The 57,274-nt window shown below is 71.2% G+C and carries 52 protein-coding genes (2 of these 52 cut by a window edge); 39 read left to right on the top strand and 13 right to left on the bottom strand.

Annotation, left to right across the window (positions count from 1 at the left end; genetic code table 11):
• The 8 genes from lysA to rho all read left to right on the top strand — a co-directional run.
• Nucleotides 1–1,040, top strand: the 3' portion of a protein-coding gene (gene lysA, locus ACQPZK_RS26120; protein WP_433535475.1) for a diaminopimelate decarboxylase. The gene continues 346 nt to the left of window position 1, outside the view; the window shows 1,040 of its 1,386 coding nt (coding positions 347–1,386); its start codon lies off the left edge, out of view; it ends in the stop codon at nt 1,038–1,040.
• A gap of 8 nt (nt 1,041–1,048) precedes the next feature.
• Nucleotides 1,049–2,359 carry a homoserine dehydrogenase gene (locus ACQPZK_RS26115; RefSeq protein ID WP_433539322.1) on the top strand — a complete coding sequence of 437 codons (1,311 nt, stop codon included), beginning with the start codon at nt 1,049–1,051 and terminating at the stop codon, nt 2,357–2,359.
• A 135-nt stretch (nt 2,360–2,494) separates the two neighbouring features.
• Nucleotides 2,495–3,544 carry a threonine synthase gene (thrC, locus tag ACQPZK_RS26110; protein WP_433535474.1) on the top strand — a complete coding sequence of 350 codons (1,050 nt, stop codon included), beginning with the start codon at nt 2,495–2,497 and terminating at the stop codon, nt 3,542–3,544.
• 118 nt (nt 3,545–3,662) lie between these two features.
• Nucleotides 3,663–6,944 (top strand): efflux RND transporter permease subunit, encoded by a 3,282-nt coding sequence (locus ACQPZK_RS26105; RefSeq protein WP_433535473.1) that lies wholly within the window; start codon nt 3,663–3,665, stop codon nt 6,942–6,944.
• A 148-nt stretch (nt 6,945–7,092) separates the two neighbouring features.
• Nucleotides 7,093–7,908: a polysaccharide deacetylase family protein gene (locus tag ACQPZK_RS26100; RefSeq protein ID WP_433535472.1), complete on the top strand. Its 816-nt coding sequence runs from the start codon at nt 7,093–7,095 to the stop codon at nt 7,906–7,908.
• A gap of 11 nt (nt 7,909–7,919) precedes the next feature.
• Nucleotides 7,920–9,164, top strand: a complete 1,245-nt coding sequence (locus ACQPZK_RS26095; RefSeq protein WP_433535471.1) for an MFS transporter — start codon at nt 7,920–7,922, stop codon at nt 9,162–9,164.
• A 66-nt stretch (nt 9,165–9,230) separates the two neighbouring features.
• Complete coding sequence (gene thrB / locus ACQPZK_RS26090) at nt 9,231–10,175, top strand: homoserine kinase (RefSeq protein ID WP_433535470.1); 945 nt, start codon at nt 9,231–9,233, stop codon at nt 10,173–10,175.
• Between the two features lie 295 nt (nt 10,176–10,470).
• Nucleotides 10,471–12,570, top strand: a complete 2,100-nt coding sequence (gene rho, locus ACQPZK_RS26085) for a transcription termination factor Rho (RefSeq protein ID WP_433535469.1) — start codon at nt 10,471–10,473, stop codon at nt 12,568–12,570.
• Between the two features lie 66 nt (nt 12,571–12,636).
• On the opposite strand, the gene ACQPZK_RS26080 is transcribed toward rho, so the two are convergent.
• Nucleotides 12,637–13,533, bottom strand: coding sequence for an AAA family ATPase (locus tag ACQPZK_RS26080; RefSeq protein ID WP_433535468.1), 897 nt, complete (start codon nt 13,531–13,533; stop codon nt 12,637–12,639).
• Nucleotides 13,534–13,811: 278 nt separating this feature from the next.
• Between ACQPZK_RS26080 and rpmE the strand changes: the two genes are divergently transcribed.
• Both rpmE and prfA read left to right on the top strand, forming a co-directional pair.
• Complete coding sequence (gene rpmE / locus ACQPZK_RS26075) at nt 13,812–14,036, top strand: 50S ribosomal protein L31 (protein ID WP_007464546.1); 225 nt, start codon at nt 13,812–13,814, stop codon at nt 14,034–14,036.
• Nucleotides 14,037–14,151: 115 nt separating this feature from the next.
• A complete protein-coding gene (prfA, locus tag ACQPZK_RS26070) occupies nt 14,152–15,240 on the top strand; it encodes a peptide chain release factor 1 (protein ID WP_433535467.1) in 1,089 nt (362 codons plus the stop codon).
• 104 nt (nt 15,241–15,344) lie between these two features.
• Here prfA and ACQPZK_RS26065 read toward each other — a convergent pair whose 3' ends face one another.
• The gene (locus ACQPZK_RS26065; RefSeq protein ID WP_433535466.1) at nt 15,345–16,892 is read right to left on the bottom strand and encodes a diguanylate cyclase domain-containing protein; all 1,548 of its coding nucleotides are present in this window, start codon (nt 16,890–16,892) and stop codon (nt 15,345–15,347) included.
• 73 nt (nt 16,893–16,965) lie between these two features.
• Between ACQPZK_RS26065 and prmC the strand changes: the two genes are divergently transcribed.
• The 4 genes from prmC to ACQPZK_RS26045 all read left to right on the top strand — a co-directional run bounded on the left by prmC (nt 16,966) and on the right by ACQPZK_RS26045 (nt 21,393).
• Nucleotides 16,966–17,913 carry a peptide chain release factor N(5)-glutamine methyltransferase gene (gene prmC, locus ACQPZK_RS26060; protein WP_433535465.1) on the top strand — a complete coding sequence of 316 codons (948 nt, stop codon included), beginning with the start codon at nt 16,966–16,968 and terminating at the stop codon, nt 17,911–17,913.
• Entirely contained in the window at nt 17,913–18,560 is a 648-nt protein-coding gene (locus ACQPZK_RS26055; RefSeq protein WP_433539321.1) for an L-threonylcarbamoyladenylate synthase, read from the top strand. The genes prmC and ACQPZK_RS26055 overlap by 1 nt, the downstream gene beginning before the upstream one ends.
• Nucleotides 18,561–19,172: a phosphotyrosine protein phosphatase gene (locus tag ACQPZK_RS26050; RefSeq protein ID WP_433535464.1), complete on the top strand. Its 612-nt coding sequence runs from the start codon at nt 18,561–18,563 to the stop codon at nt 19,170–19,172. It begins immediately after the preceding gene.
• A gap of 106 nt (nt 19,173–19,278) precedes the next feature.
• Nucleotides 19,279–21,393: a transglycosylase domain-containing protein gene (locus ACQPZK_RS26045; RefSeq protein WP_433535463.1), complete on the top strand. Its 2,115-nt coding sequence runs from the start codon at nt 19,279–19,281 to the stop codon at nt 21,391–21,393.
• A gap of 380 nt (nt 21,394–21,773) precedes the next feature.
• Here the strand turns inward: ACQPZK_RS26045 and ACQPZK_RS26040 are convergent, their stop codons facing one another.
• The gene (locus tag ACQPZK_RS26040; protein WP_433535462.1) at nt 21,774–23,237 is read right to left on the bottom strand and encodes an SDR family oxidoreductase; all 1,464 of its coding nucleotides are present in this window, start codon (nt 23,235–23,237) and stop codon (nt 21,774–21,776) included.
• Between the two features lie 139 nt (nt 23,238–23,376).
• Here ACQPZK_RS26040 and glyA point away from each other — a divergent pair, with 139 nt between their 5' ends.
• From glyA to ACQPZK_RS25975, 13 genes are all read left to right on the top strand, one after another.
• Nucleotides 23,377–24,666 (top strand): serine hydroxymethyltransferase, encoded by a 1,290-nt coding sequence (glyA, locus tag ACQPZK_RS26035; RefSeq protein ID WP_433535461.1) that lies wholly within the window; start codon nt 23,377–23,379, stop codon nt 24,664–24,666.
• Nucleotides 24,659–25,081, top strand: coding sequence for a hypothetical protein (locus ACQPZK_RS26030; RefSeq protein WP_433535460.1), 423 nt, complete (start codon nt 24,659–24,661; stop codon nt 25,079–25,081). The genes glyA and ACQPZK_RS26030 overlap by 8 nt, the downstream gene beginning before the upstream one ends.
• 191 nt (nt 25,082–25,272) lie before the next feature.
• On the top strand, nt 25,273–25,509 hold the full coding sequence (locus ACQPZK_RS26025) for an AtpZ/AtpI family protein (protein WP_355052858.1): 237 nt from the start codon (nt 25,273–25,275) through the stop codon (nt 25,507–25,509).
• Nucleotides 25,510–25,520: 11 nt separating this feature from the next.
• The gene (gene atpB, locus ACQPZK_RS26020; protein ID WP_433115141.1) at nt 25,521–26,318 is read left to right on the top strand and encodes a F0F1 ATP synthase subunit A; all 798 of its coding nucleotides are present in this window, start codon (nt 25,521–25,523) and stop codon (nt 26,316–26,318) included.
• Between the two features lie 63 nt (nt 26,319–26,381).
• Nucleotides 26,382–26,609 carry an ATP synthase F0 subunit C gene (locus ACQPZK_RS26015; RefSeq protein ID WP_074314047.1) on the top strand — a complete coding sequence of 76 codons (228 nt, stop codon included), beginning with the start codon at nt 26,382–26,384 and terminating at the stop codon, nt 26,607–26,609.
• A 32-nt stretch (nt 26,610–26,641) separates the two neighbouring features.
• Nucleotides 26,642–27,181 carry a F0F1 ATP synthase subunit B gene (locus ACQPZK_RS26010; RefSeq protein WP_433539320.1) on the top strand — a complete coding sequence of 180 codons (540 nt, stop codon included), beginning with the start codon at nt 26,642–26,644 and terminating at the stop codon, nt 27,179–27,181.
• Nucleotides 27,181–28,002, top strand: coding sequence for a F0F1 ATP synthase subunit delta (locus ACQPZK_RS26005; RefSeq protein WP_433535459.1), 822 nt, complete (start codon nt 27,181–27,183; stop codon nt 28,000–28,002). Before ACQPZK_RS26010 ends, ACQPZK_RS26005 begins: the two co-directional genes overlap by 1 nt.
• 140 nt (nt 28,003–28,142) lie before the next feature.
• Complete coding sequence (atpA, locus tag ACQPZK_RS26000; protein ID WP_433535458.1) at nt 28,143–29,795, top strand: F0F1 ATP synthase subunit alpha; 1,653 nt, start codon at nt 28,143–28,145, stop codon at nt 29,793–29,795.
• Nucleotides 29,796–29,799: 4 nt separating this feature from the next.
• Nucleotides 29,800–30,729, top strand: a complete 930-nt coding sequence (locus ACQPZK_RS25995) for a F0F1 ATP synthase subunit gamma (protein ID WP_433535457.1) — start codon at nt 29,800–29,802, stop codon at nt 30,727–30,729.
• The gene (gene atpD / locus ACQPZK_RS25990) at nt 30,729–32,165 is read left to right on the top strand and encodes a F0F1 ATP synthase subunit beta (RefSeq protein WP_433535456.1); all 1,437 of its coding nucleotides are present in this window, start codon (nt 30,729–30,731) and stop codon (nt 32,163–32,165) included. Before ACQPZK_RS25995 ends, atpD begins: the two co-directional genes overlap by 1 nt.
• Nucleotides 32,166–32,387: 222 nt before the next feature.
• Complete coding sequence (locus ACQPZK_RS25985; protein ID WP_433535455.1) at nt 32,388–33,530, top strand: LCP family protein; 1,143 nt, start codon at nt 32,388–32,390, stop codon at nt 33,528–33,530.
• An 89-nt stretch (nt 33,531–33,619) separates the two neighbouring features.
• Nucleotides 33,620–33,901 (top strand): F0F1 ATP synthase subunit epsilon, encoded by a 282-nt coding sequence (locus ACQPZK_RS25980; RefSeq protein WP_421472903.1) that lies wholly within the window; start codon nt 33,620–33,622, stop codon nt 33,899–33,901.
• A gap of 12 nt (nt 33,902–33,913) precedes the next feature.
• A complete protein-coding gene (locus ACQPZK_RS25975; protein ID WP_433535454.1) occupies nt 33,914–34,369 on the top strand; it encodes a DUF2550 domain-containing protein in 456 nt (151 codons plus the stop codon).
• Between the two features lie 354 nt (nt 34,370–34,723).
• Here the strand turns inward: ACQPZK_RS25975 and ACQPZK_RS25970 are convergent, their stop codons facing one another.
• Complete coding sequence (locus ACQPZK_RS25970) at nt 34,724–35,296, bottom strand: cob(I)yrinic acid a,c-diamide adenosyltransferase (protein ID WP_422736649.1); 573 nt, start codon at nt 35,294–35,296, stop codon at nt 34,724–34,726.
• On the opposite strand from ACQPZK_RS25970, the gene murA reads away from it, so the two are divergent.
• Entirely contained in the window at nt 35,295–36,737 is a 1,443-nt protein-coding gene (murA, locus tag ACQPZK_RS25965) for a UDP-N-acetylglucosamine 1-carboxyvinyltransferase (protein ID WP_433535453.1), read from the top strand. The genes ACQPZK_RS25970 and murA overlap by 2 nt on opposite strands.
• A gap of 24 nt (nt 36,738–36,761) precedes the next feature.
• Here the strand turns inward: murA and ACQPZK_RS25960 are convergent, their stop codons facing one another.
• Complete coding sequence (locus ACQPZK_RS25960; RefSeq protein ID WP_433535452.1) at nt 36,762–37,307, bottom strand: RNA polymerase sigma factor; 546 nt, start codon at nt 37,305–37,307, stop codon at nt 36,762–36,764.
• 44 nt (nt 37,308–37,351) lie between these two features.
• Between ACQPZK_RS25960 and ACQPZK_RS25955 the strand changes: the two genes are divergently transcribed.
• Nucleotides 37,352–38,797 carry a serine/threonine-protein kinase gene (locus ACQPZK_RS25955; protein ID WP_433535451.1) on the top strand — a complete coding sequence of 482 codons (1,446 nt, stop codon included), beginning with the start codon at nt 37,352–37,354 and terminating at the stop codon, nt 38,795–38,797.
• Here ACQPZK_RS25955 and ACQPZK_RS25950 read toward each other — a convergent pair.
• Nucleotides 38,788–39,399, bottom strand: coding sequence for a hypothetical protein (locus tag ACQPZK_RS25950; protein ID WP_433535450.1), 612 nt, complete (start codon nt 39,397–39,399; stop codon nt 38,788–38,790). The two genes, ACQPZK_RS25955 and ACQPZK_RS25950, sit on opposite strands and share 10 nt — an antisense overlap.
• Nucleotides 39,400–39,614: 215 nt before the next feature.
• Here ACQPZK_RS25950 and ACQPZK_RS25945 point away from each other — a divergent pair, with 215 nt between their 5' ends.
• The gene (locus ACQPZK_RS25945) at nt 39,615–40,463 is read left to right on the top strand and encodes a 3-hydroxyacyl-CoA dehydrogenase family protein (RefSeq protein ID WP_433535449.1); all 849 of its coding nucleotides are present in this window, start codon (nt 39,615–39,617) and stop codon (nt 40,461–40,463) included.
• A 42-nt stretch (nt 40,464–40,505) separates the two neighbouring features.
• Here ACQPZK_RS25945 and ACQPZK_RS25940 read toward each other — a convergent pair whose 3' ends face one another.
• Together ACQPZK_RS25940 and ACQPZK_RS25935 are read right to left on the bottom strand one after the other, a co-directional pair.
• Nucleotides 40,506–41,351, bottom strand: a complete 846-nt coding sequence (locus ACQPZK_RS25940; protein WP_433535448.1) for an ABC transporter permease — start codon at nt 41,349–41,351, stop codon at nt 40,506–40,508.
• Nucleotides 41,348–42,199: an ABC transporter ATP-binding protein gene (locus ACQPZK_RS25935; protein WP_433535447.1), complete on the bottom strand. Its 852-nt coding sequence runs from the start codon at nt 42,197–42,199 to the stop codon at nt 41,348–41,350. The genes ACQPZK_RS25940 and ACQPZK_RS25935 overlap by 4 nt, the downstream gene beginning before the upstream one ends.
• 151 nt (nt 42,200–42,350) lie before the next feature.
• Between ACQPZK_RS25935 and ACQPZK_RS25930 the strand changes: the two genes are divergently transcribed.
• Nucleotides 42,351–44,351 (top strand): protein meaA, encoded by a 2,001-nt coding sequence (locus tag ACQPZK_RS25930; protein ID WP_433535446.1) that lies wholly within the window; start codon nt 42,351–42,353, stop codon nt 44,349–44,351.
• A 16-nt stretch (nt 44,352–44,367) separates the two neighbouring features.
• On the opposite strand, the gene ACQPZK_RS25925 is transcribed toward ACQPZK_RS25930, so the two are convergent.
• Nucleotides 44,368–44,664 carry a DUF1540 domain-containing protein gene (locus ACQPZK_RS25925; RefSeq protein ID WP_355052875.1) on the bottom strand — a complete coding sequence of 99 codons (297 nt, stop codon included), beginning with the start codon at nt 44,662–44,664 and terminating at the stop codon, nt 44,368–44,370.
• 926 nt (nt 44,665–45,590) lie between these two features.
• Here ACQPZK_RS25925 and ACQPZK_RS25920 point away from each other — a divergent pair.
• Nucleotides 45,591–46,154, top strand: a complete 564-nt coding sequence (locus ACQPZK_RS25920; protein ID WP_433535445.1) for a hypothetical protein — start codon at nt 45,591–45,593, stop codon at nt 46,152–46,154.
• A gap of 169 nt (nt 46,155–46,323) precedes the next feature.
• Here ACQPZK_RS25920 and ACQPZK_RS25915 read toward each other — a convergent pair whose 3' ends face one another.
• Complete coding sequence (locus tag ACQPZK_RS25915; RefSeq protein WP_396804298.1) at nt 46,324–46,941, bottom strand: DUF4126 domain-containing protein; 618 nt, start codon at nt 46,939–46,941, stop codon at nt 46,324–46,326.
• A 71-nt stretch (nt 46,942–47,012) separates the two neighbouring features.
• On the opposite strand from ACQPZK_RS25915, the gene nucS reads away from it, so the two are divergent.
• Nucleotides 47,013–47,672 (top strand): endonuclease NucS, encoded by a 660-nt coding sequence (gene nucS / locus ACQPZK_RS25910; protein WP_357134169.1) that lies wholly within the window; start codon nt 47,013–47,015, stop codon nt 47,670–47,672.
• A gap of 7 nt (nt 47,673–47,679) precedes the next feature.
• Here the strand turns inward: nucS and ACQPZK_RS25905 are convergent, their stop codons facing one another.
• Nucleotides 47,680–48,339 (bottom strand): class I SAM-dependent methyltransferase, encoded by a 660-nt coding sequence (locus tag ACQPZK_RS25905; protein ID WP_433535444.1) that lies wholly within the window; start codon nt 48,337–48,339, stop codon nt 47,680–47,682.
• A 79-nt stretch (nt 48,340–48,418) separates the two neighbouring features.
• Complete coding sequence (locus ACQPZK_RS25900) at nt 48,419–49,915, bottom strand: aldehyde dehydrogenase family protein (RefSeq protein WP_433535443.1); 1,497 nt, start codon at nt 49,913–49,915, stop codon at nt 48,419–48,421.
• 256 nt (nt 49,916–50,171) lie between these two features.
• On the opposite strand from ACQPZK_RS25900, the gene ACQPZK_RS25895 reads away from it, so the two are divergent.
• The 5 genes from ACQPZK_RS25895 to ACQPZK_RS25875 all read left to right on the top strand — a co-directional run bounded on the left by ACQPZK_RS25895 (nt 50,172) and on the right by ACQPZK_RS25875 (nt 55,082).
• Nucleotides 50,172–50,588: an FHA domain-containing protein gene (locus ACQPZK_RS25895; protein WP_433535442.1), complete on the top strand. Its 417-nt coding sequence runs from the start codon at nt 50,172–50,174 to the stop codon at nt 50,586–50,588.
• Between the two features lie 94 nt (nt 50,589–50,682).
• Entirely contained in the window at nt 50,683–51,786 is a 1,104-nt protein-coding gene (locus ACQPZK_RS25890; RefSeq protein ID WP_433535441.1) for an alpha/beta fold hydrolase, read from the top strand.
• Between the two features lie 120 nt (nt 51,787–51,906).
• Entirely contained in the window at nt 51,907–53,697 is a 1,791-nt protein-coding gene (locus tag ACQPZK_RS25885; RefSeq protein ID WP_433535440.1) for a 3-hydroxyacyl-CoA dehydrogenase family protein, read from the top strand.
• A gap of 55 nt (nt 53,698–53,752) precedes the next feature.
• Nucleotides 53,753–54,082: a hypothetical protein gene (locus ACQPZK_RS25880; RefSeq protein ID WP_210909751.1), complete on the top strand. Its 330-nt coding sequence runs from the start codon at nt 53,753–53,755 to the stop codon at nt 54,080–54,082.
• Between the two features lie 202 nt (nt 54,083–54,284).
• Nucleotides 54,285–55,082, top strand: coding sequence for an alpha/beta hydrolase (locus ACQPZK_RS25875; RefSeq protein ID WP_433535439.1), 798 nt, complete (start codon nt 54,285–54,287; stop codon nt 55,080–55,082).
• 17 nt (nt 55,083–55,099) lie between these two features.
• On the opposite strand, the gene ACQPZK_RS25870 is transcribed toward ACQPZK_RS25875, so the two are convergent.
• Nucleotides 55,100–56,356, bottom strand: coding sequence for an AI-2E family transporter (locus tag ACQPZK_RS25870; protein ID WP_433535438.1), 1,257 nt, complete (start codon nt 56,354–56,356; stop codon nt 55,100–55,102).
• A gap of 194 nt (nt 56,357–56,550) precedes the next feature.
• Between ACQPZK_RS25870 and ACQPZK_RS25865 the strand changes: the two genes are divergently transcribed.
• Nucleotides 56,551–57,274: the 5' portion of an IS30 family transposase gene (locus ACQPZK_RS25865; protein ID WP_433535437.1), read on the top strand. 302 nt of this gene lie beyond the right edge of the window; the window shows 724 of its 1,026 coding nt (coding positions 1–724); its start codon is at nt 56,551–56,553; its stop codon lies beyond the right edge, outside the window.

Here is a 57,274-nt window from a genome sequence, read left to right as displayed (position 1 = left end):
CCGGTGGTGAGCTGGCCACCGCGCTGTCGGCCGGTATGCCGCCGGAGCGCATCGGCTTCCACGGCAACAACAAGTCGGTGGCCGAGCTGAGTCGGGCGCTGGACGCCGGCGTCGGCCGGATCATCGTCGACTCGTTCACCGAGATCGACCGGCTCACCGCGCTGGCCCGCGAGCGCGGCGTGCGGCCCCGGGTGCTGGTCCGGGTGACGGTCGGCGTCGAGGCGCACACCCACGAGTTCATCGCGACCGCCCACGAGGACCAGAAGTTCGGTTTCTCGCTCGCCGGTGGGGCGGCGGCCAACGCCGCCTTCAAGATCCTCGACGAGGACGTGCTGGAGCTGCGTGGTCTGCACTCGCACATCGGCTCGCAGATCTTCGACGCCAGCGGTTTCGAGGTGTCGGCCCGGCGGGTGCTCGCCCTCCAGGCGCAGATCCGCGACGCGCGCGGGGTCGAGCTGCCCGAGCTGGACCTGGGCGGCGGCTTCGGCATCGCGTACACCACCCAGGACGACCCGGCGACTCCGCAGGACCTGGCCAAGCGCCTGCGCAAGATCGTCGACTCGGAGTGCGCGGCGGAGAACCTGGCCGTTCCCCACCTGTCGATCGAGCCGGGTCGGGCCATCGTCGGGCCGGCCGTGTTCACCCTCTACGAGGTCGGCACGGTCAAGGACCTCGACGGCATCCGAACGTACGTGAGCGTGGACGGCGGGATGAGCGACAACATCCGTACCGCCCTCTACGACGCCTCGTACTCGGCGACCCTGGCCTCGCGCGCCTCGGCGGCGGAGCCGTTGCTCGCCCGCGTGGTGGGAAAGCATTGTGAGTCCGGGGACATCGTGGTGAAGGATGAATTCCTGCCCGCCGACGTGCAGCCCGGAGATCTTGTCGCGGTGCCCGGCACCGGCGCGTACTGCCGGAGCATGGCCAGCAACTACAACCATGTGCCCCGGCCGCCGGTCGTCGCGGTACGCGACGGCCAGGCGCGCCTGATCGTCCGGCGGGAAACCGAAGAGGACCTGCTGGCATTGGATGTGGGATGACGTCACCTGTGCGCTTGGCTCTGCTCGGCTGTGGCACGGTCGGCCAGGAGGTGGTCCGGCTGCTGCACGAGCAGTCGGCCGACCTGGCCGCCCGTATCGGCGCTCCACTGGAGATCGCCGGCATCGCCGTCCGCCGGCTCGGCCGTGACCGCGGTGACCTGCCGATCGACGAGAGCCTGTTCACCACCGACGCGCTCGGGCTGATCAAGCGCGACGACGTGGACGTGGTCATCGAGGTGGTGGGCGGGATCGAGCCGGCCCGGAGCTGGCTGGTCGAGGCGCTGCGCGCCGGCAAGAGCGTGGTCACCGCCAACAAGGCGCTGCTCGCCGAGGACGGCGTCGCGCTGCACGAGGCGGCCGCCGAGGGTGGCGGGGACCTCTACTACGAGGCGTCCGTGGCCGGGGCCATTCCGCTGCTGCGCCCGCTGCGCGAGTCGCTGCACGGCGACCGGATCAACCGGGTCACCGGCATCGTCAACGGCACCACCAACTTCATCCTGTCCGCGATGGACGCCACCGGCGCCGGCTTCGCCGAGGCCCTCGAGGAGGCCACCGAGCTGGGGTACGCCGAGGCCGACCCCACCGCCGACGTGGAGGGCTTCGACGCGGCGGCCAAGGCGGCCATCCTCGCCTCGCTGGCGTTCCACACCCGGGTCGGCGCCGCCGACGTGCACCGCGAGGGCATCACCGAGGTGACCGCCGCGGACATGGCCAGCGCCCAGGCGATGGGGTGCACGATCAAGCTGCTCTGCATCGCGGCGCGGGGCGTCGACGCCGCCGGTCAGGAGACGGTCAGCGTCCGGGTGCACCCGGCGATGATCCCGCGTAGCCACCCGCTGGCCAGCGTCGGCGACGCGTTCAACGCGGTCTTCGTCGAGGCGGACGCGGCTGGTCAGCTCATGTTCTACGGCCGGGGCGCGGGTGGCGCGCCGACCGCCAGCGCGGTGCTCGGCGACGTGGTGGCGGTGTCCCGCAACCGGCTCGCCGGTGTCCGCGCGGCCAGCGAGAGCGCGTACGCCGACCTGTCGGTGCGGCCGATGGGCGAGGCGCTGACCCGCTACCACGTCAGCCTGGACGTGGCCGACCGCTCGGGTGTGCTGGCCGCGGTGGCGAGCGTGTTCGCCCGGCACGACGTGTCGATCGCGACCGTGCGCCAGGGCTCGGCGGGTGGCCCTCCCGGCCGCGACGGCGACGCCGAGCTGGTCATCGTCACCCACGTCGCGCCGGACGCCGCGCTCGCCGCGACCGTCGGCGAACTGCGCGGTCTGGACATCGTCCGGTCGGTGACGAGTGTGCTGCGGGTCGAGGGCGGCGCCTGAGTCGTTGGACCATCGGGGGTGCGGGCGTCCCGCCAGGTGGGTAACCCGGGGTGTGCCATCGATGGCTGCGGCAGGGTGGTCCAGGGTGACCCGGTGCTCGGGTCGGTCCGGCGGCAGAGAGGCGAGGAGAGCGACATGTGGCGGGGTCTGATCGAGGCGTACCGGGATCGATTGCCCGTCAGCGCGGCCACGCCGGTTGTCACGCTGCACGAGGGGAACACCCCGCTGCTGCCGGCGCCGGTTCTCTCGGCCCGGCTGGGCTGTGACGTCTACCTGAAGGTGGAGGGGGCCAACCCGACCGGCTCCTTCAAGGACCGGGGGATGACCCTCGCGGTGTCGAAGGCGGTCGAGGCCGGCAACAAGGCGATCATCTGCGCCTCCACCGGCAACACCAGCGCCTCCGCCGCGGCGTACGCGGCCCGGGCCGGGCTGACCTGCGCGGTGCTGGTGCCACAGGGCAAGATCGCGCTGGGCAAGCTGGCCCAGGCGCTGGTGCACGGGGCGAAGCTGCTCCAGGTCAGCGGCAATTTCGACGACTGCCTGGCGCTCGCCGCGAAGCTGGCCCAGGATCACCCGGTCGCGCTGGTCAACTCGGTCAACATCGATCGCCTGCACGGGCAGAAGACGGCCGCGTTCGAGATCGTCGAGGCGCTCGGCGACGCGCCGGACATCCACTGCCTGCCGGTCGGCAACGCCGGCAACATCTCCGCGTACTGGATGGGATATTCCGAGGAGCACGCCGCCGGCGCCACCACGCGGACGCCGAAGATGTACGGCTTCCAGGCGTCCGGCGCGGCGCCGATCGTGACCGGCCAGGTGGTGCCGGAGCCGTCCACCATTGCCACCGCGATCCGGATCGGCAATCCGGCGAGCTGGACGAAGGCGCTCGACGCGCGGGAAGCCTCCGGCGGCCTCATCGCGGCGGTGACCGACCGGGAGATCCTGTCGGCGTACCGGCTGCTCGCCCGCGAGGTGGGCGTGTTCGTCGAGCTGGGCAGCGCGGCCAGCGTGGCGGGTCTGCTCCAGCAGGCGGCGGCGGGCGCGGTGCCGGCCGGCTCGACGGTGGTCTGCACGGTGACCGGTCACGGCCTGAAGGACCCGGAGTGGGCGATCTCCACCGCGCCCGCACCGCTGACCATCGGCAACGATCCGTTGGCCGCCGCCCGCGCCCTCGACCTGGCCTGAGAGCGGCACCACCGCCGAGGGCGGGCCGCCCCCGGGGGCGGCGGGGGTTCCGGTGATCGAGTCCGGCACACTTTCACGTATCCCCGCCCGCATTCTCTTTCAGGAGTGAGCCAGGCCGATGTCGCTGCTCGCCAGATTCAGCCTCGCCAACCGAGGGCTGGTCGCCCTCATCGCGGTGGTGACCACGGCGTTCGGAGCGTTCGCCGTGCCGTCGCTGAAGCAGCAACTGCTGCCGTCGCTCGAGTTCCCGGCCGCGTTCATCGTGGCCGCCTACCCCGGCGCCGGACCCGAGATCGTCGAGTCGCAGGTGACCGAGCCGATCGAGAACGCCCTGCAGGGCATTCCGGGACTGGACAAGATCACCTCCACGTCCCGCGAGGGGTCGGCCACGGTCCAGGTCGAGTACGAGTTCGGCACCGACCTGGACGACGTGGTCAACAAGATGCAGACCGCGCTGAGCCGGATCGACGCCCAGTTGCCGGACAGCGTCGACCCGCAGGTCATCGCGGGCAGCACCGACGACCTGCCGGCGGTGGTGCTGGCCGCGACCGGCGGCGTGGACGAGCGGGCGCTCGCCGAGAAGCTGCGCGCGACGGTGGTGCCGGAGTTGGAGGGCATCGAGGGCGTCCGCACGGTCGAGGTGACCGGTACCCGCGACGACGTCGTGGTGGTCACCCCGGACCCGGCGAAGCTGGCCGCGGCGAAGCTCGTGCCGACCGCGATCGGCACCGCCCTGAAGACCAACGGCGTCTCCATCCCGGCCGGCGCGGTGACCTCGGGCGGCCTGGCCCTGCCGGTGCAGGTCGGCACGCCGGTCGCCACCGTGGACGACCTGCGCGGCATCGTCGTCGCGCCGGGCGCGAGCCCGGTGCGCCTGGGTGACGTGGCGACGGTCGAGCAGCAGCTCGCCCCGGCCACCGCGATCACCCGGACCAACGGCAAGGACAGCCTCGGCATCGCCGTCACCGCTTCGCCGGACGGCAACGCGGTGGAGATCTCCCACGAGATCCGCGACCGGCTGGCCGACCTGAAGGACGCCTCCGGTGCGGAGCTGACGGTCGTGTTCGACCAGGCGCCGTTCGTGGAGAAGTCGATCGAGTCGTTGACCACCGAGGGCCTGCTGGGCCTGGTGATGGCGGTCATCGTCATCCTGGTCTTCCTGCTGTCGGTGCGCTCGACGGTGGTGACCGCGGTCTCCATTCCGCTCTCCGTGCTGGTGGCGCTGATCGCCCTCTGGATCGGCGACTACTCGCTCAACCTGCTCACCCTCGGCGCGCTGACCATCGCGGTGGGCCGGGTGGTGGACGACTCGATCGTCGTGCTGGAAAACATCAAACGGCATCTGGAGTACGGCGAGGAGAAGCAGCACGCGATCATCACCGGCGTCCGTGAGGTGGCCGGAGCGGTGACCGCGTCCACCCTCACCACGGTGGCGGTGTTCGCCCCGATCGCGCTGGTCGGCGGGTTCGTGGGGCAGCTCTTCGCGCCGTTCGCGATCACCGTGACGGTGGCCCTGCTCGCCTCGCTGCTGGTCTCGCTGACGGTGATCCCGGTGCTGGCGTACTGGTTCCTCAAGCCGCGTGGCGGCACCGTCGACGACGAGGCGGTGCGTCGCGAGGCGGAGGAGAAGGAGCTGCGCAACCCGTTGCAGCGGGCGTACCTGCCGGTGATCGGCTTCGCCACCCGCAAACGGTCGACCCGCTGGATCACGGTCGGGCTCGGCCTGCTGGTGCTCTTCGCCACCTTCGGGCTGGCGCAGAAGCTGGAGACGAACTTCCTGGACGACTCCGGCCAGGACACGCTCAGCTTCCGGCAGGAGCTGCCGGCGGGCAGCAGTCTGGCCGCGACGGACGCGGCGGCCAAGCAGGTCGAGGCGGTCCTCGGGCGGACCGACGGGGTCGACACGTACCAGGTGACGGCCGGCGGCGGCGACACGCCGTGGGCGGGCGGCGGCGGCAACAACGTCGCGAGCTGGTCGTTGGCGCTCGGCGGGGACAAGGACGCCAAGCAGGTACGCGAGGAGCTGCGCCGGGAGTTCGACAAGCTCGGCACCAGCGTGGGCGAGGTCGGTTTCGGCGGTGGCCAGGACGCCTCGACCAGTCAACTGGAGGTGATCGTCCAGGCCAGCGACCCGGAGGTGCTGACCCGCGCCGCCGAGGCGGCCCGTACGGCGATGGACGACGTCCCGGACGTCGAGGACGTCACCACGAGCCTCGCCGCGCGCGTGCCGCGGGTGGACGTGACCGTCGACCGGGTCGCCGCGGGTCGGGTCGGCCTCACCGAGGCCGCCGTGGGTCAGCTCGTGTCGCAGGCGTTCCGTGGCGCTCCGCTGGGTCAGGTGGCGCTGGACGGCCGCCAGCAGGACGTGGTGCTGCGGCTGAGCGCGACCGCGCCGGTGTCGGTGGAGGAGCTGCGCGCCCTTCCGGTCGGGCCGGTGAAGCTGGACGACATCGCGGACGTCACGCAGGCCGAGGGGCCGCAGCAGGTGTCCCGGATCGACGGTGAGCGCAGTGTCTCGGTGACCGGCGCCGCGACCGGGTCCAACCTGGGCGCGACGACCAAGGAGTTGCAGAAGCGGCTCGACGGCATCGACGTCCCGGGAGCGACCTTCACCATCGGTGGGGTCAGCGCCGACCAGTCGGACGCCTTCGGCGACCTGGGCCTGGCGGTGCTCGTCGCCATCGCGATCGTGTTCCTGATCATGGTGGCGACGTTCCGCAGCCTCACCCAGGCGTTGATCCTGCTGATCTCCATCCCGTTCGCGTCCACCGGCGCGATCGGTCTGCTGCTGGTCACCGGGACGCCGCTGGGCGTGCCGGCGCTGATCGGTGTGCTGATGCTGGTCGGCATCGTGGTGACCAACGCGATCGTGCTGCTCGACCTGATCAACCAGTACCGGGCCCGGGGCATGGGGGTCCAGGAGGCGGTGGTCGAGGGCGGCCGACGGCGGCTGCGCCCGATCCTGATGACCGCGGTCGCGACGATCTTCGCGCTGCTGCCGATGGCCTTCGGGTTGACCGGGGAGGGCGGCTTCATCTCGCAGCCGCTGGCGGTCGTGGTGATCGGTGGCCTGCTCAGCTCGACGCTGCTGACGCTGATCCTGGTGCCGACCCTCTACTCGATGGTGGAGCACACCAAGGAGTCGCTGCGCGAGCGCCGTCATCGGGGGCGCTCCGGTGACGCGGCGCCGAGCGGGTCGGCGAACGTCGAGCCGGACGGCCCGAACCAGGTCGCGGTGCCGACGGGCGCGCCGGCGGCGACGTCGGCCGAGAGCACGCAGCCGTCGGCGGCGCGCCCCGCGCCGTCGGGTGCCCTGGTGGACGGCACGGACCAGTTCGAGGTGCTGCGACTGCCCCGCAGCCGCAGGTCGCCGCTGCCCCCGTCGGAGCCGACCGAGTAGTCGACCGGCATCGCAGGCAGCGCCCCCGCAGGGATTCCTGTCGGGGGCGCTGCTCCGTGCCCATGCCGATCGAACGACCTGACCTCACCTTTGCGTCACGTCTTGCATACTCCTGGTAGATGTTGGCGTAGACGAGCGGGGCAGGCAGATGACCGAGGGCGCGCGCGGGTGGTCCCGGCGCGACCTGCTGCGCCGAAGCGCGCTGGTGGTGACCGGAGCGGCCGCCGGTGCGGGCGTCACGGACGTCTGGTTGACGCACCGGCGGCTGCCGGTTGCCGGCGGCCCGGCCAGCGCCACGGTCGGCAACGGAGCGCAGAGCGTCGGCGACGGCGTCCTGCCGGTCGTCTGGTCGGGGTCGACCACCCAGCGGCTGGTCGCGCTCACCTTCGACGACGGCCCCGCGCCACAGTGGACGCCCATGGTGCTGGACACCCTCGCCCAGCACCGGGTGCCCGCCACGTTCTTCCTGGTCGGCACCCAGGTTCGCAAGCACGCCGACCTCGTACGCGACCGGCTCGGCGAGCACGAGGTCGGCAATCACAGTTGGGCGCACCGGGACCTCGCCCAGTTGGACGCCGCCGCGGTGTACGACGACCTGAGTCGCACCCACGACGTGATCACCGACGTGACGGGCCGTGCGCCCCGGCTGGTCCGCCCGCCGTACGGCCACCTGGGTGGGGCGGTGCTGCACGCGGCCGCGCGGTTGAACTATCGGCTGGTGCTCTGGTCGTTGCAGATGGTCGAGCGGGAGTTCGCCGGCGACCCGGCCGGTCATGCCATCCGGATCGTCAACGGGGTCCGGCCCGGGACGATCCTGCTCGGGCACGACGTCGGTCCGCGGCGGCGTCTGGTCGCGCTGCGTGGCCTCCCGGAGATGATCGGCGGGCTCCGGGAGCGCGGGTACACCTTCGTCACCGTCTCGGCGCTGCTGGGAGCGGGTGTGGGCCCGATGCCGACCGGGTAGGGTGCCGGTCCGTGGCGTCCACCCTTTCGGTCCTTACCGGCAATCGGAGCTTCCGCAACCTCTTCCTCGCCGAACTGGTGGTCTTCGGCGCTGACTGGTTCGTCATGGTGCCGCTGCTGGTGCTGCTCCCGCATCTGACGGGTAGCGGCGTCTGGGGGGCGCTGGTGCTGGCGGTGGACACCGGCATCGTGGCGCTCCTGCTGCCGTACACCGGCACCATCGCCGACCGGTTCGACCGGCGCAAGATCATGATCATTGCGAACGTGGCCGCGCTGGCCGGTGTGCTGCTGCTGCTCGGCGTCCGCGACCGCGGCACGGCCTGGTTGGCGCTGGTGGCGATCGGGGCCGTCGCGGTCGCCAAGGCGTTCTACTCGCCGGCCGCCCAGGCCGCGCTGCCCAACGTGCTGGAGCCGCACGAGTTGGCGGCCGGTAACGCGGTGGCCGGCTCGGCCTGGGGCACCATGACGGTGGTGGGCGCCTCGCTCGGTGGCGTGCTCAGCTCGGCCGCCGGCCCGTACGCCTGCTTCTGGGTGGCGGCGGCCGGCCTGGCGCTGGCCGCGGGCCTCGCCACGCGGATCCGCCGGCCGTTGCAGGCGGCCCGCGACCCGTTGTTGCCGGCGCAGCGGACCTGGTCGGCGGTCCGTGAGGCGCTCGGCTACATCGGGCACCGGCCTCGGGTGCTGGCGCTGGTCACGGTCAAGTCGGCGGTCGGCCTGGGCAACGGGGTGCTGACCGTGTTCCCGCTGCTCGCCGGGATGTACGGCGTCGGTTCGCTGGGCGCGGGTCTGCTCTTCGCGGTACGCGGCGCGGGCGCGCTGGTCGGGCCCATCCTGATGCGCCGGGTGTTGACCAACCGGTCCTGGCTGCTGCCCGGGCTCGCGCTGTCCATGTCGCTCTACGGGCTGTCCTATGTGGGCGTGTCGGTGGTCCGCTGGTTTCCGCTGGTGCTGCTGCTGGTGTTCGTGGCGCACTTCGCCGGCGGCAGCAACTGGGTGATGTCGAACTTCGCCCTCCAGGGCGAGGTGCCGGACCGGCTGCGTGGGCGGGTGTTCGCGACCGACATGATGCTCGCGACGCTGGCCATCTCGGTGAGTCAGCTGGCGGTTGCCCTGGTCGTGGACGTGGTGGACGAGCGGGTGGTGCTGGCCGGCTGCGGGCTGGTCACCGTCGTGTACGCGGTCGGCTGGCGGATCGCCACCCGCCGTCTCTCGCTGACCGATCCGGCCGCCGAACCGGTCCCCGACCCGGCGACCTGAGACCTGGTCGGTCCCATGGTGCGGGCGAGCGGCCGAATCGTCGGTGTCGGGTCCTAGCATGGGCCCGTGCCGACGAACTTCACCGCCGGGCCGGTCCGGGTCCGGGTTCCCGCGACGAGCGCCAATCTCGGTCCGGGCTTCGACGCGCTGGGGCTCGCCCTCGGGCTCTACGACGACCTCGCCGCCGAGGTGTCGACCGGCGGGGTCCGGGTATCGGTGACCGGTCAGGGCGCCGGTGAGCTGCCGGTCGACGATCAGCACCTGGTGGTGCGGGCCATGCGTGCCACGTTCGACGTCCTGGGGGCGCACCCCACGGGCCTGAGCGTGGAGTGCGTCAACCGGATACCGCAGGCACGCGGCCTCGGCTCGTCGTCGGCCGCCATCGTCGCCGGGGTGTTGCTGGCCCGTGCCCTGGTCGTCGACGGCGAGCGGCTGCTGGACGAGTCGGCTGTCCTCCGGCTCGCCGCCGAGATCGAGGGCCATCCGGACAATGTCGCGCCCTGTCTGCTCGGCGGCTTCACGCTGGCGTGGACCGAGACGGACGGCGCTCGTGCGGTGTCCCTGCCGGTCGCCGACGCCGTACGACCCACTGTTCTCGTACCCTCCGAGCGCGGCCTGACCGCGACCGCCCGGGCGGCTCTGCCGACCACCGTGCCCCACGCCGACGCCGCGTTGACCGCGGGACGGGCGGCGTTGCTGGTGCACGCGCTCACCACGGACCCGTCCCTGCTGCTGCCGGCCACCGTCGACCGGCTGCACCAGGACTACCGCGCGGCGGGTATGCCGGGCACATCGTCGCTGGTCAGAGCGTTGCGAGAGGCGGGTGTGGCGGCTGTGGTCTCCGGGGCCGGGCCGACCGTGCTGGCGTTCGACGAGCCGCCGGCCGGCTTCGACGCGGGAACAGACTGGCAGATCTGGAAGTTACCGATAGACGTCAGCGGTGCCCGGGTCGCCCGGGGTAGACTTGGACACGCCGAGCGGGACCCTGTTGCCGCAGGTCGGAAGAGTTGATTACGCTCTAGACCTAGCACAGCCGCGAAGCACGCGATCTCCTGCGGGGCGGCGCACCCCCGAAGCTCTCGGCGGTCAGCCCGTCACCCCTGCCAAGGCCCACGCCGCACCGCAGTTTCCACAGGTCGCCGCAGACGGCGAGACCTGCCCACCGACGTTTGGTGGGTCGGGAAACCACCGGCTGCTGTGTCACAGACTCCCGCGACGCGTCCTTGCGAGGCGGGTGCACCGAGGCCGCCCGGCCACCTGAGCTCCGACTCCGGGCAGTCCCGGCCTTATCGAGGGAAGGAATCCATTGAGCGACACCACCGACGTGACGTCGGATGTTTCCAACGTCGCTGGCGATGCCACCGCTGCCGCTCCCGCCCGTCGTCGGCGCAGCGGTACCGGTCTGTCGGCGATGCTGCTGCCAGAGCTGCAGAGCCTGGCTGCGTCGCTCGGCATCTCCGGCACTGCTCGCATGCGCAAGGGTGAGCTGATCGCCGCGATCTCCGAGCGGCAGGGCGGCAACGCCGCCGGAACCCCTCGACCGCGAGCCGAGGTCGCCGCTGCGGCCGCTCCGGCCCGTGAGGAGGTGCGGGAAACCGTGGACCGTCCGGCGGCCGAGGGTCGCAGCACCGACCAGGCGCCGGCCGAGCCGGCCACCGAGACCGAGAGCCGCGGTCGTTCGCGGCGCAGCCGGACCGCCGCGGCGGAGGCCCGTACCTCCGAGGTCGGCACCTCCGAGCCGCGTGCCGCCGAGGCCCGTACGGACGAGTTCGACAGCGGCGAGCGGTCCGAGCGTGGCGAGAACCGCCGCGACCGGGCCGAGCGCAACGACCGCTCTGACCGGGCCGAGCGCAACGACCGGGGCGAGCGTGCCGAGCGGGGCGACCGTAACGATCGGGGCGACCGTAACGAGCGGGGCGAGCGGGCCGAGCGCAACGATCGGGGCGAGCGCTCCGACCGGGGCGAGCGGGCCGAGCGCAACGACCGGGGCGAGCGTGCCGACCGGGGCGAGCGTGCCGAGCGGGGCGACCGCAACGAGCGCAACGACCGGGGCGACCGCAACGACCGTAACGACCGTTCGGAGCGCGCCGACCGCAACGACCGTGGTCAGCGCGTCGAGCGCGACAACGACGACGAGGACGGCGAGGGCGGCGGTCGGCGTGGCCGGCGCAGCCGCTTCCGGGACCGTCGCCGTGGTCGTGGCGAGCGCGGGGACACCGGCGGGGACACCGGCGGCGGCCGTGAGCCGCAGGTCGGCGAGGACGAGGTGCTCGTCCCCGTGGCCGGCATCATCGACGTGCTCGACAACTACGCCTTCGTACGGACGACCGGCTACCTGGCCGGCCCGAACGACGTCTACGTCTCGATGTCCCAGATCAAGAAGTACGGCCTGCGTCGCGGTGACGCGATCACCGGCGCCGTGCGGGCGGCACGCGAGGGTGGCAACAGCGGCGACCAGCGGCGGGACAAGTACAACCCGCTGATGCGGCTGGACACGATCAACGGGATGGAGCCGGAGGAGGCGCGGCGTCGGCCCGAGTTCTACAAGCTCACGCCGCTCTACCCGCAGGAGCGCCTGCGGCTGGAGACGGAGCCGCACATCCTGACCACCCGGGTCATCGACCTGGTCATGCCGATCGGCAAGGGCCAGCGGGCGCTCATCCAGTCTCCGCCGAAGGCGGGTAAGACGATGGTGCTGCAGGCGATCGCCAACGCGATCACCCGCAACAACCCGGAGTGCCACCTCATGGTGGTGCTGGTCGACGAGCGGCCCGAAGAGGTCACCGACATGCAGCGGTCGATCAAGGGCGAGGTCATCGCGGCCACGTTCGACCGTCCGCCGCAGGACCACACCACGGTGGCCGAGCTGGCCATCGAGCGGGCCAAGCGTCTGGTCGAGCTGGGGCACGACGTCGTCGTGCTGCTCGACTCGGTGACCCGGCTCGGTCGGTCGTACAACCTGGCGGCGCCGGCCAGCGGCCGGATCATGTCGGGTGGTATCGACTCCACCGCGCTCTACCCGCCGAAGCGTTTCCTCGGCGCGGCCCGCAACATCGAGAACGGCGGCTCCCTGACCATCATCGCTACGGCGCTGGTGGAGACCGGTTCCATGGCGGACACGGTCATCTTCGAGGAGTTCAAGGGCACCGGTAACGCGGAGTTGAAGCTGGACCGGAAGATCGCCGACAAGCGGACCTTCCCGGCCATCGACATCAACCCGTCCGGCACCCGTAAGGAAGAGGTCCTGCTCGCGCCCGAGGAGCTGGCCATCATCCACAAGCTCCGCAAGGTGCTGCACTCGCTGGACTCGCAGGCCGCGATGGACCTGCTGCTGGACCGCCTCAAGCAGTCCCGCACCAACATCGAGTTCCTGATGCAGATCGCGAAGTCGACGCCGGGGGAGTGATCCCCAGGTGACGTGAAGGGGCACGGCCGTCCTGGCCGTGCCCCTTCGTCGTTCGATCCCGCCGCCTCAGAAGTCGCCGTCGGCCACCTGGAAGACGGTGAGGCCGAGGGCCCGCCACATCTGGACCACCTGGACCCGGTCGTCGAAGACACCGACGACCCGGTAGCGGTCCCGGATCTCCCGGTCGTAGATCTCCCGCTTGACGATCGAGTCCTTACGCACATCGCTCAGGGCCCGCAGGTGCAGGCCGAGGTAGGGGACCCGTACGTGCCGGGCCAGCCACGCCTCGGTGGCCGCCCGGGCCGACGCGTCCCGTCCCGAGCAGAACACCACCCCGTAGCCGGCGGCGTGCATGGCCCGGACCGCCGCGATCACCGCCGTGTTCGGTTCGTCGTCGCCCACCCGGGTCATGTCGTACGGACTGCGGGACACGGCCAGCGCCACGGTGCCGTCGATGTCCACCAGGACGATCTCCGGTGGCTCGGCCGACGGGGGATGCACCACGGCGGGACGTCCGGCTCCGGCCTGCGGCACCGGCAACGGCAGCACCCGTCCCCGCAGGTACCGCTCCTCCAGGCGGCGGATCGCCTCCGCGCCGACGCGTTCGGCGGCCGGCCGGGCGGCGTCCCGGCGCAGGCACTCGTCCAGCGGCACGTCGGTGAAGTCGTGCACCTCGAAGTCGGCGCCGTGGCGGGCGGCCAGGTCCGCCCAGCCCCGCAGGGTCCGTGCCCGCAGGTTGGTGTCGTCCACGCAGACATCCGCCCGGGCCCGTAGCAAGGCCTCGACCTGCGCGCGTTGGGCGGTGGTCACCTGCGCCTCGGCCCACTGGGTGAGGAGCCTCTCGCCGTGCAGCATCCGGCGCAGGTCGTCCCGGTTGACCCGAGCGACGGACGGTTGGAGGGTGGAAGCGAACGTCGTCTTGCCCGAGGCGGGCAGCCCTCGGGTAGCGATCAGGCGGGTCATGGACGCACACTCCGGCTCGACGGACGTACCCCGGGCGGGTTACCTGGCGGTGGCCCGCCGGCCCGGCGAATGCCCCGCCGGACGGCGGGAATGCGGACAGGGAGACCTGTGTTGACGATGCCGGACGAGGTGTGCCGCCCGCTTACCGGGTCGGCTCAGGCCCATGGCACACTGGTCAATCGGCCACACCGGTTCCGGTTCACGCCCGAGCCCGTCGCGTACGGCGCGACGAGTGATGACGGCGACCCGGCGACCACCAACGAGAGGACCGAGGCGAGATGAAGGCAAACATCCACCCGGAGTACGTGACCACCGAGGTCAGCTGCTCCTGCGGTAACACGTTCACGACCCGCAGCACCGCCAAGGGCGGCGCGATCCACGTCGAGACCTGCAGCGCCTGCCACCCGTTCTACACCGGTAAGCAGCGCGTTCTCGACACCGCCGGTCGGGTCGCGAAGTTCCAGCAGAAGTACGCCAAGGTTCAGGCCAAGAAGGCCAAGTAACTCCCCGTTCGGCGCCCGTGTCCGGTTTTCGCACCGGACGCGGGCGCCGTCCGCGTTTCGCCCGTCACCACCCTTGGCCCTCCCGGTGCCGCGTCGTCGAAGGAGCATCCGCAGCATGAGCAGCGAGCGTCTGGCCGGACTCCTCGACGAGTACGCGGAGCTGGAGAAGCGGCTGGCCGATTCGGCCATCCACGCCGACCAGGCCACCGCGCGCCGGGTGGGTCGCCGGTACGCCGAGCTGGTGCCGCTGCACAAGGCCGCCGGTGAGCTGGAGCAGGCCCGCGCCGACCTGGCAGCGGCCCGCGAGCTGGCCGACGAGGACCCGTCGTTCGCCGCCGAGGCGGACTCCATCGCGGCGTCCCTGCCGGCCCTGGAGGAGCGCCTCGCCGAGTTGCTCATCCCACGTGACCCGCACGACGCCAAGGACGTGATCGTCGAGATCAAGGCCGGTGAGGGTGGCGAGGAGTCGGCGCTGTTCGCCGGCGACCTGCTGCGGATGTACACCCGGTACGCCGAGCGGCACGGCTGGGTCACCGAGGTGATCGACGCGCAGGATTCGGACCTCGGTGGGGTCAAGGACGTCTCGCTGTCGATCAAGACCAAGGGCGTGCCGGACGGCGGCAACGGCGTCTGGTCGCGGCTCAAGTGGGAGGGCGGCGTACACCGGGTGCAGCGCGTTCCGGTGACCGAGTCGCAGGGCCGGATCCACACCAGCGCCGCCGGGGTGCTGGTGCTGCCGGAGGCCGAGGACGTCGACGTCACCATCGACCAGAACGACCTGCGCATCGACGTGTTCCGCTCGTCCGGCCCGGGCGGCCAGTCGGTGAACACGACCGACTCGGCGGTACGGATCACGCACGTGCCGACCGGCATCGTCGTGTCCTGCCAGAACGAGAAGTCCCAGTTGCAGAACCGGGAGCAGGCGATGCGCATCCTGCGGGCCCGACTGCTCGCCGCCGCCCAGGAGCAGGCCGACGCCGCCGCTTCGGACGCCCGCAAGGCGCAGGTGCGCACCGTGGACCGCTCGGAGCGCATCCGCACCTACAACTTCCCGCAGAACCGGATCACCGACCACCGGATCGGCTACACCGCGTACAACCTGGACCTGGCGCTCGCCGGGGACCTGGACGGCGTGCTGGACGCCCTGGCCGAGGCCGACCGTGCCGCCCGCCTGGCCGGCGACACCGAACTGACCCGCCGCTGACCACCCCGCCCCCACGCCCCGCCCCCGTTGATCATGGGGTTCTGGTGAGTGCGTCATCCCGTTGTGAGCTTTGTGCGGGGCACCTTGATCGGCCCAGCTGGGGCTCAGCTTGCGCGGGGGCGTGACTTCGCGCGCAGCATCTCCCGGTCGGCCTGCTCGAAGGCGACGCTGAGCGCGTCGCGCAGCCCGCTACCGCCGGAGACCTCGGCGAAGCCGATGCTCACCCCGACCGGGGTGCCCGGCACCAGCGACTCCCAGTCCTCGTTGCGGACCGCCGCCTCGATCCGGCGGGCCACCTCGGTGGCCTCGGTCATGCCGGTGTCCGGGAGCACCACGACGAACTCGTCGCCGCCGTAGCGGGCCACGAAGTCTCCCCGGCGCATCACCCGGTTGATCACTCCCGCGATGCGTTGCAGCACCAGGTCACCGGAGTGGTGGCCGTGCCGGGTGTTGACCGCCTTGAAGCCGTCCAGGTCGCAGACGCCGATGACGACCCGCTCGCCCCGGGTGACGACGGCGGTGATGTACCGCTCCAGGCGACGCCGGTTCGGCAATCCGGTGAGGGGATCGGTCAACGCCTCACCCTCGTACCGTGCCGCCTCCCGGCGCATCTCCTCGTGGTCGATCCGGGCGGCGATGCCGTCGATGTAGACGTCGCGGAGCCGGTCGTTGCGCTGGGCGGCGAGCCGGAACGCCAGCCGGTCCGCCCGGTGGGCCGCGGGATGGTCGCCGGCGCGGGCGAGCGCGATGCTGCGCAGCCGAGCCGGCTCGGCCGCGCCGAGCGTCTCGGTGGACACCCGGATGGTGTCCAGCCGGGTGACCGCCTCGATGGGCCGGCCGTCCGCGATGGCCAGGCAGACCATGCCGAGTTGCCGCAGGTCCCGAGCGCGTGCGCTGTCACCGCCGTGGGTGAGCAGCCGGGCCGGGACGGCGTCGCCGGGCGGGTCCAGGGTGTCGCCGAGCGCGGCCTGCCGCGCCGCCGAGTACCCGTACGCGGCGAGGCTGCTGGGACGTAGCCGACCGGCCCGCCCGCTCTGGACGAACTGGGCAAGGTCGGCCGCCACGTCGCGCAGCACGCGCAGGCAACCGTCGCTGTCGCCGTTGTGGTCCAGCGCCACGGCGTTGCGCAGCCGGATGCCGGGGGCCGCGAACGTCTCCTCCGGGATCCCCGCGGTCAACCCGAGCTGTCGTGCGCGTTCGATCGCGCCGAGGGCGTACCCGTGGAAGCTGAGGTAGCTGTAGGCCATCGCCAGGTCGTGCCAGCCCCAGGCGGTGTCCCGGTCCGGGTCCTCCACGGCGTTCAGGGCACGGGCCGCCTTGACGAGGTGGGTGACGCAGCGGTCCAGCGCGCCCTGGTGGTGGGCGGCGAGCGCGGCCAGCGCGTTGAGGTGCCCGTGCAGGTAGGGCTCGGCGAGGTCGCGGACGGCCGCCGACGCCTCCTCGATGGCCCGGGTGAACTCCGCCGTCCGACCGAGATTGATCAAGGCGGAGAGCCGCTGGACCATGGCGTCCGCCCGGGCCGCCGGATCCGACGTGGTGCGGATCACACGCTCCAGAAGGGTGTACGACTCCGCGGAGCGACTTGCTTCCTGCAAAGCGCGGGCGTGCGAGAGAGTGTCAACCTGGTCATGGACCCGGTCGAGCCAGCCCACCCACAACCTCCTGTCGTGTGCGCCTCGACGCACCCGTTCATGGCGTCGCCCCGCGACGCCCCATGATTATCGTGTGACCACTCTGCCGCAACACCCCTCCGAAGGGACAGGCCGTACCCGTCCGTCCGCCGCGGTGGCCCGGGCGGCCCGCGTGCTCGCCGCGGCCGGCGTGGGCCCGGCGCGCGTCGAGGCCGAGCTGCTGGCGGCGTACGTGCTGGGCGTGCCCCGGGGTCGGCTGACTCTCGCCGACGACCTGGACGACGCCCAGCTGGCCCGACTCGACGAGCTGGTCGGGCGGCGCGCCGACCGGGAGCCGTTGCAGCACCTGACCGGTCGGGCGGGCTTCCGGCACCTGGAGCTGGCGGTCGGTCCGGGCGTCTTCGTGCCCCGCCCGGAGACGGAGCTGCTGGCCGGATGGGGTGTCGAGCAGGGCCGGGGCAGGGCCGAGCCGTTGGTGGTGGACCTGTGCAGCGGCACCGGCGCGATCGCGTTGGCGGTGGCGCAGGAGCTCCCCGGGGCGCGGGTGGTCGCGGTGGAGCGGTCCTCGGCGGCGCTGGCGTGGCTGCGCCGCAACGCGGCTGAGCGGGCGGCGGCGGGGGACCGGCCGATCGAGGTGGTCGAGGCCGACGTGACCGCTCCGGACCTGCTCGCCGAGCTGGTGGGCCGGGTGGACGTGCTGCTCTGCAACCCGCCGTACGTGCCGGTCGACGTGGTGGTGCCGCCCGAGGTGGCCGCGCACGATCCGGCGGAGGCGGTCTTCGGGGGCGTCGACGGCCTGGCGGTGATCCGGCCGGTGATCGACCGTGCGGCGGCGCTGCTGCGACCCGGCGGCGTGATCGGGGTCGAGCACGACGACACCCACGGCGAGGCGGTGCCGGAACTGTTGGCCCGGGACGGCCGCTTCGAGGCCGTCGCGGAGCATCCGGACCTCACCGGCCGCCCCCGCTACGCCACCGCGTCCCGACGGGCGGACGGCCAGCACACCGTGCCCGGGCCGGCGTGGCAGACTGACTCCCCGTGATGCTCTACGACTGCCGATCGCCCGTCGATCGGGACCGCGGCATCGCCGCGGCCATCGAGGCCGTCAAGAACGGCGAGCTGGTCGTCCTGCCGACGGACACCGTCTACGGGATCGGCGCGGACGCGTTCACGCCGTACGCGGTCAAGGCGCTGCTGGACGCGAAGGGCCGGGGTCGGCAGATGCCGCCGCCGGTGCTGATCGGTTCGCGGCACACCCTGGACGGCCTGGTCTTCTCGCTGCCCTCGGCAGCGCGGGATCTGGTGGAGGCGTTCTGGCCGGGTGCGCTGACCATCGTGGTCGAGCACTCGCCGAGCCTCCAGTGGGACCTGGGCGACAAGACCGGCACCGTGGCGGTACGGATGCCGCTGCACCCGGTGGCGCTGGAGGTGCTGCGCGAGACGGGCCCGATGGCGGTCTCCTCGGCCAACAAGACGGGACAGCCGGCGGCGGTGACCGCGGAGGAGGCGCGCGACCAGCTCAGCTACTCGGTGCGCGCCTACCTGGAGGCCGGGCCCTGTCCCGATCCGGTGCCGAGCACGATCGTGGACCTGACCGGCGAGGTGCCGCAGCTGCTGCGGGCCGGCGCGATCCCGCTGGAGAAGCTGCGCGACGTCGTACCGGATCTTCTCGACGTCCAGGGGGCCTGAGTGCCCCCGTTCACCGTCCTGCACGTCTGCATGGGCAACATCTGCCGCTCGCCCATGGCCGAGCGGCTGCTCGCCCTCGCGGTGCGGGAGCGGTTGGCCCGGCGCTCGCAGGACCCGGCCGGCGCCGAGGCACTGCTGTACAGCCACAGCGCCGGCACCGGCGGCTGGCACGCGGGCGAGGAGATGAACCCGCCGGCGGCACGGCAGGTCGTCGACCGGGGCGGTGACGTCGACGGGTTCGCGGCGCGCAAGCTGCGCTCGGACCACATCGACGCCGCCGACCTGGTCCTGACGGCGACGGCCGACCAGCAGGAGTACGTGGTGGCGCTCCGCCCGGACGCGGCGGCCCGCACCTTCGTGCTGGGTGAGTTCGGCCGGCTGCTGGCCGCGGTGGACGCCACCGCGCTGCCGGCGGCCGAGGCGACCCCGGAGGCGGTGTACGCGCGGGGCGTGGCCCTGGTGGCGGCGGCGCACGACAAACGGCTGGGCGCCTCGGCGCTGCCCACCGACGATCTCGACGATCCATGGGGTCGCGGCGACCAGTGCTTCACCCGGGTCGCCGACGAGATCGAGGAGACGGTCCACCCGCTGGCCGCCGCGCTGCTGCCCTGAGCCTCGTGCGAGTTTCCTCCGGGTTTAGGGAAAACCAGGGGCGAAAGGTGCGTTCCGGGTCATTCTGAACGGGTCCTAGTGTGACCGGCTCCTGCGGGGAGAGCTGATGATCCGGGCCCGACTCGACAAACTGCTGACCGTGGTGATCGCCGGCGTGCTGGCCGGACTGGTGCTGGCCGGGGCCGCCCTGCCCGCCGCCCTGGTCTTCGGGATCGGGTTCAGCGCCCTCTCCACGCCGTACTCGGAGCTGCCCAACACGCTCCGTACGCCGCCTACCGCGCAGCGCTCCAACCTCTACGCCAACGACGGCACCACCCTGATCACCTCCTTCTACCAGGAGGACCGGGTGGACGTGCCGCTGCACGAGGTCGCCCCGGTGATGCGCCAGGCCATCGTGGCCGCCGAGGACGTCCGGTTCTACCAGCACAGCGGGGTGGACCTGCGCGGTGTGGTGCGCGCCTTCACGGTCAACAAGCGCGACGGGAGGACCCGGCAGGGCGCCTCCACCCTGACCATGCAGTACGTCCGCAACGTGCTCAGCAGCGACCCCCGCCTCACCGAGCGGCAGCGCCAGGCAGCCACCGAGGTCACCACCGCCCGCAAGCTCCAGGAGATGCGGTACGCGCTGGCGTTGGAGCGGGAGCTCAGCAAGGAGGACATCCTCACCCGCTACCTCAACATCGCGTACTTCGGCGCCGGCGCGTACGGCATCGGGGCGGCCAGCAAACGCTACTTCTCGGTCTCGCCCGCCGAGTTGACCCTGCCCCAGGCCGCGCTGCTGGCCGGGCTGGTCCGGTCGCCGGACAGTGACGACCCGATCAACGGGGACGCCGACAGCGCCCTGCACCGGCGGACGTACGTGCTGGAACGCCTGGTCGAGACGGGTCAGGTCCCCGCCGACGCGGCTGCGGCGGCACGGGCCGAGCCGTTGCAGTTGCGCCCCAGCGAGACGCCGAACGACTGCACGGGGGTGCCCGACGGACACACGGACTGGGGCTTCTTCTGCGACTGGTTCACCCGCTGGTGGAGCAGCCAGTCGGCGTTCGGTTCGAGCGCCGACGAGCGGCAGCGCACACTGCGCCGGGGCGGGTTCTCCATCGTCTCGTCGCTGGATCCGACCGTGCAGCAGGCCACCACCGAGCAGGTTCTGCGCATCTACCAGCCCACCGAGGCGCGGGCGGTACCCACCGCCGTGGTGCAGCCCGGCACCGGCCGGGTGCTGGCGATGTCGGTGAACCGCAACTACAGCGTCGAGGACAACCCGGTCGGGCAGAAGAACCACCCGAACACGGTCAACCAACTCGTGGCCGGTGGTGGGGCCATCGACGGGTACCAGGCCGGTTCGACGTTCAAGCTCTTCACCATGCTGGCCGCGCTGGAATCCGGCATGCCGCTGTCAACCGAGTTCACCGCGCCCACGCAACTGCTCACCCGCTTCCCGGCGACCGGTGCGGGTAGCTGTGACGGTCGCTGGTGCCCGGCGAACGCCAGCCCCTCGTCGATGGACGGCCCTCGCACCATGTGGGGCGCGTTCGGCCGGTCCGTGAACACGTACTTCGCCTGGCTCACCGAGCGGGTCGGCGCCGACCGGGTGGTCGAGATGGCCGAGCGGCTGGGCATCGTGCTGCGGGCCGACTCCGACGAGCGGCTGGCCCGCTACGGCGCGAAGGACTGGGGCCCGTTCACGCTGGGCGTGGCGGCGACGACCCCGCTGGACCTGGCCGCGGCGTACGCCACGGTGGCGGCGGAGGGGACCTGGTGCGCGCCCCTGCCGGTGGTCTCGATCAGCGACTCGGCCGGTCATCCGGTGGATGCCGCCAAGCCGGACTGCCGCCAGGTGCTCGACACCGACGTGGCCCGGGCGGCGGCGGACGCGGCCCGTTGCCCGGTGGGCGACCAGTCGATGTACGGGCGGTGCGACGGCGCCACCGCGCCTGACCTGCGATCCCGGCTGGGCCGCCCGGTGGCCGGCAAGACCGGCAGCTCCGAGCGGTACGAGACCGAGACGGTGGTGGCCTTCACCCCGCAGCTGGTGGTCGCCTCGATGGCGGCGAACCCCGACGATCCGCGCGACGCGGTCGGTCAGGCCGTGCAGGCCCGGATGGTGACCGGGGTGGGCGAGGTGCTCGCCCGTGGCCTGCGCAACCAGCCGGTACGCGACTTCGTACCGCCCAGCGAACGCGCCGCCTTCCAGGTAACCGGCGCCCGCACCACAAACTGACCCCGCCCCGCCCCGCCTGCCCGCCGAGCCCCACCCCACCCCGTCCCACCCCGCCCCGTCACGCCCCGCCTCCGTCGCGCCGATCTTGCAGTTTCTGCGGGGATTTAGGGTGCCAAAAGCCGCGAATCGGCAACACAAAGTGCAAGATCGGCGGCCGCGGGGCTAACTCCGGGATCCGCCGCCGTCACCGCTCGCCCCGGCTCGGCTCGCCCCGGCTCCGCTCGCCCCGGCTCGGCGATCTTGCACTTTTGGTGGCGACTTAAGGCACCAAGACGGCAAAACGGCAACAGAAAGTGCAAGATCGGCGTCGGCGTCGGCGTGGGCGTGGGCGTGGGCGTGGGCGTGGGCGTGGGCGTGGGCGTGGGCGTGGGCGTGGGGGGTTAGGGGGTTTGTTCGGCGTTGCGGGCTATGTTGCGGGCCATGCCGCCGAAGATCACGGCATGGAACGGGGTCACCGAGCCCCAGTAGGCGTGGCCGGCCAGCCCACGGGGGAGGAAGACGGCACGTTGCTGGTAGCGGCTGTGGCCGTCGTCGGCCGGCAGGGCCCGCATCTCCAGCCAGGCGCGGCCGGGCAGTCGCATCTCCGCGCGCAGCCGCAACAACTCACCCGGAATGATCTCCTCGACCCGCCAGAAGTCCAGCGCCTCGCCGACCTGGAGGCGGTGCGGGTCGCGCCGGCCCCGCCGCAGTCCCACCCCGCCGACCAGCCGGTCCAGCCAGCCGCGTACCGACCAGGCGAGGGGGAACGAGTACCAGCCGTGCTCGCCGCCCACGCCCTCGATGACCCGCCAGAGCGCCGCCGGCGACGCGTCCACCGTTCGTTCGCGCACGTCCGTGTACACCGTGCCGCCGGACCAGTCCGGGTCGCTGGGCAGCGGCTCGGCGGGCGCGTCGGGGCCGCTCGCGGTGGACCAGCGCGTCTCCACCTGGGCGTCGCGCACCTTGGCCAGCGCCAACCGCACCGCCTCGTCGAAGCCGGTGAGTCCGCCCGGCGGGTCGGGCACGTACCGGGCGATGTCGTGTTCGTGGGCGACGGCCTCGTGGATCAGGCTCTCCACCAGCGGCCGAGCGATCTTGTTCGGTACCGGGGTGATGAAGCCGACCCAGTGCGACGAGAGCGACGGTGTGAGCGGCCGGACCGGCACGATGACGCGTCGCCGCAGCCCGGCCACCCGCGCGTAGCGCTGCATCATGTCGCGGAAGGTCAGCACGTCCGGCCCGCCGATGTCGAACCCGCGGTTGACCTCGGGCGGCAGAGTGGCGCAGCCGGCGAGGTAGCGCAGCACGTCGCGGACCGCGATCGGTTGGATCCGGTTGCGGACCCACCGTGGCGTGACCATGGCGGGCAGCCGCTCGGTCAGGTAGCGCAGCATCTCGAACGACGCCGAGCCGGAGCCGATGATCACCGCGGCGCGCAGCACCGCCGTGGGCACGCCGCTGGCGAGCAGGATCCGGCCCACCTCGGCCCGGGACCGCAGGTGCGGCGACGGGACCTCGGCGTCGGCCGCCGGCTCCGGACCACCGAGGTAGACGATCCGGCGTACGCCGGCCGCGCGGGCCGCCGCCGCGAAGTTCGTGGCCGCCACCCGGTCCGCCTCCTCGAAGTCCTCCCGGCCGAGCGAGTGCACCAGGAAGTACGCGACGTCGACGTCGGCGAACGCGGCGGGCAGCGTCTCCGGGCGGCTCAGGTCGCCCTCGACGATCTCGGCCGCCGACGCCCACGGCACGTCGCGCAGGCGTCCGGCCTTGCGGGCCAGGCAGCGCACGGTGTGCCCGTCGGCGAGCAGCAGCGGCGTCAGTCGCCCGCCGATGTATCCGGTGGCGCCGGTGACGAGGCATCTCACGGCTTCCAGTCTGCGGCCACCGAGGGCCTGTCGCACAAGAACCGGCCGGCCTGCGGCGGGCCCGGACGCGGTCGGATCGCCGCCCGGACTCCGCCTCGGCGCGGCCGCCCTTGTGCGACAGGCCCTAGACTCGTTCGCTGTGGAGACCGAGACGAGCACCTTCTGGGGGCCGGATTTCGCCCAGCTCAGGGCCACCGATCCGGAGATCGCCGGGGTGGTCCTCGGCGAGCTGGACCGGTTGCGGGGTGGCCTGCAACTGATCGCGAGCGAGAATCTGACGTCCCCGGCGGTGCTGGCCGCGCTCGGCTCGACGTTGACCAACAAGTACGCCGAGGGGTACCCGGGTCGGCGCTACTACGGTGGCTGCGCCGAGGTGGACCGGGCCGAGGAGATCGCCATCGCCCGGGCCAAGGAGCTGTTCGGGGCCGAGCACGCCAACCTCCAGCCGCACTCCGGGGCGAGCGCCAACCTGGCCGCGTACGCCGCGCTGGTGCAGCCGGGGGACACGGTGCTGGCGATGGACCTGCCGCACGGCGGGCATCTCACCCACGGCAGCCGGGTGAACTTCTCCGGCAAGTGGTTCCACCCGGTCGGCTACCCGGTCCGGCCGGACACCGAGTTGATCGACTACGACGAGGTACGCGACCTGGCCCGCGCGCACCGGCCCAAGCTGATCATCTGTGGGGCCACCGCGTACCCCCGGCTGATCGACTTCGCGCGGTTCCGGGAGATCGCCGACGAGGTCGGGGCGTACCTGATGGTCGACGCCGCGCACTTCATCGGCCTGGTGGCCGGTCGGGCGATCCCGTCCCCGGTGCCGTACGCCGACGTCGTCTGCGCCACCACCCACAAGGTGCTGCGCGGCCCGCGGGGCGGCATGATCCTGTGCCGCGAGTCGTTGGCCCAGCGGATCGACAAGGCGGTCTTCCCGTTCACCCAGGGCGGGCCGCTGATGCACGCGGTCGCGGCGAAGGCGGTCGCGCTGCGCGAGGCGGCCCAGCCGGAGTTCCAGACGTACGCCGCCCAGGTGGTGCGCAACGCGCAGGCGCTCGCCGCCGGGCTGGCCGACGAGGGCATGCGCCCGGTGTCCGGTGGCACCGACACCCACCTCGCCCTGATCGACCTCCGGGAGCTGGGGGTGACCGGCGCGGAGGCCGAGGCCCGCTGCGACGCCGCGTCGATCACGCTCAACAAGAACGCCATTCCGTACGACCCGCAGCCGCCGCTGGTGGCCTCGGGTATCCGGGTGGGCACGCCGAGCGTCACCACGCAGGGCATGCGCGAGGGTGAGCTGCGACAGGTGGCCGCCCTGATCGCCCGCGCGGTGCGCACGAACCCGGGTGAACCGGGTGGCGCCGACGCGCTGAGCACGATCGGGGCCGAGGTGGCCGAGCTGGCGGCGGCTTTTCCGGCGTACCCCCGTGGCTGAGCCCGGGGTGGTCGAGCCCGCGACCGACGGACGGTGGCGGCTGCGGCACCTACCGGTGCTGCTGGCCGCGTCGGTGGCGCTGGCCGTGGTCGCGGCCGTGGTGGGCGGGGTGACCGGCGGCGCGCCGGCGGCGCTCGGCGCGGCGACCGGAGTGGGCGTGACGGTGCTCAGTTACACCCTCACGACCGTGGTGCTGGCGCGGGCCGACCAGGTCAACCCGCAGTTGCTGCTGCCGCTCGGGCTGGGGCTGTACGTGCTGAAGTTCACCCTGTTGGGTGTCGTCCTGGTGGCGGTGGCGTCGACCGGTTGGGCGGGGTTGGTTCCGCTCTGCCTCGGCATCGTCGCCGGGGTGGCAGTGTGGACGGCGGCGCACCTCTGGTGGCTGACCACGGTGCACGCCCGCCGCTCCGGCTGACCTGGTCAACGACACGGGGTGTCCCACCTATCGGACGCGCGGCAATGTGTCGGCCTCCGGTCATTTTCCGACGGGCGGAAGGGGAGTAGCGTGCCCACAGACGACGGCGCCCACGAGATGCCCACACAACGACGGTTGTGCGGGGGGTGAGGCACAGCCTCGTCTTCCCGGCTGATATCGTTCGCCCCGTCATGGCTGATGACCAAACCCCCCGTCCCGCCGGTCAACCGGACGACTATCCGTCCGGTGCCGGTCAGGGTTGGACCGCGCTCAGCTACCTCATCGGAGGCATGCTCGTGTGGGGTTTCATCGGCTGGCTGGTCGACCAGTGGCTCGACACCGGTGGCGTCGCCACCGGGATCGGCTTCGTGCTCGGCATGGCTGGGGGCGTCATCCTGGTCATCCGCCGACTCGGCACGCCTACTTAGGAAGGGACGCGGTGTTCGGACAGGCGAACGTCCTGGCAGCGGGCCAGGCGGCATTCCCACCCAGTGTGGAGGACTTCTACCTGCCCGCGATCGTGCCCTGGGGCGCGGAGAACGCTCCGTGGTTCACCAAGTTCACGCTGATGATCTGGATCGCGGTCGGTTTTCTGATCATCTTCTTCCTGGCGACCTATCGGAACCCGCAGCTGGTGCCGACCAAGAAGCAGTGGTTCGCCGAGTCGATCTACGGCTTCGTGCGCAACAACATCTCGGTCGACATGATCGGGCACCAGGGCGTGCGGTTCGCTCCGTACTTCACGACGCTGTTCTGCTTCGTGCTGGTGACGAACGCCTTCGCGATCATTCCGCTCTTCCAGATCTCGCCGAACTCGCACATCGCCTTCCCGGCGATCCTCGCGGTGATCAGCTACGTGCTGTTCAACTACATCGGCATCCGGCACCACGGCTTCGGCAAGTACTTCAAGCACGCCCTGATCCCGCCGGCACCCTGGTACATCCTGCCGCTGCTGATCCCGATCGAGGCGTTCTCGACCTTCATCATCCGGCCGTTCTCACTGGCCGTTCGTCTCTTCGCGAACATGTTCGCCGGCCACATGCTCCTGCTGGTCTTCACGCTCGGCGGCTTCGCGATGCTCAACGCCAACGCCTGGTTGGCGCCGGTCTCGGTGGTCTCCTGGGTGATGACCGTGGCGCTGACCCTCCTCGAGGCGCTCGTCATCGTCCTGCAGGCCTACGTCTTCACGGTGCTGAGCGCCAGCTACATCCAGGGCGCGCTCGCCGAAGAGCACTGATCCACGCACCAACCGTTGTCGTCCCGCGTGAGAGTCACGCGTGATAACCAGGAGGAACCACTAATGGATTACGTCGCCGCGGTAGAGGGCAGCACCGCCGCCATCGGCTACGGCCTCGCGGCCATCGGCCCGGGCATCGGCGTTGGCCTGGTCTTCGCCGCCTACATCCAGTCGACCGCCCGGCAGCCCGAGTCGTCGCGCATGACCCTGCCGTACGTCTGGATCGGCTTCGCCGTCATCGAGGCGCTCGCGCTGTTCGGCATCGCCTTCGGCTTCATCTGGGCCGGCTGATCCCGCCCCTTCCGACCGGGAGGTCACCCATGTTGTTCCTCCTCGCCGCCGAGGGTGGTGAGTCAGACCACAACCCGATCATTCCGATCTGGCAGGAGATCGTGGTCGGCACGGTCGCCTTCGCCGTGCTCTGCTTCGTGCTGATGAAGTTCGTCTTCCCGCGCATGGAGCAGACGTTCCAGGCTCGGGTCGACGCGATCGAGGGCGGCATCAAGCGCGCCGAGGCCGCCCAGGCCGAGGCGAACCAGCTGCTCGAGCAGTACCGGGCCCAGCTCGCCGAGGCCCGGACCGACGCCGCCAAGATCCGTGACGACGCGCGGGCCGACGCCGAGGGCATCCGGCAGGACATCCTCGCCAAGGCACGTGAGGAGTCCGACCGGGTCATCCAGGCCGGCAAGGACGCGCTCGCCGCCGAGCGGGCCACCATCGTGCGCGAGCTGCGCGCGGAGGTCGGCACCATCGCGGTGGACCTGGCCAGCAAGATCGTCGGTGAGTCGCTCGCCGACGAGGCGCGGCGCAAGGGCACCGTCGACCGGTTCCTGAACGGTCTCGAGAGCACGGGGGCCCGCTGATGCAGGCCGCCAGCCGGGAGTCGTACAAGGTCGCGGCCGAGCGCCTCGACGCGTACGTCCGCGGCGCGGAGCCGTCGGCGGTGGCCGCCACCGCCGACGCCATCCTCTCCGTGGCGACCCTGCTGCGGCGTGAGCCGCGGCTGCGTCGGGCGCTCTCCGACCCGGCCCGTTCCGGCGAGGACCGCGGCGCGCTGCTCGGCGACATGCTGGGCGGGCGGATCGGCGCGGACGCGCTCGATCTGCTCGTCACGCTGGTCTCGGGCCGCTGGTCGGCACCGTCGGAGGTGCTCGACGGCGCCGAGCGCCTGGGCGTGGAGGCGCTGCTGGCCAGCGCCGACTCCGCCGGCGAGCTGGGCGAGGTCGAGGACGAGCTGTTCCGCTTCGGTCAGGTCGTGGCCGGTCAGCCGGCGCTGAGCAACGCGCTCGCCGACCCGGTCGCCCCGGTCGAGCAGCGGGCCACCCTGGCCCGCGAGCTGCTCGCCGGCAAGGCCCGTCCGGTCACCGTCAGCCTCGTCGAGGCGGCGCTCGCCGGTTTCGGTGGGCGTTCGTTCGGCGGGGCGCTCAGCCGGCTGGTCGAGCTGGCCGCCGACCGGCGTGACCGGCAGGTGGCGTACGTGACCGTCGCGGCCCCGTTGAGTGACGAGGACGAGCGTCGACTGGGTGCCAGCCTCGCCGCGATATACGGTCGAGAGGTGTCCGTCAAGCAGACGGTCGACCCCGCCGTTCTCGGTGGCGTGAGCGTGCGGGTCGGTTCCGACCTGTACGACGGCACCATCCTGCGCCGCCTCAACGAGACCCGCAACGCGCTCGCGAAACGCTGAACGGCTCGCCGCCAGCAATGCGGTGGTTCCGCCGCCTCACCGTTGGGCGGCTCCGCCGCCGCAGCGCCCGGATTGACAGACGCCATTCGGACCGGTTGGTACTAGGTATCCCGGGCCCCTGAACTTTAAGGAAGCAGAGGATGGCCGAGCTGACCATCTCGACGGAAGAGATTCGCGGCGCCCTGGAGCGCTACGTCTCCTCCTACTCGTCCGACGTCTCCCGCGAGGAGGTCGGCACCGTCGCCGACACCGGCGACGGCATCGCCCACGTCGAGGGCCTGCCCTCGACCAAGACCAACGAGCTCCTGGAGTTCGAGGACGGCACGCTCGGCGTGGCGCTGAACCTCGACGTCCGGGAGATCGGTGTCGTCGTCCTCGGTGACTCCGCCAAGCTGGAGGAGGGGCAGCGCGTCAAGCGCACCGACCGGGTGCTCTCCGTTCCGGTCGGCGACGCCTTCCTCGGCCGCGTCGTCAACGCGCTCGGCCAGCCGATCGACGGCCTCGGCGACATCGCCGAGGAGGGTTACCGCGAGCTGGAGCTGCAGGCTCCGAACGTGATGGCCCGGCAGTCGGTGTCCGAGCCGCTGCAGACCGGCATCAAGGCCATCGACGCCATGACGCCGATCGGCCGTGGCCAGCGCCAGCTGATCATCGGTGACCGCAAGACCGGCAAGACCACGGTCGCCCTGGACGCCATCCTGAACCAGCGGGAGAACTGGCGCACCGGCGACCCGAAGAAGCAGGTCCGCTGCATCTACGTCGCCATCGGCCAGAAGGCCTCCACCATCGCCTCGATCAAGGGGCAGCTGGAGGAGGCGGGCGCGATGGAGTACACGACCATCGTCGCCTCGCCGGCGTCCGACCCGGCCGGCTTCAAGTACCTGGCCCCGTACACCGGCTCGTCCATCGGACAGCACTGGATGTACGGCGGCAAGCACGTCCTGATCGTCTTCGACGACCTGAGCAAGCAGGCCGAGGCGTACCGGGCCGTGTCGCTGCTGCTGCGTCGCCCGCCGGGCCGTGAGGCGTACCCGGGTGACGTCTTCTACCTGCACTCCCGCCTGCTGGAGCGCTGCGCGAAGCTCTCCGACGAGCTGGGTGGCGGCTCGATGACCGGTCTGCCGATCATCGAGACGAAGGCCAACGACATCTCGGCCTTCATCCCGACCAACGTCATCTCGATCACCGACGGTCAGATCTTCCTGGAGACCGACCTGTTCAACCAGGGCGTCCGTCCGGCGATCAACGTCGGCACCTCGGTCTCCCGGGTGGGTGGCGCCGCGCAGGTGAAGCCGATGAAGAAGGTCTCCGGTTCGCTGCGGCTCAACCTGGCCCAGTACCGCGAGCTGGAGGCGTTCGCCGCCTTCGCCTCCGACCTGGACCGGGCCTCGCAGAACCAGCTCAACCGTGGTGTCCGGCTGGTCGAGCTGCTCAAGCAGCCGAACTACTCGCCGTACCCGGTGCAGGAGGAGGTCGTCTCCGTCTGGGCCGGCACCGAGGGCAAGCTGGACGACGTCCCGGTGGGCGAGGTCCGGCGCTTCGAGGCGGAGTTCCTCCAGTACCTGCGGCACAAGCACGAGGGTGTGCTCGCGTCCATCGGTGACAACCAGTGGAACGACGACATCACCAACGCGCTCGACACGGCGGTCGCCGAGTTCAAGCAGGTCTTCCTCAACAAGGAGGACGAGCGCACGGTGAACGACGCGCCGGCCGCTCCGCTCGAGGGCGAGCAGAACCGCGAGACGGTGACCCGCTTCCGCGACGGCGCGACCGACCGCCCGGCCGAGAGCTGATCTGATGGCGGCCCAGGTTCGCGTTCTTCGTCAACGGATCCGCTCGGCGAAGTCGATGAAGAAGATCACCAAGGCGATGGAGCTCGTGGCGACGAGCCGGATCGCCAAGGCCCAGGCCCGGGTGCAGGCGTCCCTGCCGTACGCCGAGGCCATCACCGGCGTGCTCACGGCGCTGGCGTCCAACGCGCGGATCGACCACCCGCTGCTCACCCCGCGCGAGCGGGTGCGGCGGGCGGGCGTCCTGTTGGTCACCAGCGACCGTGGCCTGGCCGGCGGTTACAGCTCCAACGCGATCAGGATGGCGGAGTCGCTGATCGCGCGGCTCAAGGCGGACGGCAAGGAGCCGGTGCTCTACGTCATCGGGCGTAAGGGCGTCGGGTTCTACCGGTTCCGCAACCGGCCGATCGAGGCGAACTGGACGGGCTTCAGCGAGCAGCCGTCGTTCGAGGACGCCCGCACCGTGGGTGAGACGCTGATCAAGGCGTTCACCGCCGGCGCGGACGACGTCGACGGTGGTGCCGGTGCGGACGGCGTGCTCGGCGTCGACGAGTTGCACATCGTCTACACCGAGTTCCACTCGCTGATGACGCAGACGCCGGTGACCAAGATCGTCGGTCCGATGCAGGTGGAGGACCGGCCGCGCTCCGAGGGGCTACTGCCGGCGTACGAGTTCGAGCCGGAGGCGGAGGCGCTGCTCGACGCGCTCCTGCCGAGGTACATCAACACGCGGATCTACGCGGCGTTGATCGAGTCGGCGGCGAGTGAGTCGGCGGCGCGTCGGCGGGCGATGAAGAGCGCCACCGACAACGCCGAAGAGATGATCGAGAAGTACACGCGTGAGATGAACTCGGCCCGCCAGGCCGGGATCACCCAGGAGATCAGCGAGATCGTCGGCGGCGCGAACGCGCTGGCCGCGTCGGGAAGTGAAGTGTGATGACTGCCCCAGTAGAGACCAAGACGGCCACGGGTCGCGTGGTCCGGGTCATCGGCCCGGTCGTCGACGCCGAGTTCCCGCGCGACGCCATGCCGGCCCTGTTCAACGCGCTCAACGTCAACGTGAGCCTGTCCGGCGGTGAGAAGACGCTGACCCTGGAGGTCGCCCAGCACCTGGGTGACAACCTGGTCCGCGCCATCTCGATGCAGCCGACCGACGGCCTGGTTCGCGGCGCGGAGGTTCGTGACTCCGGTTCGCCGATCACCGTTCCGGTGGGCGACGCGGTCAAGGGCCACGTGTTCAACGCGATCGGCGAGTGCCTCAACCTCACCGAGGGCGAGACCATCGACGCCGACGACCGGTGGGGCATCCACCGCAAGGCGCCGGCCTTCGCCGACCTCGAGCCGAAGACCGAGATGCTGGAGACCGGCATCAAGGTCATCGACCTGCTCGCCCCGTACGTCAAGGGCGGCAAGATCGGCCTGTTCGGCGGCGCGGGCGTGGGCAAGACGGTGCTCATCCAGGAGATGATCACCCGTGTTGCCCGCAACTTCGGTGGTACCTCGGTGTTCGCCGGCGTGGGTGAGCGCACCCGCGAGGGCAACGACCTCATCGCCGAGATGACCGAGTCCGGCGTCATCGACAAGACCGCGCTGGTCTACGGCCAGATGGACGAGCCGCCGGGCACCCGGCTGCGGGTCGCGCTCTCCGCGCTCACGATGGCGGAGTACTTCCGTGACGTGAAGAAGCAGGAGGTGTTGCTCTTCATCGACAACATCTTCCGCTTCACCCAGGCCGGTTCCGAGGTCTCCACCCTGCTCGGTCGTATGCCGAGCGCCGTGGGTTACCAGCCGACCCTGGCCGACGAGATGGGCGAGCTCCAGGAGCGGATCACCTCCGTCCGGGGCCAGGCCATCACCTCGATGCAGGCGATCTACGTGCCGGCGGACGACTACACCGACCCCGCCCCGGCCACCACGTTCGCCCACCTGGACGCGACCACCAACCTGGAGCGGTCGATCTCCGACAAGGGCATCTACCCGGCCGTGGACCCGCTGGCGTCCTCGTCCCGGATCCTCGCCCCGGAGTTCGTCGGCCAGGAGCACTTCCAGGTCGCCACCGAGGTGAAGCGGATCCTGCAGCGCTACAAGGACCTGCAGGACATCATCGCCATCCTCGGTATCGAGGAGCTCTCCGAGGAAGACAAGATCACCGTGGCCCGGGCCCGGCGGATCGAGCGCTTCCTGTCGCAGAACACCTACGCGGCGGAGCAGTTCACCGGCGTGCCGGGCTCGACGGTTCCGATCAAGGAGACCATCGAGGCGTTCCGCAAGATCAGCGAGGGTGAGTACGATCACTTCCCCGAGCAGGCGTTCTTCATGTGCGGCGGTCTCGAGGACCTCGAGAAGAAGGCTGAGGAGCTGATGAAGGCCTGACGGCCCCATCGAATCCGTACCGCAAAAGACTGCCCCGGCAATGTCGGGGCAGTCTTTTGTTCATCTTCGCGTCCTACCATCGTCGCGGTCCGTTACTCGTGGTCGTCACTCCGGCGGCAGCCGAGATACGGTCGGTCCGCGCGTTCACCTTCTCGAGCGCGGACGAGTGCAACCTTTCGACGACGTGAGCCCGTCTCCTCTGCGTGGGCGTAGCGAACGGAGATGAGCGTGGTTAAGGCCGGCAAGAAGGGCCGCAAGCCGTCCATCTGGCGGGGCGTGCCGCGCTGGGCGAAGCTGTGCACCGTGTTCGGCCTGGTGTTGACCATGCTCAGCGGCGGCGTGCTCGTCAGCACCGAGGTGCTGATGGCCCGCTACGAGGGCTCCGTCGGCAAGGCCGACCTCTTCGGTGACCAGGCGGCGGGCGCCAAGGAGAAGAAGAGCGACATCAAGGGTCCGCTCAACCTGCTGCTGGTCGGTATCGACCCGCGTACGCCGACGGCGGCGCCGCTGGCTGACTCGATCATGGTGCTGCACGTTCCGGCGTCGATGGACCGCGCCTACCTCTTCTCGTTGCCGCGTGACCTCTACGTCGACATCCCGGCGTTCAAGAAGGCGAACTTCCCCGGCGAGACGACGAAGATCAACGCCGCGATGTCGTTCGGTAGCCGGGTCCCGGGAGGGAATCCGGACGCGGCGCGCGGCTTCGAGCTGCTGGCGACCACGGTGCAGAACGCCACCGGCATCAAGCGGTTCGACGCCGGCGCGATCATCAACTTCACCGGCTTCCAGAAGATCGTCGACGCGATGGGCGGCGTCGACATGTACGTCGAGCGGGACGTGAAGTCCGAGCACAAGCAGCCCGACGGCAAGCCCCGGCCGGGCAACCCGCGTGGCGAGGGCTACATCGGCCCCCAGGCGATCTACAAGAAGGGCAACCATCACCTCAAGGGATGGCAGGCCCTGGACTACGTCCGGCAGCGCTACCCCAAGAACGGTGTCCCGGATGCCGACTACGGTCGGCAGCGCCACCAGCAGCAGTTCGTCAAGGCGATGGTGGGCCAGGCGTTCAGCGCCGACGTGGTGTCCAACCCGATCAAGCTGGACAAGGTGCTCCGCGCCGCGGGCCAGTCGCTGATCTTCAACGGCCGGGGCAACAGCGTGATCGACTTCGGGCTCGCTCTGAAGAACATCCGCCCGAACACCATCCAGATGATCAAGCTGCCCGGCGGCCCGGTCTTCGAGGGCAAGACCTACAAGGGTGAGCAGTTCCAGGCAGGTGTCCCGGACTTCTTCACCGCCCTGCACAATGAACAACTGGACGCGTTCCTGCTCGAGCACCCGGAATTCCAGAACAAGACCAAGTAGGCGTGGCGCAGCTCTCCCCACCCGCGTTGGGGGCGGTCCGGCGGCACGACTAGACTTTCGGCAATCCGTCGCCGCAGCAAGGAGACAGCGTGGCACAGCAGCTTCACGTCGAGCTCGTCGCCGTCGAGGAGAAGGTCTGGTCCGGTGAGGCCGAGATGGTCGTCGCCCGGACCACCGAGGGCGAGCTCGGAGTCCTGCCGGGTCACGCGCCGCTGCTCGGCCAGCTCGCCGAGCCCGGCCAGGTCCGCATCAAGCTGGCCGGCGGGGAACAGGTCGCGTACGAGGTGGCCGGCGGCTTCCTCTCGGTGAGCGCCCAGGGCGTCACCGTGCTGGCCGAGAGCGCTACCCCGGTTTCCGCGCAGAGCCGCTGAGCCACACCGGGGATGGAGATCGTCGAAGGGATCGGGATCGGCGTCGCCGTCATCCTCGTCGCGCTTCTCGTACTCTTCGTCCGGCGGGCCGTCGTCACCCGCAGCGGTGGCATCATCCGGCTCAGCGTCCGGGTGACCACCGTGCTCGACGGGCGTGGCTGGTCGCCGGGCTTCGGCCGGTTCGCCGGTGACGAACTGCGCTGGTACCGGATGTTCAGCTTCGCGCTCCGTCCCAAGCGGGTCCTGTCCCGCAAGGGTCTCGCGGTCGAGCGCCGGCGATTGCCCGAAGGGCAGGAACGGCTCTCCATGCCGGCCGACTGGGTGATCCTCCGTTGTACGAGTCACCACGCACCGGTGGAGATCGCCATGGCGCGATCGACCGTCACCGGTTTCCTCTCCTGGCTCGAGGCCGCCCCTCCGGGGGCGGTCTCGCCGCGTCTGGCCTCCCAGGACTGGCCGGCGGCCTGATCCGGCCCTTTCTGTGGTTGCTCTTCGGGGTTTCCGGGGCAGCCCGCCCGGCTCCGGGCGGTCAGGCTTGATCCCTGCGCCGGGCGGGCTGCCCCGGAAACCCGTCCGCGGCGCTGCGCGTCGGTCCGGTCCGGGTTTTTGATCACCTGCCGTTACCGGGTTCGGTGAGTCCCGCCTCCGCAGTGAATTGATCGACTCGGCTTTCTTGAGGTCGGGGTGTCCTGGGGCTTGGATGGCCCGACTTCGTGGAACCCGCGTTGATCACGGCTGCTCGGTCGGCTGGAGCGAGGTGTCAGCCTCGGGGACGCTTGACGGCGGCTGGAGCGGGAACTCAGCCCTGCACGACGCCCATCGTCAGCGCTTGCCGCCCGGCACCCATAGCACATCGCCCGCCGGATTTGCCGTTCTTGACAGGATAAAGAGCAGATCGGAGAGGCGGTTGAGATACTTTGCCGGGAGCGGGCTGGTCCGGTCCGGATCGTGGCTCACCAGCGCCCACGCCGCCCGCTCGGCTCGCCGGGCGATGGTCCGCGCCACGTGCAGCAGCGCCGCGCCGGCGGTGCCGCCGGGGAGGATGAAGGAGTCGAGCTTGCTCAGGCGCGCGTTGTACTCGTCGCACCAGCCCTCCAGGCGCTCGACGTACTCCTCGGTCACCCGCAGCGGCGGGTACTTCGGCTCCGGCTCGACGGGCGTCGACAGGTCGGCGCCGACGTCGAACAGGTCGTTCTGCACCGACGCCAGGACAGCCCTCAGCTCCTCGTCGAGCTGGCCCAGGGCGAGTGCGACACCGATCGCCGCGTTGCACTCGTCGACATCCGCGTACGCGGCGATCCGTGGATCGGTCTTCGGGACCTGCTCGTTGTTGCTCAGCCTGGTCATGCCGGCATCGCCGGCCTTGGTGTAGATGCGCGTGAGGTGGACGGCCATGACGCACAGCCTACGGATACCGGAACTGACGATCCCCGCTCGGCCGGACACGACAGCCGGCTGGCCGGCGGTGGTGGGTCCGGGTGACGCCGGTGATACGGCGGTCAACGACGTCGACGTCATCCGGGTCTGCGGTGCGGCCCGGCTGGCGGGCACCGTGCACGTCGTCGGCGCCAAGAACTCGGCGCTGAAGTTGATGGCCGCCGCGCTGCTCGCTCCCGGCCGCAGCGTGATCACCAATGTTCCGCGGATCACCGACATCGCGATCATGGGGGAGGTGCTGCGCCGGCTGGGCTGTGACGTCCGGTTCGACGCGGACGACCCCGTCGACCCGATGGTGGCCCGGGGCGGGGTCGCCCGGTCCCGTTCGGTCACCATCGACGTACCCGAGCAGCCCGGCGCGGAGGCCGACTACGACCTGGTCCGGCGGCTCCGCGCGTCGATCTGCGTGCTCGGCCCCCTGCTGGCCCGCCGTGGCTACGTGCGGGTGGCCCACCCGGGCGGCGACGCGATCGGCTCACGGGGCCTGGACATGCACATCTCCGGGCTGACCCGGATGGGCGCGGAGATCTCCGGCGAGCACGGGTTCGTCATCGCCGAGGCGCCGCACGGGCTGCGCGGCGCCGACATCGTGCTGGACTTCCCCAGCGTGGGGGCGACCGAGAACCTGGTCATGGCAGCGGTGCTGGCCCAGGGGGCCACGACGATCGACAACGCGGCCCGGGAGCCGGAGATCGTCGACATCTGCACGATGCTCAACCAGATGGGCGCGCGGATCGCCGGCGCCGGCACGTCCACCCTGCGGATCACCGGCGTGCCCGGCCTGCGGCCGGTGCGGCACGCCACCGTGGGAGACCGGATCGTCGCCGGCACCTGGGCGTTCGGCGCCGCGATGACGCGCGGCGACGTGACGGTCACCGGCCTGGACCCGGCCTACCTGGAGGTCGCGCTGGACAAGGTCGTCGCGGCCGGCGGCCTGGTCGAGACGCGGGGGGACGGCTTCCGGGTACGCATGGACGACCGGCCCCGCGCGGTGGACGTGGTGACCCTGCCGTATCCCGGCTTCGCCACCGACCTGCTGCCGATGGCGATCGGGCTGGCCTCGGTCAGCGACGGCGCGTCCCTGATCACGGAGAACATCTTCGACGGCCGGTTCATGTTCGCCAACGAGATGATGCGGCTCGGCGCGGACATCAAGACCGACGGGCACCACGCCGTGGTCCGGGGTCGGGAGCGGCTGTCCGGCGCGCCGGTACGCGCCACCGACATCCGCGCCGGCGCCGGGCTGATCATCGCCGGACTCTGCGCGGACGGACCCACCGAGGTCTCGCACGTGCACCACGTCGACCGGGGGTACCCGGACTTCGTGGCCGACCTGCGCGCCCTCGGTGTGGCGGTGGAGCGGGGGACCGCGCCCGAGGAGCCGTCGCTGGAGATCTGAGGCCCCGCTGCGACTCTGGCGGCCTCAGGCCTGCAGCGAGGCACGCACGTGCCGTCGTGCGTCGTGGATGCGTGACTTCAGGGTGCCGACCGGAATGGCGAGGTGGTCGGCGATCTGGTCGTACGTCAACTGGCACAGGTCACGCAGTACCAGCGGGGCGACCAGTTCGGGTCGATGCGCCTCCAGTCGTTCCAGCGCGTCGAGCAGGTCGAGTCGGGAACCCGCGATCACGCTGGTGGTGCGGGGGTCGGCGGTGTCGAGCGGAAGCAGCGGCGTGGACTGCTCCTCGGACCGACGCTTGAGGCTGCGATACGTCTGCCGGGCGCAGTTGGCGGTGACGATGTGCAGCCAGGTGGAGAACTTCGACCGGCCGGCGAAGGTGTCAATCTTGCGGGCGACCTGTAGAAGGGCGTCCTGGCACGCCTCCTCGGCGTCCTGCCGGCACGGGAGGAGGCGTAGGCACTGTCGCATGACCTGCGGGCCGATCCTGATCAGCAACGCGTCGAGTGCGGCAGTGTCCCCTTTGGCGGCACGATCCGCCAGCTCTTCGACGTCAAGATCGTCCAACATGCTCAGGCCCCGTTCCTCAGCGTTCAGTCGGCCATAATACGGGCGTGTCAGTACCCGGCAAGATCGGCCGATACCGCGTTGTGGGGCGCATCGGCTCCGGAGCGTTCGCAACCGTGTGGCTCGGCGCCGACGATGCTCTGGACGCCTCCGTCGCGATCAAGGTGCTGGCCGACAACTGGTCGTACCACTCCGATCTGCGGGAGCGGTTCGAGCAGGAGGCGCGAATCATGCGGCGGACGGATTCGAGCCTGCTCGTGCGTGTGCTCGACGTCGGTGAGCTGCCGGACGGCCGGCCGTACCTGGTGATGCCGTACGCGGCCGGGGGCACTCTCGCGGATCGACTCGCCTCGGGGCCGATGCCGGTCCGGGAGGCGCTGCTCGTCGCGGCCGACATTGCCAGCGCCGTCGTGGTGCTGCACGAGGCCGGCGTGCTGCACCGGGACCTCAAACCGTCCAATGTGTTGTTCCAGCCGGGCGCGGGCCGCGATCGGGTGCTCGTCGCCGACCTTGGCCTGGCCAAGGCGCTCGCCAACGCGTCCGGCTTCACCATCGCGGCCGGCACGCCCGGCTACATGCCGCCCGAGCAGGCCACCGCCGGTGGTGGCCTGGACATTCGCGCGGACGTGTACGCGATCGGCGCGACGACCTACCACATGTTGACCGGCCGCCCGCCCGAACCGGCACGGTCCTCCGGCACCCGTCCGGGCCGGGCCGGTCGTTCCCTCCCCCGTCCCTCTCAGCTCCGGCCCGGAGTCCCCTCCGAAGTGGACGACCTGGTACGGCGTGCGCTGCATCCCGACCCGCGACAACGCTGGGCCTCCGCGGCGGTGATGCTCGAGGAACTGCACCGGGTCATCGCGTCGACCGAGCGGGTCGCGGGCCGTGGTCGGTTCGTGCGGCAATTGGGGAGGGTCGTCGGCGTCGGGGTCGCCCTGGGCGCCCTGCTGGCGACGACGGGTTCCAGTTCCACGTTGGCGGAACGGTCGGGGTGGGTTCGCGTACACGATGCCTCCGGTGCTCTCTCGGTCGCGGTGCCGGCGAACTGGGCCGGCCAGGTGAAGGACGCCGGCTGGGACCCTTCGGTGCTGCGACTGTCGGCCGGTCAGGCGCCGGGTCTCGTGGTCGCCCCGGATCTCGCTGTCTGGCCGGATCCGGCGAGTGGGATGCCCGGCGTGTTCGTCGGTGTGAGCAGGGCCCTGCTGGACGTCGACCCGGCGCCGGCGTTACCCAGCCACACCTCCTGCGTCCAGCAGCCCGACCGCACGGTGGAGGTGGGTGGCAACCGGGCGCTGGTACGGCGGTGGACCTCGTGCGGCGCATCGGTCTCGTTCAGCGAGGTCGTGATCGCCGTGCCGCAGCGCCGCTTTGGCGTCTACCTGCAGATCAAGCAGGTGGACGATGCGGACCTGACCGACGAGATCCTGGCCGGCCTGCGGTTGTCCAACGCGCTGACGCCGCAGGCCGGCCGTTTCGGGTCGGTCTACTCGTAGCAGTCCTGGTTCGCGTACTGAAGGGTCAGCTGCGTGACCTTGCCGTTCCTCGTCGCGATGCGGTAGACGGCCTTGCTGTTGCCGGGGGTCTTCGTGAAACCGCGACCGTTCGTCGCGTCCCCGTCGGCCCTCGTCCAGTCCGGGTAGATCCGCAGCATGTCGGCGCTCGACATGCCGATGCGCACTCCCTCGGGCGTCTTGATCCCCTCGTACGCGTCGATGGTGGCGATACCCAGCGTCGGCGAGAGGTTGACGATCCCCTCCTCGCTGGGGGCGGCGCGCAGGGCTGCCGGCGCGCAGCCGCCCCCGTTGTTCCCGAACGCCCGCAGCAGCCCCGTTCCGGTGGCCTGCTGACGGGTCATGCCGAGCTTGAGTGAACCGATGCCGTTCGGGCCCAGGACGAGCGTCGTGGGGCGGGTCGCGCCGCTGGACGGCCGGGCGGACGGCGTCGACGAGGGGGAGGGGGTCGATGGAGTGGGGCTGCCGGTGGCGGCCGCGCCGGTCGTCGGGTCGGGCGAGCCGGCCGGCGCGGCGTTGCCATTCTGGTGTGCGGGTGACGAGCACGCCGCTACGAGCAGGAGGCAGGTGAGGGTTCCGACCATGGACGTTGCGCGCATCATGAGCTCCTGGGTTCTGCCACTTGTTGGTTGTCGTAGGGTTCGATGCACCCACTCGGGAGTTTGTTCGCTCGGGAAAGTCGTGCATCCGTCACAGGCGCGAGATGGGCCACCCCACGGCGACCCGGAGCCCTTAGTCATCGTTCAGGCTCGCCGACTAGGGTGCAGGCAGGCACTCATTAGCAGCGAGGGAGAAGCAGATGGCGGGTCGACTCGCGGTCGTCGGGGCCGGGCTGATGGGCTCGGGCATCGCCCAGGTGGCGGCGCAGGCGGGCTGGCAGGTGACGCTGCGCGACCTGGACGACGCGGCCACCACCCGGGGGCTCGGCGGCATCCGGAAGTCGCTGGAGAAGTTCGCCGAGAAGGGCAGGATCGAGGCGTCCGACGTCGAGGCGACCCTCGCCCGGATCACCCCGACCACCGACCTGGAGGCCGCGGCGGACGCGGACATCGTGGTCGAGGCGGTCTTCGAGCGGCTGGAGATCAAGCACGAGGTGTTCCGGGCGCTGGACAAGATCTGCAAGTCGGACGCGGTTCTCGCCACCAACACGTCGGCCATCCCCGTCACCCAGATCGCGGCGGTCACCGAGCGGCCGGAGGCCGTCGTCGGCACCCACTTCTTCTCCCCGGTGCCGATGATGCAGCTCTGTGAGCTGGTACGCGGCTACAAGACCAGTGACGCCACGCTCGACACGGCACGGGCCTTCGCCGAGGAGATCGGCAAGACCGTCGTCGTGGTCAACCGGGACATCGCCGGCTTCGTCACCACGCGGCTGATCTCCGCCCTGGTCATGGAGGCGGTCAAGCTGGTCGAGTCGGGCGTGGTGTCCGCCGAGGACCTGGACACCGCCTGCCGACTCGGCTTCGGGCACGCCATGGGCCCGCTGGCCACCACCGACCTGACCGGCGTGGACGTGCTGCTGCACGCCTCGAAGAACATCTACACCGACACGGCCGACGAGAAGTTCTTCCCGCCGGAGCTGCTCCAGCGCATGGTCACCGCCGGTGACCTGGGCCGCAAGACCGGCAAGGGCTTCTACACGTACTGAGTCGGTGGCGACCGGGGCGGGCGGCCCGCCCCGGTCGTCCGGTCAGCCGTCGCGCTTGGTGGTCCAGCGGAACGTGGTCAGGCAGAGCACGAGCCCGATCACGCACCACAGGGCCAGCACCAGCGCGACCCGCCCCAACTCGAACGAGCCGCCCGGCTCCTGCGCCCCGAAGCTCTCCGGCAGGAAGACCGCCCGCAGCCCCTGGCACATCCACTTGAGCGGGAACAGCGCGGCGACCTGCTGCATCCAGGTGGGCAGGTCGGTGAAGACGAAGAACACACCGGAGATGAACTGGAGCACCAGGGCGACCGGGGTCACCACGGCCGAGCCGCTGCGGGCGGTGCGGGCCAGCGACGAGATGGCGATGCCGGACAGCGTGCACGCGGTCACCCCGAGCACGGAGACCCAGCCGAAGGTGAACCATTTCCCGGCCGTGCCGGGCAGGTCCAGGTCGAACAGCGCCACCGCGACGGCCAGCAGCAGCGCGGTCTCGGCGATACCGATCACCACCACCATGATCACCTTGCCGGCGAACCAGACCCACTTCGGCATCGGGGTGCCCCGGTAGCGCTTGAGCACGCCCCGGTCCCGCTCCACCGGGATCCAGATGCCGAGGTTCTGGAAGCTGACCGTCATCAGGCCGGTCGCGATCATGCCGGTGATGAAGTACTGGGTGAACTTGACCCCGCCGCCGATCGTCCCGTGGAAGATCGACGCGAAGATCAGGATCATGATGATGGGGAAACCCATCGTGAAGACCACGGACTCCCGGCTGCGCAGGAACTGCGTGATCTCCAGTCCGCCCTGGCGCAGGGCGAGCGCGCCCGCGCCCGGCCGTCGGCCCGGGGTCGCGGCGATCGGCGTGGCCGGCTTCGTCGTGGTCGTCATCGCGCGTGTCCGATCATCGTGAGGTAGACGTCCTCCAGGGTCGGCCGGGTCACCGTGAGCCCGGGGACCTCGCCGCCGTAACGCGCGGCCAGATCGGCCACCAGGGCCGTCGGCGTCGCGCTCTGCGCGCTCTCCCACACCCCTTCCGGGGTACGCCAGGACACCGTCGCCAGGGCCTCCTGGCGGTTGCCCAGCCGGTCCGGTGTGGCCACCTCGACCAGCCGGCCACCGGCGATCACGCCGACCCGGTCGGCGAGCGACTCCGCCTCGTCGAGGTAGTGGGTGGTGAGCACGATCGTGGTGCCGGCGGCGGCCAGGTCGCGGATCAGCTCCCAGAACTCGCGGCGGGCCTCCGGGTCGAAGCCGGTGGTCGGCTCGTCGAGGAAGAGGAGTTCGGGACGGCCGATGATGCCCAGCGCCACGTCGAGGCGGCGCTTCTGCCCGCCGGAGAGGGTGTGCGTACGAGCCTTGGCCTTCCCGGCCAGCCCGACCCGCTCGATCACCTTGGCGGGGTCGTCCGCGTCCGGGTAGAAGCCGGAGAAGTGCTGGACCACCTCCGCCACGGTCAGCTCGTCGAACTCGCCGGTGCCCTGGAGCACGATCCCCACCCGGGACCGCCAGTCGGCGTCGGGATTCGCCGGGTCGACGCCGAGTACGCTCACCTCGCCCGCGTCCCGGCGTCGGTAGCCCTCCAGGATCTCCACCGTGGTGGTCTTGCCCGCGCCGTTGGGGCCGAGCAACGCGAACACCTCGCCCCGGTGGACGTCGAGATCCACACCCGCCACGGCCACGTTGTCGCCGTACGCCTTGCGCAGCCCACGGACGGAGATGGCCAGCTCATCATCCATGGCGTCAAGTGTGCGGCCTGGCGGCAAGCGGCGGGTGCCCGGGGTGTGGCGGTCCTCGCCACCGCGGGCGCTTCGCACCCGGGCGTCCCCGACATGGACCTGTGTGGTTTTCCACAGCCTCTTCTACTGAACGGTAACTTAGACTCCGGCCATGGATGAGACGCCGAGCCGGTTGCCCGAGCGGGACCGCCCGTGGGTCATGCGCACGTACGCCGGCCACTCGTCGGCCGCCGCCACCAACGCGCTCTTCCGCCGCAACCTCGCCAAGGGGCAGACCGGCCTGTCGGTCGCCTTCGACCTGCCGACTCAGACCGGGTACGACCCCGACCACGAACTGGCCGCGGGCGAGGTCGGCCGGGTCGGCGTGCCGGTGGCCCACCTCGGCGACATGCGGGCGCTCTTCGACGGCATCCCGCTCGCCGAGATGAACACCTCGATGACCATCAACGCCCCGGCGATGTGGCTGCTCGCCCTCTACGCGACCGTGGCGGTGGAGCAGGGATCGACCGCCGACCGGCTCTCCGGCACCACCCAGAACGACATCATCAAGGAGTACCTGTCCCGGGGGACGTACATCTTTCCGCCGGCGGCCTCACTGCGGCTGACGGCGGACGTCATCGCCCACACGCTGAAGACGATGCCCCGGTGGAACCCGGTCAACATCTGCTCGTACCACCTCCAGGAGGCCGGCGCGACGCCCGTGCAGGAGGTCGGCTTCGCGCTGGCCACCGCCGTCGCCGTCCTCGACACGGTCCGGGACTCCGGCCAGGTGCCCGCCGAGCGGATGGGCGACGTGGTGCAGCGCGTCTCGTTCTTCGTGAACGCGGGCGTGCGCTTCGTCGAGGAGATCGCCAAGATGCGCGCGTTCGGCGTGCTGTGGGACGAGATCACCCGGGACCGGTACGGCGTGACCGAGGCCCGGCAACGGCGGTTCCGCTACGGCGTACAGGTCAACTCGCTCGGCCTCACCGAGGCGCAACCGGAGAACAACATCCAGCGCATCGTGCTGGAGATGCTCGGCGTGACCATGTCCCGCGACGCCCGCGCCCGCGCCGTGCAACTGCCGGCCTGGAACGAGGCGCTCGGTCTGCCCCGGCCGTGGGACCAGCAGTGGTCGCTCCGCATGCAGCAGGTCCTGGCGTACGAGTCGGACCTGCTCGAATACCCGGACCTCTTCGCCGGCTCGCACGTGATGACCGCGCTCGTCGACGAGATCGTCACCGGGGCGCGGGTCGAACTGTACGCCGTGTTGGAGATGGGCGGCGTGGTGGCCGCCGTGGAGACCGGCTATCTCAAGAGCGCGCTGGTCGCCTCGCTGGCCGAGCGCCGCCGCCGGATGGAGTCCGGCGTCGACGTGGTGGTCGGCGTCAACCGCTTCGCCGAGACCGAACCGTCCCCGCTGACGGCGGCGGGCGCCGAGGCCGTCGAACAGGTCGATCCCATGGTCGAGGCGGCCGCCGTCGCCTCCGTACGCGAGTGGCGTGCCGGGCGGGACGACGCGGCGGTCGCCGCGGCACTGGCGCGGCTCCGCGCGGACGCCGCGACCACCGCCAACCTGATGCCGGCGACCCTGGAGTGTGTGCGGGTCGGGGCGACCACCGGGGAGTGGGCCGGCGCGTTGCGCGAGGTCTTCGGTGAGTACCGGGCCCCGACCGGGTTGTCCGGCGCCACCGGCAGCGGCGGCGACGCGGGTCTCGCGGCGGTACGCGAGCGGGTTGCCGCGACCGCCCGCGAGATGGGCAACGGGCGGTTGCGGTTGCTCGTCGGCAAGCCCGGCCTGGACGGGCACTCCAACGGCGCGGAGCAGATCGCCGTACGCGCCCGCGACGCCGGCTTCGAGGTCGTCTACCAGGGCATCCGGCTGACCGCCGGCCAGATCGTCGCCGCCGCCGTCGAGGAGGACGTCGACCTGGTCGGGCTCTCCGTGCTGTCCGGCTCACACCTGGCGGCCGTGCCCGCGGTGCTCGACGGCCTGCGCGCTGCCGGCCGGGCGGACCTGCCCGTGGTGGTGGGCGGCATCATCCCCGCCGGTGACGCCGACACCCTGCTCGCCGCCGGGGTGGCGCGGGTCTTCACGCCGAAGGACTTCGCCCTCACCGGGATCATCGACGACCTGGTGACGGTCATCCGGCAGGCCAACGACCTGCCCTGACCGGTGTTCCGCAGGGTCAGCGACCGGCGTACGTCATGCAGTCGGCCAGGTCGTTGTCCGGCCCGACCTTGATCGACGAGGCGTGGCACTCCAACTGCTCGTTGTGCCGACAGTCGGAACGCTGGCAGGCGCCCACCTGCGCGGTGAGGCCGTCCACCCCGCCGCGGACGGGCGACTCGACGAAGGTGTGGCAGTGCGCGTGGTCCATGCTGCCGATGGTGATCGCGAAGGCGTGGCAGTCACCACCCTGGTTGTACGCGCACGCCGCGACGACACATTCCTGGACTCGGGGCATCTCCATTGCAGTGGTCATGCCGACCTCCTCTAGGCTCCTGCCCTGATATTAGGCATTTGTGGCCTGCGCTCACGCCGATACGCCCGTCTGGCCCTCCGGCCTGACCGGCCATCCCGGCATGATCGACACGAGATCACCGATATCGCGGTATCAATCGGCCCCGGATACCCCGACTTCAGCGATGTCGAGTCGATCACGCGCAGTCACGCCCTTGCCCGCCGCGCGGATCGTGTAGATCCGGGTGGTTTGTCCGGCCGTGAGGCCGCGCCACGCTCTCCGGGCCGCCCGCCTGCGGGAATGGGCCCCGCCGCCAGGTCGTCACCGACGACCGGCACGACGCTCTAGGGCCGCCCACCTTAGGGAATGGGCCCGATCTCCGGGTCGTGACACCCGGACCGGCCGCCGCGAGCGATCCGCGCGCAGGCCGCCATGCCCGGGAATGAGCCCGGCCAAGCCGGTCGTTACGCACAGACCGCCACGGGCCGCCCGTCTGCGGGAATGGCCCCGGCCCCCGGGTCGTTTCATCTGGACCGGCCGCCGCGAGGCATCCGCCCCCAGGCCGCCAAGCCCCGGGAATGAGCCCGGCCAAGCCGGTCGTTACGCACAGACCGCCACGGGCCGCCCGTCTGCGGGAATGGCCCAGGCCGCCGGGTCGTTACACCCGGACCGGCCGCCGCGAGGCATCCGCCCGCAGGCCGCAAGGCCCCCGGGAATGACCCCGGCCAGCCGGCCGATACACACAGACCCCACCGGGCCTCCCGCCTGCGGGAATGGCCCCGCCCCCCCGGGTCGTTGTACCCGGTCCGCGGCGCCCGAGCCCCCCGGCTCGCAGGCCGCCGCCCCCCAGACTTTGCACGCGCCGGACGAGGTGCGCACACCCCCGTCACCTGATCCCCCCAACGGTGACATCTGGGTGTTTCCTACCCCCGAAGGAGCAACCCCTCATGAACACGATCTTCCGTAAGAGCATGCTGTCCGTTGCTGGTCTCGCGTTCGCCGGCGGCGTCTTCGCCGGCCCGATCGCCGCCCACGCCAACCCGGCCGTGGACGCCAAGCCCGCCGCCGTGGCGGTGCAGGCCGCGGCGCCGAAGCCGCAGGGCGACCAGTCGCACATCACCCTGAACGACGAGCAGACCGCCAACGTCAAGGCCATCATCGCGGCCACGAAGAAGGCCGGCCTGCCCGAGCGCGCCGCGGTCATCTCGATCGCGACGAGCCTGCAGGAGTCGAAGCTGGAGAACCTGGGTCACCTCGGCGACGCCAACGACCACGACTCCCTCGGCCTGTTCCAGCAGCGCCCGACCAGCGGTTGGGGCACCCCCGAGCAGATCACCAACCCCGAGTACTCCACCACCGCGTTCCTCAAGGGCCTGCGTCAGGTCGACGGCTGGCAGGACATGCCCCTGACCGACGCCGCGCAGACCGTGCAGGTCTCCGCCTACCCCGACGCCTACGCCCAGTGGGAGCAGCAGGCCACCGACCTCGTCGCCCACCACTGGAACAGCTAAGAGCTCAAAGCCGATGGCCGGCACCCGACAACGGGTGCCGGCCATCGGCGTATCTGCAGATCTTGGACAGTTACCGTCAGGTCGGGACGGTAACTGTCCAAGATCTGCGGGCGCGACCGCTGCCGACGCGCAGCCGGCGCGCCCTCCCGTGCGGAGGGCGCGCCGGAGGTCAGACGCGGAAGCCGGCGGCGCGGGCCGCCTCGCGTTCCCGGCGGCGGTCGGACCGTCGACGCAGGAACCAGTAGACGAAGACGACGAGACCCACCAGGAAGGCGAGGACGAGCACCGGCAGGATGACCGCCACCAGGGACATGACCACGCTCGTCGCGTCCTCGGCGGTGCTGGCGACCGGGGCGCCGAACCCGGCGGTGGTCGCGTTGATGACCGGGCGTGCGGCGGACTTGAGCAGGTGCACACCGAAGGCGAGCAGTACGCCGGTGGCCACCGGCACCCATTGATGGCTGGAGAAGAAGCTCCCCGGGTCGCTGACCGTGACCGTCTCCGACGACGAGCCGGCTCCGAAGGCCAGGCCTCCGGCGGTGGGCCGGACGACGGTCTGCACCACGTCGTTGACGTGGTCGACGACCGGCACCTTGTCCGCCACCATCTCGACGGCGAGCAGGACGGCCAGGATGACGATGACCCAGCCGTTGCCGAGCCACGTCCAGCCGCTGGGCAGGTCGATCAGGTTGGTGTAGCGGCCGAGGAGGCCGAGGACGAGCAGGGGTATGTAGGCGTTCAGCCCCGCTGAGGCGGCGAGGCCGGTGCCGGTGAGGACTTCGAACACGATCTCAGCATCGCACCGACGCGCCAGTGCCGCTCGGTGGCGGTCGCGGCCCGCTCGGCTACCCTCGTCGGGTGCGGTTGGTCATTGCGAAGTGCTCGGTGGACTATGTCGGACGGCTCTCGGCTCACCTGCCGCCGGCGACCCGGCTGTTGATGGTGAAGGCGGACGGGTCGGTGTCGATTCACGCCGACGACCGGGCGTACAAGCCGCTGAACTGGATGAGCCCGCCGTGCCGGCTGGAGGAGGCCCCCGGCGTCTGGCGGGTGGTCAACAAGGCCGGCGAGGAGTTGCGGATCACCCTGGAGGAGGTCTTCCAGGACACCTCGTACGAGCTGGGTGTGGATCCCGGCCTGCGCAAGGACGGGGTGGAGGCGCATCTGCAGGAGCTGCTGGCAGCCAACCCGACCGTCCTGGGCGAGGGGTTCACGTTGGTGCGCCGCGAGTACATGACGGCCATCGGCCCGGTGGACCTGCTGTGCCGGGACGCGAACTCCGGCGCCGTGGCCGTCGAGATCAAGCGGCGTGGCGAGATCGACGGCGTGGAGCAGCTGACCCGCTACCTCGAACTCATGAACCGTGACCCGCTGCTCAGCCCCGTCACCGGTGTCTTCGCCGCGCAGGAGATCAAGCCGCAGGCCCGGGTGCTCGCCGCCGACCGGGGTATCCGGTGCGTCGTCGTCAACTACGACCGGCTGCGGGGCATCGAGAAGGACGAGCTGACCCTCTTCTGACCCCCGCTCAGCGCCCGGTCCGTACGGCGATCAACGACTTCGGCAGGCCGAAGACCCGTTCGACGAGCATTGTCGAGTCGGGAAAGTAGTGGCGCATCTGCGAACGGTCCAGCAGTTCGGTCCAGAGCACCTGGTGGATGGCGGCCTCATGGCTGCGGGTCGGTTTGTGGCCGAGGGGCCAACGGCGAGCGAGCGCCGTGCGCATCCGGATCGGTAGGAACTGCATCCCGGGCGCGATCCAGTGGGGCTCGATGGGGAAGTAGCGGTAGGGCGTCTGCACCCAGTGCCGATCCGCCAGCGAGCGGGTCGCGGCCGCGAACCGCAGCCGGCGCTCGTGCCCGCCGACGTGCTCCAGCACGGAGTTGGAGAAGACCAGGTCGTAGGCGCCCTTGGCGACGTGGGGTGGGAGGTCGCAGGCATCTGCCTGCTCGACGTGGGCCCACTCGGGTACGGCGGCGGGCGGCTGTTCCAGGTTGACCACGGTGACCCGGGCCGGCCGGATGGTGGCGCGGTGCCAGGTGCCGAGCCGGCCGCCGAGGTCGACGACGTGCATGTCGCCGATGTCGGGAAAGGTGCGCGCCAGCCACTCCGAACGACGACGCCGCTGCCGAGCGCTCCACGACTGGTCACTGTCGACTAGGCGGTGTCGCAATCGATTGTGGCCCATTTAACGCAATGTACCGCCGTAGCTACGGCGTATAAACATGTGGATACGCCGATCGGCTCGCAGATCGGCTATCCGACACTCATCTGCCGTACATCACCTTGATGGCCTTGACGAGGCGCGCCACGTCGGTGGGGGTGCGGTCGAACGTCATCGACGGCAGCAGTGAGCGCGCCCGACGCCGGGTGATGGCCTTGGCGCGGGCGAACTCGCGGAGGCCGTCCTCGCCGTGGATCCGCCCGAAGCCGGAGTCGCCGACGCCGCCGAACGGCAGCGTGGACATCCCGGCGAAGGTCAGGGCAGAGTTGACCGAGGTCATCCCCGAGCGCAGACGCCGCGCGGTGCGCACCGCGCGCTGCCGGCCGAAGACCGAACCCCCCAGGCCGTACGACACGGCGTTGGCGCGGGCGACGGCCTCGTCGGCGTCGCGGACCCGGCTGATGGTCACCGTCGGACCGAAGGTCTCCTCGCGGACGGCGGCCGACTCCTCCGGTACGTCCACCAGCACGGTCGGATGCACGTACGGTGGCTGCACCGCGCCCGGACCGCCGACCAGGGCGCGGCCGCCGGAGCTGACCGCGGCCTCGATGTGGCGGCGGATCACGTCGATCTGGCCGGGCATGGTGATCGGACCGATGTCGGTGCCCTCGGGGCCGACGGTCAGCCGGCCGGCGCGGGCGACCACCTTGTCGACGAAGGCGTCGAAGATCGTGTCGACGGCGTAGACGCGCTCGATGCCGATGCAGGTCTGGCCGGCGTTGGTCATGGCGCCCCAGACACACGCCTCGGCGGCGGCGTCCAGGTCGGCGTCGCTGTCGACGATCATGGCGTCCTTGCCGCCGCCCTCGATCAGCACCGGCGTCAGCGTCTCGGCGCAGGCGGCCATCACCTTGCGGGCGGTCGCGGTCGAGCCGGTGAAGGCCACCTTGTCGACCCCGGAACGGCACAGCGCCGCCCCGACGTCGCCGAGCCCGTGTACGGCGGCGAACACCGGCTGCTCGGGCACCACCTCCGCGAACGTGTCCACCAGCCACTGGCCGACGACGGGCGTGTACTCGCTGGGCTTGAGCACGACGGCGTTGCCCGCGGCCAGGGCGTACGCGGCGGAGCCGAGCGGGGTGAGGACCGGGTAGTTCCACGGCCCGATCACACCCACCACGCCGTGCGGCTGGTATTCCAGGTGCGCGGAGAACTCGGCGAGGACGAGCCGGGAGCGGACCCGGCGTGGCCCGAGCACACGGCGCGCGTTGCGGGCGGCCCAGTCGACGTGTTCGATCGCGCTGGCGATCTCGACGATGGCGTCGGCGACCGGCTTGCCGCCCTCGACGTGCATCAGCTCGGCGAGCTGCTCGACGCGCTGGGCGAGCAGCGCGCGCCAGCGCAGCAGCCGCTGGCGACGGCCGGCGAAACCCAGGCCGGCCCACCACTCGCCGGCGGAACGGGCGCGCTCGACGGCCTGCCGTACGTCCGCGTCGTCGGCGACCGGGAGGCGGCCGGCCTCGACGCCGGTGGCCGGACTGGTCGAGACCAGCTGGTGCGCCTCGATGAGGGGGGTGCCGGGGACATGCACAGCCGTCATGGCGGAAGTCTAGACCCGAACATTACTCACCGGTAGGCCACGGTTTCCGTACGCCGGGGCGGGAGTCGTGTCCCCCGGTCCATTCGTTGATCAGTGCAGGTCAGGTGCCGGGTTTCGAGGGGTGGCCGTCCGAATCGTCGAACAGCGGGTGGCCGGGAGGTGGCGAGGAGTTGACCGGCCGGTCGGTATTGACGATTACCGTCTGATGGCAGGCTGACGCGCGGAGTAACGGTGTGGGGTGGAGGGCTGACTGTCCATGGAGGAACATCCGGAACTGATGCCGTTGTTGACGGTCGCCGGTGGGCCGATGCGCGGAGCGAGCTTTCGCCTGCGGGTCGAGCCGCAGGTGATCGGTCGGGCGCCGACCGGCCACGTGGTGATCAACGACCCACATCTGAGCCGCCGGCATGCCGAGGTGTGGCTGGCCCCCGAGGGCGCCTCGCTGCGCGACCTGGGCTCGACAAACGGCACCTGGCTCAACGACCGCAGGATCACCGGGGTGGAACGCCTCTCCGACGGTGACGTGATCCGACTGGGCCGCACCGAACTGCGCCTGTTCGATCCGGGGGTCGCCCACACCGATCCGGTCGGGCTCAGCTTCGGGGTGTCCCGGCGCGACATCCGACCGACGTTGCCGCTGCCCCTGGCCACCCGTCCCGGCGCCACCCGCTGACCCCGCCGGGGCGTCCAGTGGCGGTCGACCACACCCCGGCGGTGCCGCCCGATGACCGTCCGACACCTGGACCGGTGTGGACTGACGTGGCAGCATGCCGCGGATGGAAACCGAGCTGCGGGTCGTCACGGCGAACGGCACACGCCAGGCGGTACGGGTGGGCGGTCCGCCGGACGGAACTCCGGTACTGCTCGTCCACGGCAACTGCTCCTCCTCGCTGTTCTGGGAGCCGTTGATCCGGCGACTGCCACCGACGCTGCGGGTCGTCGCACCCGACCTGCGCGGGTTCGGCGACTCCGAGACCGCTGGGGTGGACGCCACCCGGGGCCTGCGCGACTTCGCCGACGACGTCGCCGCGCTGCTGGACGATCCGACGCTCTTCCCGAAGGCCGCCGACGCCAGCAGCGTCGACGCCGCCGCTGAGGTGCGACCGGTCGTGGTCGGGCACTCTCTGGGTGGGGGAGTTGCCATGCGGCTGCTGGTCGACCATCCGCATCGGGTGGGCGCGCTCCTGCTGGCCGCGCCGGTGTCGCCGTACGGTTTCGGTGGTACGCGCGACCTCGCCGGTACGCCGGCCACCCCTGACTTCGCGGGCACCGGCGCGGCCCGGGTGAACGAGGACTTCGTCACCCGACTCGCCGCCGGAGACCGGAGCGTCGATACGCCGACCAGCCCGCGCGCCGTGCTCCGGGCAACCTACGTGGCCGACCCCGCCGCGCTGGGCGAGGACGAGGACCTGCTGCTGGACAGCATGCTCTCCACCGCGACGGGGGACGACAACTACCCGGGCACGGCGGTGGAGTCGGAGTACTGGCCCGGTGCCGCGCCCGGGAAGCGGGGCGTGCTCAACGCGCTCGCGCCGACCTGGTTCCGGCTCGCCGACGACCTGGTGGCCGTCGCCGAGAAGCCTCCGATCACCTGGGTACGCGGCGACGCCGACGTGATCGTCTCGGACACCTCGCTGCTCGACCTGGCCTACCTGGGTTCGCTGGGTCTCGTACCCGGGTGGCCCGGCGCGGACGTCCGTCCGCCGCAGCCGATGGTCGGGCAGACCCGGGCGGTGCTGGAGCGGTACGCGGCTGCTGGCGGCGCGTACCGTGAGGTCGTGTTGCCCGGCTGCGGGCACAGCCCGCACCTGGAGCGTCCGGGGGAGTTCGTGGCGGAGCTGTTGGCGTTGACCGACGCGTGGGCCGGGTAGGGCCGCATCGGGGGTGAAATATCCCACGGCGTCTCGACAACGTTGCGGCACGTGGCAGACTCGCGCGCATAGCCTTAGCGGTCGTTCAGTGGCCGTACGGAGTGTCTGGGGAGGCCGGTCGTGGCGCGCGAGTTCAGCACCGTGGGTGTCGTGGGGCTGGGCACCATGGGTGCCGGCATCGTCGAGGTCTTCGCCCGCAACGGCATCGATGTGGTGGCCGTCGAGATCTCCGAGCCGGCGCTGGAGCGGGGTCGGGCAACCCTCGCCGGCTCCACCGATCGCGCGGTGGCCAAGGGCAAGCTCGCCGAGGCCGACCGCGACGCCCTGCACGAGCGGGTGCGCTTCGAGGTCGGGCTGGACGCGCTGCACTCCGTCGACCTGGTCATCGAGGCGGTGCCCGAGCACCTGGACCTCAAGCAGCGGATCTTCGCGGAGCTGGACCGGGTCTGTAAGCCGGAGACCATCCTCGCCACCAATACCTCGTCGCTGAGCGTCACCGAGATCTCGGTGGCCACCAGCCGGCCCAACCAGGTGATCGGCATCCACTTCTTCAACCCGGCCCCGGTGATGAAGCTCGTGGAGGTGGTCCGCACGGTCGTCACCGCGCCCGAGGTGGTCGCCGACGTCGAAGCGCTGTGCGCCCGGCTCGGCAAGGTCGACGTCACCATCAACGACCGGGCCGGCTTCATCGCCAACGCGCTGCTCTTCGGCTACCTCAACCACGCCGTCGCCATGTTCGAGTCGCACTACGCGACCCGCGAGGACATCGACGCCGCCATGAAGCTCGGCTGCGGCCTGCCGATGGGCCCGCTCGCGCTGATGGACCTGATCGGCCTGGACACCGCGTACGAGATCCTGGACACGATGTACCGCCGGGGCGGGCGGGACCGTCGGCACGCCCCGGTGCCGCTGCTCAAGCAGATGGTCACGGCGGGGCTGCTCGGCCGCAAGTCCGGTCGGGGTTTCTACACCTACGAGCGGCCCGGTTCGCCGAAGGTCGTACCCGATGGGACGACGCCGTCGGCGACGGACGCCGCGCTCGCCGACGGCGCGCGCGCCATCACCAAGGTCGGCATTGTCGGTTCCGGGACGATGGCCACCGGGATCATCGAGGTGTTCGCCAAGGCCGGGTACGAGGTCGTCTCGGTGACCCGGGGCGCGGAGAAGTCCGCGTCGGTCTGCGAGGCCGTAAAGACCTCGCTGAACAAGGGCGTGGTCCGGGGCAAGCTCGCCGAGGCCGACCGGGACGCGGCCCTCGGCCGGATCACCTGGACGGCCACCCTCGACCACCTCGCCGACGTCGACCTGGTGGTCGAGGCGGTCGTCGAGGAGTTGAGCGTCAAGAAGGCGCTCTTCGCCAGCCTCGACGAGATCTGCAAGCCGGGCGTGGTGCTGGCCACCACGACCTCGTCGCTGCCGGTGATCGACGTGGCGATGGCCACCCAGCGGCCGGCCGACGTGGTGGGCCTGCACTTCTTCAACCCGGCGCCGGTCATGCCGCTGGTCGAGGTGGTGCGGACCATCCGGACCTCGCCGGAGACCACCGCCACCGCGCGGGCGGTCTGCGCCGCGCTGGGCAAGACCGGTGTGGTCTGCGGCGACCGGTCCGGGTTCATCGTCAACGCGCTGCTCTTCCCGTACCTGAACGACGCGGTCAAGATGCTGGAGGCCAGTTACTCGACGGCCGACGATATCGACCACGCGATGAAGCTGGGCTGCGGCTACCCGATGGGCCCGTTCGAGCTCCTCGACGTGGTCGGGCTGGACGTCTCGCTGGCGATCCAGCGTGAGCTGTACCTGGAGCTGCGCGAGCCGGGCTTCGCGCCCGCGCCGCTGCTGGAACACCTGGTCACCGCCGGCTACCTGGGCCGCAAGACCCGTCGCGGCTTCCGCGACCACTCGCACCGCTGACCGCGAGAGACCTGGTGACCGCCCGGGCCATCCGCCCGAGGTGACCGTACGCTTGGTGACTGTGAGCCCCCGTCGCAACCGCCCTCGCCGGGACGAGAACGCCAACCTGGACGCCGATCGGGTCCGCCAGGGCGTCGCCTCGGTGCAGCAGTGGACCGACGGCGCCTGGCAGGTACGCGGGATCGGGGCGGGCGCGTCGATCAAGACGTACCGCTGCCCGGGTTGTGATCAGGAGATCCGGCCCGGTGTGGCGCACCTGGTGGCCTGGCCGGCCGACGGGTTGGGTGACCTGACCGACCGCCGGCACTGGCACAGTGGCTGCTGGCGTGCCCGCGACCGGCGCGGCCCGGCGGTGCAGCGCGGCCGCGGCACGCCGCGCTACTGAGCAACCCGGCCGGCGGGTCTCGCGCGGCGGCACGGTGGCGCAGTCGGGACGCCTCGCGGTGCGGCACGGCGGCGCAGCCGGATCGCCTCGCGGTGCGGCTCCGCGGCGCAGTCGGGACGCCTCGCGCTGCGGCTGAGCGACCTGGATCACGCTGTTCGTGCCTGGGCGGGCGGCGACGCCGACTTCGCGACAGACTGGGGCGGTGAGCACAGCGATCCGCGCGTCGTCGATCCTGCCCGGCCGCCGGGAGGACATCGAGCTGCACACCGCCGACGGTCTGAAGCTGGTCGGTGAGCTGGCCCTGCCGGCCGACCGGCCGCCGGTGGCCACCCTGGTCTGCCTGCACCCGCTGCCCACGCACGGCGGGATGATGGACAGCCACGTGTTCCGCAAGGCGGCCTGGCGGCTGCCCGCGCTGGCCGATCTGGCCGTGCTGCGCTTCAACACCCGGGGCACCAGCAGCGTGCGCGGCACCAGCGAGGGCTCGTTCGACGGCGCGGTGGGCGAGCGGTACGACGTAGCCGCCGCGATCGAGTACGCGGAGTTCGCCGAACTGCCGAACATCTGGCTGGTCGGGTGGTCGTTCGGCACCGACCTGGCCCTCAGGTACGGCTGCGACCCGGCCGTGGCCGGCGCGATCCTGCTCTCCCCGCCGCTGCGCTTCTCGACGCCGGACGACCTGGCGACCTGGGCCACGTCCGGTCGGCCGCTGGTGGCGCTGGTACCCGAGTTCGACGACTACCTGCGTCCGGCCGAGGCGCGGGAACGGTTCGCGGCGGTGCCACAGGCCGAGGTGGTCGGGGTGCCCGGCGCGAAGCACCTCTGGGTGGGCGACGCGGAGACGGTGCTCGACGAGATCGTCAAGCGGGTCAACCCGGCGGTCGAGGTGCCCCTGCCGACGACCTGGGACGGGCCGATGGAGGCCGGCGACGTCAGCGCGTACGCCGACCGGACGGTGGCCGCCTTCGCCGACACGCCCGTTCCCGGCCCGGCCGACTGACCCGGCGCAACCGGTCTTCAGTTCCGTTCCTGGCGGGGGAGTACCACCTCACGCAGGATCAGTTGCAGCGCGGCCACCGTGGGGATGGCGATCAGCGCGCCCACCACGCCCAGCAGCGCCACGCCGAGCAGGGCCGCCAGCAGGGCGGCGACCTCGTTGACCTCGACCGAGCGCCGCATCACCTTCGGGTAGACGAGGTAGTTCTCGACCTGCTGGTAGACGAGGAAGAAGACCGCGCAGGCGATGCCGGTGGGCAGGTCGGCGGCGAAGCCGACCAGGCTCACGATCACCGCGCCCAGGGTCGCGCCGATCTGCGGGATCAGATCGGTGACGGCGACGACCACGGCCAGCGCGAACGGGTACGGCAGGCCGACGATCAGCGCGAAGACGAACGTGGTCGCGCCGGCCAGGACCGCGATGCTCAACGCGCCGACCATGTACGCGCCCACCTTGGTGAGGATCGCGTCGCCGATCAACGCCGCCCGCTCGCGGCGGGACCGGGGGACCAGCGCGTAGCCCAGGGAGCGCAGCTTGTCGAAGTAGGCCAGGAAGTAGATGGTCAGCACGAGCACGGTCAGCGTCCGGAACACCGTGCCGAAGATCAGTTGGGCACCACCGAGCACCCCGCCGAGCGCCCGGCCGATGGTGTCGGCGTTGGCCGCGCCCTGCACCCGCTCCACCACGTCGTACCGCTCCACCAGGTCGTTGACCGTGGGATTGCGACGCAACTCGTCGAGCAGGCTCGGGATCTGGTCGATGAACTGCCCGGACTGCGTCACGATCGGCGGGACCAGCGCCACGATGCCGCCGCAGAGCAGCAGCACCACGGCCAGCGCCACCACCGCCACCGCCAGGCCGTGGGGCACACCCCAGGTGCGCAGGCGTACGACCGCCGGGTTGAGGCCCACCGCGAGGAACAGCGCGATCACCACCAGAACCAGAATGCCGCCGGCATTCCGAATCCCCAGATAGAGGGTGTACGCCAGGAGCACGCCCAGCGCGCCGGTGAAACCGACCAGGAAGCTGCTCCGCCGCAGCGGACGCCCCGGGGTGCCGAACTTCCCCGACGGAACCGCCGGAGGCTCGTCCGGGTCGAATCCCGGGGCCGGAACGGGCACCGGTGGCGGCGTCTCGGGCCCGGTCGGAGTGCTTCTGGCCTCGGTCGGAGTGCTTCCGGGCTCGGTCGGAGTTGTTCCGGGCTCGGTCGGAGTCGTCTGTCCGGGCGGCGGGGGCGCGGCGTCCGGGCCGTCGGCCGACGGGTCATGCTGCGGCACCAGAACCTCCGGGTCAGTCCGTGGGACGCCAGGAGCGTAGCCACCCCAGGATCGCGGTCGACCACAAGCCCGTCAATCCACCGTGGGCTGCGCACCGCCCGGTCGACTCGCAGATCTTGGACAGTTTCCGTTCGCGCCTTGGGCTCAACCGGTGGTTGCAACACCCCTTGTTGGTGGTGGTCGTTGGGGTGGTTATGGCGTCGAGGTTGAGTGCGTTGGAGCGGGAGCAGATCGGGTTGGGTCGGGCGGCGGGTGAGTCGGTGCGGTCGATCGCGCGCAGGTTGGGTCGGGCGGCGTCGACGATTTCGCGGGAGGTGGGTCGGTTCGAGCGTTACGGGCAGCGGTATCAGCCGTCGATGGCGCAGTGGGCATCGTTTCTGCGGCATAACCGCCCTGGTCGGGTGCCGCGGTTGGCCGGTGGCGGGCCGTTGCGGGAGGTGGTGCTGGATATGCTGCGGCGACGTCGTTCGCCGCAGCAGATCAGTGCTCGGCTGCGGGTGCAGTTCCCGGACACGCCGGAGATGTGGGTGTCGCACGAGACGATTTACCAGGCGATCTATCTGCAGGCGCGGGGTAATCTGCGCGCGGAGTTGACGCGGCAGGTGGCGTTGCGCTCGGGTCGGGCCGCTCGCCGTGCCCGGGCGGCGTCAGCCGGGGCGGTGCGTTCCGCCCGACCCTGGGTTGATCTGCGTATCGCGGACCGGCCGGCGCAGGTCGCTGACCGGGCGGTGCCCGGGCACTGGGAGGGTGACCTCCTGGAAGGGGTGCGTCGCGGTGGACGCGGTGGTTCCGCGATCGCCACGTTGGTCGAACGCGCTACCCGGTTCGTCATCCTGGTAGCCCTGCCCGAGGGCAAGGTGTCCGAACACGTCGTGTCCCAACTGGCCGCCGCGATGACCTGGCTCCCGCAACGGTTAC

Source organism: Micromonospora sp. CA-249363 (genome assembly GCF_050950185.1).
GTDB lineage: Bacteria > Actinomycetota > Actinomycetes > Mycobacteriales > Micromonosporaceae > Micromonospora.
This window is presented reverse-complemented; position numbering and strand designations above follow the sequence as displayed.

Excerpts from the sequence above, each read along its gene's own strand:
- ACQPZK_RS26080 (WP_433535468.1), bottom strand. The coding sequence starts at position 13,533 with ATGACCCGCCTGATCGCTACCCGAGGGCTGCCCGCCTCGGGCAAGACG.
- ACQPZK_RS25890 (WP_433535441.1), top strand. The coding sequence starts at position 50,683 with ATGCCGCGGATGGAAACCGAGCTGCGGGTCGTCACGGCGAACGGCACA.
- ACQPZK_RS26105 (WP_433535473.1), top strand. The coding sequence starts at position 3,663 with ATGTCGCTGCTCGCCAGATTCAGCCTCGCCAACCGAGGGCTGGTCGCC.
- atpD (WP_433535456.1), top strand. The coding sequence starts at position 30,729 with ATGACTGCCCCAGTAGAGACCAAGACGGCCACGGGTCGCGTGGTCCGG.
- ACQPZK_RS25895 (WP_433535442.1), top strand. The coding sequence starts at position 50,172 with ATGGAGGAACATCCGGAACTGATGCCGTTGTTGACGGTCGCCGGTGGG.
- prfA (WP_433535467.1), top strand. The coding sequence starts at position 14,152 with ATGAGCAGCGAGCGTCTGGCCGGACTCCTCGACGAGTACGCGGAGCTG.
- ACQPZK_RS25930 (WP_433535446.1), top strand. The coding sequence starts at position 42,351 with ATGGATGAGACGCCGAGCCGGTTGCCCGAGCGGGACCGCCCGTGGGTC.
- ACQPZK_RS25975 (WP_433535454.1), top strand. The coding sequence starts at position 33,914 with ATGGAGATCGTCGAAGGGATCGGGATCGGCGTCGCCGTCATCCTCGTC.
- ACQPZK_RS25985 (WP_433535455.1), top strand. The coding sequence starts at position 32,388 with ATGAGCGTGGTTAAGGCCGGCAAGAAGGGCCGCAAGCCGTCCATCTGG.
- ACQPZK_RS25905 (WP_433535444.1), bottom strand. The coding sequence starts at position 48,339 with ATGGGCCACAATCGATTGCGACACCGCCTAGTCGACAGTGACCAGTCG.
- ACQPZK_RS26005 (WP_433535459.1), top strand. The coding sequence starts at position 27,181 with ATGCAGGCCGCCAGCCGGGAGTCGTACAAGGTCGCGGCCGAGCGCCTC.
- ACQPZK_RS25945 (WP_433535449.1), top strand. The coding sequence starts at position 39,615 with ATGGCGGGTCGACTCGCGGTCGTCGGGGCCGGGCTGATGGGCTCGGGC.
- ACQPZK_RS26055 (WP_433539321.1), top strand. The coding sequence starts at position 17,913 with ATGCTCTACGACTGCCGATCGCCCGTCGATCGGGACCGCGGCATCGCC.
- thrC (WP_433535474.1), top strand. The coding sequence starts at position 2,495 with ATGTGGCGGGGTCTGATCGAGGCGTACCGGGATCGATTGCCCGTCAGC.
- ACQPZK_RS25995 (WP_433535457.1), top strand. The coding sequence starts at position 29,800 with ATGGCGGCCCAGGTTCGCGTTCTTCGTCAACGGATCCGCTCGGCGAAG.
- ACQPZK_RS26100 (WP_433535472.1), top strand. The coding sequence starts at position 7,093 with ATGACCGAGGGCGCGCGCGGGTGGTCCCGGCGCGACCTGCTGCGCCGA.
- ACQPZK_RS26015 (WP_074314047.1), top strand. The coding sequence starts at position 26,382 with ATGGATTACGTCGCCGCGGTAGAGGGCAGCACCGCCGCCATCGGCTAC.
- ACQPZK_RS25970 (WP_422736649.1), bottom strand. The coding sequence starts at position 35,296 with ATGGCCGTCCACCTCACGCGCATCTACACCAAGGCCGGCGATGCCGGC.
- ACQPZK_RS25920 (WP_433535445.1), top strand. The coding sequence starts at position 45,591 with ATGAACACGATCTTCCGTAAGAGCATGCTGTCCGTTGCTGGTCTCGCG.
- rpmE (WP_007464546.1), top strand. The coding sequence starts at position 13,812 with ATGAAGGCAAACATCCACCCGGAGTACGTGACCACCGAGGTCAGCTGC.
- ACQPZK_RS26045 (WP_433535463.1), top strand. The coding sequence starts at position 19,279 with ATGATCCGGGCCCGACTCGACAAACTGCTGACCGTGGTGATCGCCGGC.
- ACQPZK_RS26025 (WP_355052858.1), top strand. The coding sequence starts at position 25,273 with ATGGCTGATGACCAAACCCCCCGTCCCGCCGGTCAACCGGACGACTAT.
- ACQPZK_RS25935 (WP_433535447.1), bottom strand. The coding sequence starts at position 42,199 with ATGGATGATGAGCTGGCCATCTCCGTCCGTGGGCTGCGCAAGGCGTAC.
- ACQPZK_RS25950 (WP_433535450.1), bottom strand. The coding sequence starts at position 39,399 with ATGGTCGGAACCCTCACCTGCCTCCTGCTCGTAGCGGCGTGCTCGTCA.
- ACQPZK_RS25925 (WP_355052875.1), bottom strand. The coding sequence starts at position 44,664 with ATGACCACTGCAATGGAGATGCCCCGAGTCCAGGAATGTGTCGTCGCG.
- ACQPZK_RS25960 (WP_433535452.1), bottom strand. The coding sequence starts at position 37,307 with ATGTTGGACGATCTTGACGTCGAAGAGCTGGCGGATCGTGCCGCCAAA.
- murA (WP_433535453.1), top strand. The coding sequence starts at position 35,295 with ATGACGCACAGCCTACGGATACCGGAACTGACGATCCCCGCTCGGCCG.
- ACQPZK_RS25940 (WP_433535448.1), bottom strand. The coding sequence starts at position 41,351 with ATGACGACCACGACGAAGCCGGCCACGCCGATCGCCGCGACCCCGGGC.
- atpA (WP_433535458.1), top strand. The coding sequence starts at position 28,143 with ATGGCCGAGCTGACCATCTCGACGGAAGAGATTCGCGGCGCCCTGGAG.
- ACQPZK_RS25900 (WP_433535443.1), bottom strand. The coding sequence starts at position 49,915 with ATGACGGCTGTGCATGTCCCCGGCACCCCCCTCATCGAGGCGCACCAG.